The organism is Rhizobium sp. PvP014 (genome assembly GCF_017876855.1).
In the GTDB taxonomy this organism is placed as follows: Bacteria; Pseudomonadota; Alphaproteobacteria; order Rhizobiales; family Rhizobiaceae; genus Neorhizobium; species Neorhizobium soli.
This window is the reverse complement of record NZ_JAGIOT010000001.1, coordinates 485,172-542,842: the sequence shown is the minus strand read 5'-3', so window position 1 is coordinate 542,842 and position 57,671 is coordinate 485,172. Positions and strand designations below refer to the sequence as shown.

The window sequence follows — 57,671 nt, the reverse complement described above, 5'->3', positions numbered from 1 at the left end:
CCCAGCGCAAAGTTGATGCCGAACAGCGTGCCCCAGAAAAGCGTCATGCGCCGCCAGATTTCGCGCCCGGTCATCACATAGACGCTTTCCATGATGGCCATCAGAAACGACAGCCCCAAGGTCAGCGGAACAAAGAGGAAGTGGTACATTGCCGTCGCCGCGAACTGCAGTCGCGAAAGGTCGACAACCGTAAAGTCGATCATGTGTCTACCCGCCTGTTTTCAGGTTTTCCGGTTCGAAATCCCCGGTCTGAAAGCGGCATAATCCACCGCACGGGCCCCGTGCATTGATTGCAATCAATGAGCCCGCCTGCATGCCGGATTAGATAGTCCCACGACGATCAGGGCAGTGCGGAAACCGATGACCACAAGCACAGACGAGCAGGAAATGGTCGAAGATGGCGGCGACCGGAAAGCGCTTTCCGCCCTGCGCCGACACGGCGGCATCGCCCTCGGCATCGCGGTCGCACTCCCTATACTCTCCGGCCTGCTGCTGATCGGGCAGGTGCTCCTGTTGTCGCAGGTGCTTGGCCGGGCCATCGAGGATGGTGTTCCCCTCGAACAGCTCTTTCCGCAGATCTTCGGTTTCGCCTCCCTCCTTGTTCTCCGGATCGCGCTTGCCTTTGCTGCCGAGTGGGCGGGATCGCTCGCCGCCGAAAAGATCAAGCGAACGGTGCGCGACAGCCTGACCACGCGGCTGCTTGCCCCTCGTCCGGACTGGAGACAAGACCGGTCGTCCGGCGCGCTTGCCAGCACGGTCGTCGATCAGGTCGAGGCGTTGGACGGCTTCTTCTCACGGTTCCTGCCCGCAACCATTCAGGCCGCATTGCTGCCCATCGTCTTTGCTGCGGCAGTGATGCCGTTCGACTGGGTAGTCGGGTTGTTGTTCCTGTTCACGGCGCCGATGATCCCGCTGTTCATGGCGCTTGTCGGCTTCGGGGCGCAGGCCGCGAGCGATGCACAGGCCAATGCGCTGTCGCGATTGTCGGAATATTTCGCCGATCGTCTCGGTGGTCTCCTCACGCTGAAGCTGTTCGGTCGGATGGAGATCGAGGCTGGCGCCATGCACGAGGCGACAGACCAGCTTCGCCGGCGGACGCTGCGCGTGCTGCGCATCGCGTTCCTGTCATCGGCAGTGCTCGAATTTTTCGCAGCGCTTGGCGTTGCCGGCGTCGCACTTTACGTCGGCCTCAGCTATCTCGGCATGGTCGACCTGCCGGGTACGCAGTTGTCGCTCCAATCCGGGCTCTTCTGTCTGCTGCTGGCTCCGGAAGTTTATCTTCCTCTGCGATCACTCGCCGCCCATTACCACGACCGCGCCCATGCCAAGGGGGCGGTCGCCGAGATCGTGCGCCAGTTCGGCGAGCTTCCCATGCCCGCGGCTGCGACAATCCCACCGGCACCGGTGCGTCTCGTTTCCTCTGCGGTCCCGATCCTCGCCACCAATTTCAGCATCAAAACGCCGGACGGTTGCTCCATTCTGCTCACATCGAGCAGACTTTCCATCCCGGCTGGCCAGCATATCGCCCTCGTCGGCCGAAGTGGCATCGGCAAGTCGACGCTGCTGAATGTGCTGGCACGGCTTGCGCGCACTGAAGGAACAATCGAGTTCGGCAATCGCCGGCTTGACGAGATCGATGAGCGCGAGCTCCGCCGGATGCTGACCTTCGTCAGTCAGAAACCGCATCTCTTCCACGGCACGATCGCCGACAATATCCGCCTTGCTAATCCCGGCGCCAGCGACGACGAGATCCGCCGCGCGGCCGATCTGGCCCTGGTCACGGCGTTCAGCGATGGCCTTCCGGACGGCCTTGCCACCGGCATCGGAGAAGGTGGTCTCGGCCTGTCGGGCGGCGAGGCTCATCGCGTCGGCCTGGCCCGCCTCTATCTCACGGATCCGTCCATCATCCTGCTCGATGAGCCGACCGCGCATCTCGATCCCGAGACGCAAGCGACCGTGCTCGATCGCCTCCAGGGTTTCGCCCAAGGGCGGACGATGATCATTGCCACGCATTCGATGACGGTCGCTTCCCGCATGGACGCGACAGTGCGGTTCGAGAACGGACATCTCTTGCCAATGAAGCCGACCCTGTCTGTCGTTTCCTCTGGTCGGGAGTTTGCCGCATGAGAGCGCTCCTGTCTTTCCACCCGCTGTTTCGGCGGCATCTGGCAGGCTTCGCCATTGCCCTTGGCCTCTCGCTTGCGACGCTTCTCGCGGGCGTTGCTCTGCTGGGCCTGTCCGGCTGGTTCCTGACCGCGGCATTCCTGACCACGGCTGCCATGAGCTTTAACCTATTCGGCCCATCGGCTGCCGTCCGCGGCCTGTCGATGCTGCGTATTCTGTCGCGCTACGGCGAAAAGCTCGTCGGTCACGACACGACGCTTCGAGTGCTGGCCGACATCAGAGAATGGCTGTTCAGACGCCTCGGTCCCGGCGTGCACCAAGCCAGCCAGACGCTCCGCAAGGGCGATGCGGTTTCACGGCTAACGGCAGACGTGGATGCGCTCGACAGTGTGTTCATCGTTGCAGCCGGTCCGCTCGTGACGGGTGTACTCACAGCAACGGCAGTGACCGTTTTCCTGTCCGTCATGCTGCCGGCAGCTGCAGTCCTATATGCGGTCTTCATGGCGACAGCTCTGTTTGTCGTTCCGATTCTGCTTTCAAGCGGAACGCGCCGGCTGGGCGCCCGGGTCATAGACCTCTCGACCGAACTGCGTGTGGCGGCGTTCGACATGGTCGACGGCCACGCCGATCTGATTGCATTCGGTGCTGCCGATCGGATGCGGGCACGCTCCGATGCAATCGCTGCAGATCTTTCAAGGACGAGGCTGCGTCTCGCCCGTGCCTCGGCATCGGCGTCAGCAGCAATTGCCGTCCTGGGAGGACTTGCAGTCGTCTGCACATTGCTGACCGGGCTGACGGCTCTGGAACGTGGCCTGATCAGCGGCCCTATTCTCGTCGGCCTTCTTCTCGCCTCGCTCGGGAGCTTCGAGGCAACGGCGGCCGTCACCCGTCAGGTCGCAAAGTTCGGTAGCGCGATCGCCGCGGCGGAGCGACTGAGGAGACTGGCGGAGACACCACCTGTTGTCGTCGATACGCTCCACCCGGCAGCCCTTCCCGCCGGGGGAAGTATCTCAATCGAAGGCCTGACCTTCGGCTACGATCCGCGGCGGCCTGTCCTACGGAACCTCGATCTGACGGTGGACGCCGGAAGCAGCGTCGCCATCATGGGGGAAAGCGGCGCCGGAAAATCCACACTCGGCGCCCTTCTCCTGCGCCTCGCTGATCCCATCGCGGGAGCCGTGCGCGTTGCGGGTACGGATATCCGCGACATCGCGCAGTCGGATCTCCACGCCAGGATCGCCCTGCTCGAACAGAACGCGCCGGTCTTCATCGGCACGATCGGTGACAATCTGAGGATCGGCTGCAACGGAGCGAGCGATGACGAATGCTGGTTCGCTCTCGGCAAGGCGCGTCTCGCCGATTTTGTGCGCAGTCTGCCTGCCGGTCTGGAAACGCCGGTCGGAGAAGCCGGTCATACACTCTCCGTCGGACAGGCACGGCGGCTTTGCCTCGCCCGAACACTTCTGTCCAAGGCGGAGATCCTCGTTCTCGATGAGCCGACCAGCGGTCTCGACCGGGAAACCGAACTCTCGTTCTTCAGTGATCTCAGGAACGCGACGGTGGGACGAACCGTCCTCCTCATCAGCCATGCGCACTTGCCGTTCGGGATCGTTGACCGCATCCTCCATCTGACGGACGGACGTCTGCGCGAAGATCAGTGAACGTTGATGCCTGCAACGGCCTCCAACGCAGACATGTCGATCAGTTCGACGGTTTGCGGATCGGGCAGCCGGATCATGCCCGTATTGCGCAGCTTGGTGAAGGAGCGGCTGACGGTTTCGATCGTCAGCCCAAGATAGTCCGCTATGTCGGTCCGCGACATTGGCAGGGACAGAGGATTGGCGGAAAGTTTATGCTCCGCAGCCCTTGCCGACAGCGCCAGAAGAAAGCTCGCAAGCTTTTCGACCGGCGCCAGGCGCCCGAGAATCATCTGATTGTCACGGGCCTGGCGAAGCGCCGAGCGGGTAAAGGAATGCAGCCGGTCCTTCAGCTTGGGGTAGCGTTCCATCAGCGCATGCATTTCGCGCGTCGAGAACGAACAGAGCTGGACTGAACCAATCGCTTCCGCCGTGGAGGAATGGACGTCCTCATCCGCCAGGCCAAGATAGTCGCCCGGCAGCAGAAAGCCGGTGATCTGGCGGCGTCCATCGGGGAGCGCGATCGATAGTCGCAACATGCCTGCAGTAAGGCTGTAGGTCCGATGCAAAGGGTCGCCTTCGCTCACAAGCATCTCGTTGGGAGCAAGATGCCGAGAGGTCATGATCTTGTCGAGTTCGGAAAGTTCCTCGTCAGCCAACGCAGCACAAACAGCCATTGTGCGCACATCGCAGTTGGCGCAAGCGCTGCACGCTTTCCGCCGATGTACTGATTTCTGAGTGGTGAAAGGACTGTCGTGCGTATCTACCAATCGATCGTTCTCGTCTGCTGTCAATTCAACATAAAATATCCAGTGGGACACACAACCGATATTGCGGCTGCCGACGATCAGGAACGCCCCGACCATCCCGTCAAGTGTATGACTCATGTCGACGAATACAACAGATTATCACGTTTGCGATGAGCAATGATCGCGATCGACGTGTATGGCCGCCGCACCGCAGCTTCGGCCGACAACTCTTTCCGACGGAGCCTAATAGGGCATGCCGACATAGTTTTCGGCGAGTGCTGTTGCGGCAGCCTTCGAGCCTACGAGGTAATTGAGTTCCGCTTCCTGGATTTTCCGGTCGAACTCGCCGGCTTCGGGAAAGCGGTGCATCATCGTCGTCATCGACCAAGAGAAGCGCACGGCGCCCCATACGCGCTTGAGCGCTCGCATCGAATAGGCGTCGATTGCCGCGGCTGATTTCTCTGAGAAATACTCCTGCAGACCTTCGAACAGGTAGAACACGTCACTGGTTGCAAGGTTCAACCCCTTGGCGCCGGTCGGGGGCACGATATGGGCGGCATCGCCGACCAGGAACAGGCGGCCGAACCGCATCGGCTCGGCAACGAAGGACCGCAACGGCGCGATCGATTTTTCGAATGAGGGGCCGACGACCATGCTTTCCGCATGCTCCGCCGGCAACCGCCGACGCAGTTCGTCGTAGAAGCGCTCATCCGACCAATCCTCGATCTTCTCGTCCAGTCCGCACTGGATATAGTAGCGGCTGCGGCTGGCCGAGCGCATCGAACACAGTGCGAAACCGCGGCTGTGATTGGCGTAGATCAGTTCGTGGCTGACCGGCGGCACATCCGCCAGGATCCCGAGCCAGCCGAACGGATAGACCCGTTCGAACGTCGTGAGACTGTGCTCCGGCACCGATTTACGGCTGATGCCATGGTAACCGTCGCAGCCGGCGATGAAATCGCAGTCGATCCGGTGGCTGACGCCCTCTTTTTCGAATGTCACGTACGGGTTCGTTCCATCGAAGTCATGCGGCGCTACGTTTTCGGCACTATAGATCGTGGTTGCGCCGGAGGCTTCGCGCTGATCCATCAGGTCGCGGGTGACTTCGGTCTGGCCGTAAACCAGCACGCGTTTTCCTGTTAGCCCGAACAGGTCTATGCGGTGGTCGCGGCCGTCGAAGGCAAGCGAGAACCCGTCATGTGGGAGGCCGTCCCTGTGCATCCTGTCCGCCGCACCGGCACGCTCCATCATGCTGACCATGCCTTCCTCCAGCACGCCCGCCCGCACCCGGCCAAGGATGTAGTCCTTGCTCACCCTGTCGAGAATGACGTTTTCGATACCGGCATTGGTCAGCAGTTGGCCAAGCAAGAGACCCGAAGGGCCAGAACCGATGATGGCGACTTGGGTGCGCATGAAATCCTCCGTAGATCTTGGGGTCTCTTTAAGCGCACCCGCAGGCGTTTGAACAATGGACTATACGGCCAATCTATAGGACTGATGCCGGTCCGGCTGGACACAGGAAAACGACGCTCGCGGGACGCGGAGAGCGGCAGAATGATGTCCGGCGCTATCGTCACAGGCTCGGTGCCTTCACTTCAGCGGCGAGAATGGCAGCGGCAACGCGATCTGGCTGGTCATTTCAGGTGTCAGCCAGTCCGGCCCACCCTTCGGTGGCCATTTTCCGTCGGTGACCGATTTCCCGCGTGCCTCTGTGCGGGCGGCAAGGCTGGCATAGGGCCAGATCTGGGTGAGCCGCGGCCTGCCGTCGAGCCCGTACATGGCAACGGTGAGCTTCGAATAGGCCTCGCGCGCGGGCACCGCATCGGCCCATTTTTCCGCGGTCGGCGTGATGCCGTTGATCCGGGTGTGATAGGTGCGGAATTCATAGATCGGACCGAACGTGCCGGCCTTGATGGGGGCCAGGAATTCCAGCGCGCGGTAGCTTTCCATGCTGAGCGAAACCAGTTGCTCGACGCAGCCGAAGGGGTTGTCGCTACGCAACGCCCGCTCGCGCTCGCCGTAGAGACTATCGAGACTGTCGAAGGCGCGCAGCAGGAAGATACGGTTCAGCGAGCCGATATCGGTGCCCCAGGCTCCGCAGAGGCGCCCCTCGCCTGCGGCAACCCAGGCTTCGATCCCAGGCGTTGCCTTGCCAGCGCCAAAGATCACCGTGTCGAGCGTCGCAAGTTCATAAAGGCTCATTCCATTTCCTCCTGTGAAATTGTCTCGGAGACCGTGACGGGCTGGCCGGACAGAACCCGACCGGCGATGTATCCGAACGTCATGCCCGGACCGAGCGTGATGCCGCCGGACGGGTAATTGCCGCCCATGATCGACGTCATGTCGTTGCCGACAGCAAACAGACCGGGGATTGCCTCGCCGCCCGCATCCAGAACCCGGGCCTGCGGATCGGTGCGTAGGCCGGCGAAGCTTCCGAGCGATCCGGGCACGATTTTCACCGCGTAAAACGGCCCATGAGTAAGCGGGGCAAGCGATGGATTGGGCGCGTGGTCGGCATCGCCCTGGACCCGGTTGTAGGCGGACCGGCCACGCCCGAATTCGGGGTCTTCGCCACGCTCGGCATGTCGATTGAAAGTCGCGACCGTGTCTGTGAGAGCTGCTTCGGGAATGCCGCAGACCGCGGCAAGCTCGGCCAGCGTTCGACCTCTCTTGAGGTAACCCGAACGGATCGCCGGGCCGAGAGGAAAGGGAAACGGCTTTGCCCATCCAAGGCCCCAGCGGCGTTGTCCCCTGTGATCGGCAATCAGCCAGGCAACAGGCGGGCTTGCCTGCGGCGTCGCATCGAGCAGCGCCTTGGTAAAGTCGTGATAACTGTCCGCCTCGTTGACGAACCGTCTGCCCGACGCGTTGACGGCGATGATGCCGGGTTTGGCGCGTTCGATCAGGTGCGGGAAATGTGCCACGCTGCCATCCGGCCGTGTCACCAGCGACACCGGCGCCAACGCCATGGCCGATGCGAGATCTGCGGAAACGGTGGCGCCGACGGTTTCCCCCAGCCGCAATCCGTCGCCCGTATTGCTGCTGGGTGCTGCCGAAAAATGCCCCTCGCCGCCGCCGGCCGATCCGGCGAGCGCAGTCAGACGGTCGCGGTCATGCGGAAAACCACCGGTCGCCAGCACGACGCCGCGCGCCGCATGAACGATCGTATCGCCACCTTCATTGCCCAGCCGCGCGCCGACGACCCGATCGCCATTCCGCAACAGCTCTTTTGCCGGCGCCTGTTCCATCATCGACACGCCGAGATCGAGCGCCGAGCGCAGCAGACGGGCAACAAGAGCATTGCCGTTGACGAGATGCACGCCGCGGCGGTGCAATGCAAGATCGCGAAAATGCCGGACGAGCCGGCCCGCTGCATAGAGCCCCGAACGCGGCTTGCGGGTTGCCTTGAAGAAATGTCCGATGTCGGCACCGCTTGCGAGCCCCATGCCCCAGAGGCTGGCGACGTCGAGCGGCGGGCGGAGCTTGTCGATCCATGGCCCGAGCCGCCGCCCGTCATACGGAGCTGCCGTCACCGACCGGCCACCCTTCAGAGCACCGGGCGTGTCGTGGAAATCCGGCACGCGATTGCCGTCCACCCAGCGGACCTCGGTATGATCCTGAAAGAAGGAAACCATTTCCGGACCATTGGCCAGGAAGGCCGCGACGCGCGGATCACCGTAACGGTTGCCGAGTTCGCTGCGCAGGTATTCGCGAGGTCCGTCCGGTGGTTCGTCTATTCCGGCAGCCCGCGCCAGAGGATTGCGGGGTATCCAGAGCCAGCCGCCCGACCAAGCCGATGTACCGCCGAAAACAGAAGCCTTTTCAGCGACGATGACCTTGCAGCCGTAGTGCGCTGCCGTCACCGCCGCCGCGAGCCCGGCAGCGCCGGAACCGATGACGAGAACATCACAGGTCATGGTGTTCACAGATTGCCGTTCCATCCATCTCCGCCTTACGTGCATGCCCGGACAAGACAGTGGAACGGCGCGTTGCTACGCGGTCTTTCGTTCCATTCCGCTGGCCGGCTCAACCGCCTTCACGACTGCCTGAAAATATTGCGATCCCGAGGCTGCCTCGCCAAGTTCGATGGCCGCGGCCTGAAGACGAGGTGCGAGCACCGCCATCCGCTCCGCGGTCATCCGCACGGCCGGGCCGGCGATCGAGAGACATCCGAGCACCTGACCATGGCCGTGATACCGGACCGGAACGGCCATAGCCGCCATGCCGGCGATATAGCTATCCACCGCCGTCGCGTAACCGAGGGCGCGGGCCTCAGCCAGTTGTTCCAACAGCAGCGTAAGGCTGCGCGGGGCGTTCGGTCCCGTGCCTTCCGCCTGTCGCAAAAGCCCTTGGCCGGAGACAAGCGACAGCGCCTCTTCATCACTCATCGACGAAAGCCACGCCTTACCCCCGGCGGAACTCGCCAGATGCACGACAACGCCCTGTTCCTGGCCCGGATCGTAACGGAGGCCACGTGTTGCCCCCTGCGCCACCGCCACCCAGGTCAGACGGTCGCCATCGATGACGGAAAGCCGGATCAACTCGCCGGAATGCGCCGCCAGTTCGTCGAGCACCGGCTGCGCCACATCCGTAATGCCGGCACGGCCGAGAAACCCGACGCCCATGGCCGGCAGCTTGATGGTCAGGGCGTAATCGCCCTGCGCCTGGGCCTGGCGCACATAACCTAGCCGCGCGAGCTCCTGCAAAGTCCGGTGTACGCCGCTTGCCGGCTGATCGATTTCGCTGGCGATCGCCGACACGGTGAGGCCGGCCGGATGATTGACCAGCAGTTCGATGATGGCGAGGGATTTTCCGAGAACGCTGCTCATGGACCCATTCCGTTGTTGAACACGGTTCCACTAAGGCTTTCGAGCGGTGAAAGGTCAACTGTGACGGACTGTCCGGTATCGGCTGCCGCGCGGATCGCATCGAGCACGATCAGGTTGGCCGTCGCGTCTCGTACTGACACGATCGGTGTGCCTGACCCATCGATCAGATCGGCAAAATGGGAAAGCTGGCGCTCGTAGGGGTCGGCCTGGATGACATCGAGTACTGTCGGTCGCAACTTCTCAGTCCAGTCCGGCTCGCCCTTCGGTTCCCAGAGCGTCAGATCGGGCAGCGAGAGGCCATCTTTGCTGCCGGTATAATGGTGGGCGGTTACCGGATGAGCCGGAAAGCGCGCCGGATTTTCGGCCGCTGTCAGGTCCCAGGCCCAGGGGCCGACCGCGGTATCGGAAATGCACAGGGTCGCGATCCCGCCATCGACAAAGGAGAGATTGACCGCCGCCGTATCCTCGACGGCAAAACCGCGGCGCGCATGGCTGGCGATCGCCTGGACCTGCGCAATCTCGCCGAAGAAATGCCGCAGCAGATCGATTTCGTGGACCATGTTGATCAGCAGTGGCCCGCCGGCGCCCGGAGTTCTGCGCCACGCGGCCTCGAAGTATCCGGCCGGCTTGGCAAGCGAACAGGTCACGGTCGCCATCACCAGATCGCCAATCCGGCCGGCATGGATCGCCGCATGGGCTGCGCGGATGATCGGGTTATGGCGGCGGTGGTGACCGATCAGAAGCGGCAGACCGGTCTCGTCGGCAATCGCGATCAGCCTCAGCGCCGAAGCCAGGCTTTCGGCGACCGGCTTTTCCAGAAGCACAGGAATACCGGCCCGCAACAAAGCTTCGGATACGGGGAGATGCGTCTCGTTCGGAGTGGCGACGATCGCCGCGCGAGCGAGACTCGAATCGATCAACGCCTCTGCGGAAAGAAGACAGGGAATGCCGAGCGAGGCGGCGAGAACAGCTCCCGCCGGCATCGGGTCGACGATCGAGGTCAGGCGAAAACGGGGCATTCCGGCCAGCGTATCGATATGCGTACGGCCGATGGCACCGGCACCAATTACCGCAATGTCGATTACACGTCCCATCCAAATCCTCCCCGATCGAATGTGAGGTATCAGACGAATAACGAAAATGGAACTGGTTTTTATTCTTGAATGTCATTCCATTATTTGTGATGGTGGCCATAGAAGATTGGTCTGTCTCGTCTTTTGGGAGGATTGTCACATGCAACATGCATTGACGAAGGTCGGGCCGGATTACGATGTCGTCGTACTGGGAGCTGGCGCAGGAGGCATGTCTGCCGCCATCTTTGCCGCGATGGAAGGCGCACGTGTCCTTTTGGTCGAGCGCACCGAATATCTCGGCGGCACGACCTCCTATTCCGCCGCGACCACGTGGATCCCGCTTACCCGTCACGCGCAGGCCATGGGTGCCGACGACAGTCGCGATAAGGTTTCAGGCTTTCTCGATCGCGCTGTCGGAAACCACAGCTCCAAATCCGTGCGCGATGCGTTTGTTGCAGCCGGGACAGGTGTGGTCGATGCGCTGGAAGACAAAACGGACGTCAAATTCCGTGCGCGCCCTTTTCACCCCGACTATCTTTACGAGCTCGAGGGCGCCACGTCCTTCGGGCGGGCGCTCGAACCTTTGCCGTTCAATGCATCGGCGCTCGGGAAAGACCTGCATCTCATCCGTCCGCCCATCCCGGAATTTACCATTCTCGGCGGCCTCATGGTGGACCGTGACGACATCGCCCATCTGATGAAAATCGGCAAATCGGCGAAGTCGACCGCTTACTCGGCTCGACTGATCGGACATTACTACCTGGACAAGATCCGCCAAGGCCGCGGAACGCGGCTGGTGATGGGCAATGCTCTCATCGGCAGGATGCTGCTTGCCGCGCGCAAGCTTGGGGTCACCATCCTCACCGAAACCGAGGCATTGGCATTCACGACCGGGCCTCACGGCGTAACAGGCGTGACACTCCGTCAGAAGGATACCGAACGGCAGATTCACGTCACGGGCGGTTTGATCCTCGCCTCCGGCGGCTTTGCCCGTCACCCGACCATGCGGGCAGACAAGCTGCCGCAACCGCTGCCCGAATTCAGTCCGTCTGCCCCCGGCCATACGGGCACGCTGCATGATCTGGCCTTTACCGCCGGGGCCTATCACGGCGACATGGCGGCGCAGCCGTGTTTCTGGGCGCCGGTCTCGCATCGCAAGCGCGCCGATGGCTCGATGGCGGTTTTCCCGCATTTCGTCTTCGACCGTTCAAAGCCCGGCATCATCTCGGTCGGCCGCGACGGGCGTCGCTTCGTCAACGAAAGCACCAGCTACCACCTGTTCGTGTCGGCCATGTATGCGGCGAACAAGGACGGCAGCCATGTGCCCACCTATCTGATTGCCGACGCTACGGCGCTGAAGACATACGGCATGGGGATGATCCGACCCGGCGGGGCAAACATCGCACCCTTTCTCGCCGATGGTTACCTGACCGAGGCTGCGACGCTCGACGAACTCGCCAGCAAGCTCGGCATCGACGCTGCCGGCCTGAACGACAGCGTGGCCAGAATGAACGCCTATGCAAGGACCGGCACGGACGCCGACTTCGCCCGCGGCACCACCGTCTACGAAAAGGCCAATGGCGATCCGACGCATGGGCCCAATCCGACACTCGGGCCGCTCGAGACGGCTCCCTATTATGCCGTCAAACTCTGGCCTGGCGATATCGGCTCGGCCATAGGCCTGGTCGGCGACGAAAATGCCCAGCTTCTGCGGCGCGACGGATCGGCGATCTCAGGCCTTTACGCCTGCGGCAACGATTTGCAGTCGATCATGGGCGGGGTCTATCCCGGCCCAGGCATCACTGTTGGCCCGGCGATCGTGTTCGGGGCCATCGCCGCCCGTCATGCAGCCCGCCGCGCCGTCGCTGCTCGCAAGGGAGAGGCTGCATGAGCCTCGTCCTTGTGACCGGCGGAACCGGCTTCGTCGGCCTGCGAACCGTCAGGGCATTGCAGGCGGCCGGGCACCGGGTCCGGATCTTCGACCTGGCTCCCAAGCCGGAACGACTATCCGTCATGGATGGCGTCGACATCGTCTCGGGCGACATCACCGATGCCGCCGCGGTGGCGAAAGCTGCCGATGGATGCAACGGAATTGTCCATCTCGTCGGCCTGATGACGGTCGATTGTGCCCGCAGCCCGGCGCTCGGCACGCGCGTCAATCTTCTAGGCAGCATCAACGTGTTCGAGGCGGCAAAGGCAAAGCACCTACCGGTTGCCTATCTGAGTTCGGCCGGCGTGTTCGGACTCGACGATGCCGTCAATCCGAGGCCGATGACGGTCTATGGGGCGACAAAGCTTGCGGTCGAAGGCATGGCGCGGGCCTATCTGCTCGACCACGGCATCCCGAGCCTCGGCCTTCGCCCCTACATCGTCTACGGCCCCGGCGAAAGCGCTGGCATCGCGGCTGGTCCGTCGATCGCGCTTGGAGCAGCCGTGCGCCGCGAACCGGCCGAAATCCATTTTTCCGGCCGCGTCGGCTTCGTCTACGTGGACGACGTGGCACAGATGTTATCGACCGCGATGACAGTGCCGCTGGAAGGAGCGACCGTTCTGACCATGGCCGGAGATACGGTGGAGATGACCGATTTTGTCGCCGAACTCAGTCACCAGTCCGGCTGGAACGAGATCCGGATCAGCGGACCGCCCTTGCGTATTCCCGCCGATTTGGCGTCGGACCCGGTGCCGCACATCCTCGGCAATCAGCCTGTCACGACTGTCGGCAACGGCATCGCCCGGGCCTTGGCCGAACTGAAGGAGACCGCCGGTGTTGAATAGTCCAACGTTTCGCCCCCATCGTCCATTTGCCGACGAAGGGGCCTATGTTTTTGTCGAGCTTGAGAACGACCGGACAAGGGTCGGATCGCATGCCGAGGGGAGGAAGGCGTGAGTATAAATATAAAGGTCGACGGGGAGACCAAGCTCTTCCCGATCATCGGCCATCCGATCGGACAGGTGAAATCGCCCGCTTCGCTCAGCCAGATCATGGCCGATCGCGGCTTTAACGGCATCGTCGCACCGGTCCATATTCTCCCCGAAGACCTGGCCGGCTGGCTGTCGCAGGCAAAGAGCATGCGCAATGTCGCGGGCATCATTGTCACGGTACCGCACAAAGTCCCCTGCCTCGAATTCTGCGCCCGCATATCGGCCCGCGCAAAGGCATCCGGCGCCGTCAACATCATGATCCGCGATGGCGACGACTGGGTGGGCGACGCGACCGACGGACACGGCTGCCTTGACGGTATCGCGGCCCAAGGCTTCGAGATCGCCGGCAAGTCTGCGCTTCTGGTGGGTACCGGCGGCGCCGGAGCGGCCATCGCCTACGAAATCCTGGCGCGCGGCGCCTCGGAACTGGCCCTGCACGATCTCGACACGCACAAACGCGATGCGTTGATCGCGCAGTTGAACAAGGCATTTCCGGGTCGTGCGCGGATAGGCTCAACAGATCCACGCGGTTTTGCACTGGTCGCCAATGCCACGCCACTTGGCATGCGGGAGACCGATCCCCTGCCGGTGCAGACGGATCTTCTGACCGCAGACCAGTTCGTCTCGGACGTCGTGACGCGACCGGCCGTGCCGCCGCTGATTGCTGCTGCCCGCGACAAGGGCTGCGGCACCATGTCCGGGTCAGGCATGTTCGACGCCCAGGCCGTGCTGCTGGCCGATCTGTTGATGGGGACACGCACGATCGACGCCTAGGCGATCGAGACGGAGACACCGCAGGCCCGGGTCTACGCCCGGGCATGAGGATACGGCGACAAGGGAGGAGACCTGGCCGCCGGGACGGAAATATCGATCAGCCAAGGAGGAAGGTCATGATCAGACAACTTATCACCACGACTGCAATGGTACTGGCGCTCGGCGCAATGCCGGCGCTTGCTGAACTGAAGGTCGGCTCGATCGTCGAGTTGTCCGGACCCGGCGCCGCGGCCGGCACCAACTTCCGCGATGGCGTGAAGATGGGCTTTGAGGAAATCAATGCCCAGGGCGGCATTCTCAAGGAGCCGGTCAAGGTTCTGGAATATGACAGCCAGACCGACCCACAGGTTTCGCGCGCCATGGTGCAGAAGGGTATCGACGACGGTATCTACGCGATCATGGGAACGGTGTTCTCGTCATCAACCGTGGTCAACATGCTGGTCGCGCGTCAGGCCGGCATTCCGCAGTTCACCGGCTCCGAGGCTCCGTCCATCGTCGCCATGAAAAACCCCTACATCTTCCGCACCGCCTTCGGCTCGCAAAAGGGCGTGCCGAAACTTGCCAAATACATGTCCGAGACGATGGGCCTGAAAAAGGTCGGCGTCGCCTGGGCCAATACCGAATTCGGCAAGGGCGGCCACAAGGCTTTCGTCGATGCGATGAAGGCTGCCAATATCGAGATCGTCGTCGATGTGCCGTCCGAACAGGCGCAGGCTGACTTTTCCGCCGACGTGCTGAAGCTGAAGGGCTCCATGGCCGAAGCCTTCTTCATCTATTACACCGAAGAAGAAAGCGCCCGCTTCCTGCGCGAAGCCCGCAAGCAAGGCCTGAACAAACCCCTTCTCGGCGAAACTACTCTGATCGGCCACAAGGTCATCGAACTTGCCGGCGATGCAGCCAACGGCGCTATGGGCCATGTCGGCCTGACGCCCGATGCCGATATCCCCGCCGTCAAGGAAATGGTCGAGCGCTTCAAGACGAAGTTCAAGTACACGCCCGACCACAATGCCATCAAAGGCTACACCGCCGCCTGGACGCTGAAATACGTCACGGAAATGGTCGGCAAGCCGGACAGCAAGGCCATCGCGGAAAAGCTGCACGGTCTCAAGCTGACAGCCAAGGAGCACCCCGGCGTCCTGATGGATGTGAGTTGGGACGATACCGGCGAGATGTCGCGCGAAAGCTTTGTCGTGAAAGTCGAGAACGGCAAACAGGTGGTCCAGGCGGTGCTGCCGCCGAACTGATGCCGATCGCATGACGAGACAAGTGCCGGCGGTTCGCGCCGCCGGCACGTCGTCATCAATCCTGCACGTCACGCCGATTACCAGCCCGTGAGGACGACCCCATGGCCGAGTTTATCCAGATTATTGTCTCCGGTCTCGCCGCCGGCTCCATCTACGCGCTTGCGGCAGTCGGCTTCACCCTGTTGTGGCAGGCATCGCAAACCATCAACTTTGCCCAAGGCGAGTTCGTCATGCTGCCGGCGTTTTTCGTGCTGGTTGGTATGACAGTGTTTGGCCTGCCGCTATGGCCGTCCGTGGCGCTGGCGCTCGCGCTGTCGCTTCTTATCCTCGGCGTGGCCTTCAAGCGGCTGATCGTCGAACCGATGCTGCCGCACGGAACGCTGCCGCTGGTCATCGCCACCATTTCGCTCGGCCTCCTGATGAAGGAAAGCGTCAAGGAATTTTACGGCGCGACCGCCCAGCCCTTCCCTGCGATCTTTCCGCAGACGGTCTACGAGATCGCCGGCGCCAGCGTTTCTATGCAAGATATCGGCAATCTCGTTGTCTCGATGCTCGCAATCGGCAGCCTGCAGCTGTTTCTCAACCGAACACGGACCGGCCGATGCATGCAGGCCAGCGCCCAGAATCCGGCGGTCGCCGAAATCCTCGGCGTCAACGTCAAGCGCATGGTGCTCTATACATTTCTGATCAATGCCGGCCTTGCCACCGTGGCCTCGGTGCTGATCTCGCCGATCTATCTCGCCAAGTTTTCCAATGGTGAAACGCTCGGCCTCGTCGCCTTCATCGCCGCCATCGTGGGCGGGTTCAACCAGATCCGCGGCGCCCTGGTCGGCGGTCTGCTGATCGGCGTGATCGACAATCTGTCAGCCGTCTACATCTCCGCCCAGTACCGCTCGGCCATGCCGCTTCTGCTTCTGATCGCCATCATCCTCTTGCGTCCGCAGGGCCTGCTCGGCACCTCGGAAGGGAGAACCGTATGATCCGCCTGAAACCGTTTCTGCTTCTGCTGGGTCTTGCTGCCCTCGTCGCCGCTCCGATCGGCCAGGGCAACTACATTGTCTACACGCTGGCCTCGTGGCTGATTTTCTCGATCACCGCCATGGGTCTCAACCTGACGCTCGGTTATGCCGGCCAAGTCAGCCTGGCGCAGGCCGCCTTCATGGGCATCGGCGCCTACATCACCGCGCTGATGACACTCAACGGCATTCACTGGGGACTGGCCGTGATCGTGTCGATCGCAGCAAGCTTCGCGGTCGGCTTGCTGCTCGGCTACCCCGCGCTGCGGGTTCAGCACCACTTCCTCGCCTTCGTCACGCTTGCCTTCAACACGCTGTTGTTCCTCGTGCTGCGCAACGAGGAAGAGATAACCGGCGGGTCGTTCGGCCTTGTGGGCATGCCTCGGCCGTCGTTTTTCGGTATCACCACCGACAGCAACATCGCCTTTTACTATTTCACGCTGGTGTGTTTCATCGTTTCCGCCGGCGCCATGTGGTGGATCCTGCGCTCTCCCTGGGGGCGAGCCTTCAGGGCGCTGCGGGAAAATCCAATCCGCGCCGAAAGCCTCGGCCTTAAGGTTCGACGCCAGACACTGCTCGCCTTTGCCATCGGCTCTGCGTTCGGCGGTCTTGCCGGCGCGCTGCAGGCACCGCTGGTGCAGTTCATCGAGCCCAGCAGCTTTGCACTGATCCATTCCCTGAAAATCCTGCTGATGGTGGTGGTCGGCGGTTCGGGCTTCTTCTTCGGCCCGATGCTGGGTGCCGCCGTGGTGATTCTCCTGCCGGAACTGCTGCGCTTCACGGAAGGCTATTACCTGATCATCTACTCGACGCTGGTGATCGTCCTGATGGTGTTTTCGCCAACCGGCCTGATCGGGGCCGGCAAGAAACTCGCGGAAAGGTTCCGGCCCAAGCATGAAGCCCGCCGGGACCTCAAACAGGGAGTCCAGCTATGAATGCGGCGGCCCAGGAGGTCATTCTTTCGGTTCACAACATCTCGAAACGGTTCGGCGGCATCCGTGCCGTCCATCAGGTCAGCTTCGATGTGCATAAAGGCGAAATCCTCGGATTGATCGGCCCGAACGGGTCGGGCAAATCGACGCTGTTCAACTGCATTCTTGGCCAGTCGAAGCCGACCGAGGGGCACTGCCAGATCAACGGCAAGTCCACCGATGGCGTAAGGCCTGCCGACCTGTCTCTGATGGGGGTCGGCCGCACCTTCCAGCAGCTCTCGGTCTTCCCCAACATGACGGTGCTCGACAATGTCATTGTGGCCGGCCAGGAACATGAAGGCTCGATGCTGTCGCGCCTGTTCGGCAAATCGGATGCGGGACTGACGACGAAGGCCGAACAGCTGATCGAGTTCTTCCGGTTGACGCCTTACCGCGATACGCCGGCGGGCTCGCTCTCCTATGGCCAGCAAAAGCTGGTCGATGCGGCCATGGCCTTCATGGCAGGGCCCGGGATCGTGCTGCTCGACGAGCCGGCGGGCGGCGTCAACCTGACCATGCTTGGGCACCTCAAGGACCGGCTGATCACCTACAACCGCGAACACGGCACAACCTTCGTGGTCATCGAGCACAATATGGAGTTCGTCATGTCGCTCTGCACCCGCGTCATCGTGCTGGCGCAGGGCGAGATCATCGCCGAGGGGACACCGGATGAGATCCGGGCGAACCAATTGGTCATCGACGCGTATCTCGGAGGCTGACATGCTGGAAGTGAAAAACCTCAATGGCGGTTACGGCCGCATCACAATTCTCAACGGGACGTCTTTCAGCATACCGAAGGCGTCCATCACCACGGTGATCGGTCCGAACGGCGCTGGCAAATCCACGGTGTTCAAGGCGATCTTCGGGTTGCTCAACATCAATTCCGGCTCCATCCACCTGGAAGGCGAGGACGTGACGCGCAAGCGCCCGGCCGATATGATTGCCCGTGGCGTTACCTACGTGCCGCAGGGCCGCAATGTCGTGCCGCAACTGTCCGTGCTGCACAATCTCGAACTCGGCGGCATCACCGCCAAGGATCAGGCGCGGGTGAAAATGCGGATGGAACAGGTCATGGACCAGTTCCCGATGCTGCGCCAGCGCAAGGACCAGAAGGCGATCGAGCTCTCCGGCGGCCAGCAGAAACAGCTTGAGATCGCCCGCGCGCTGCTGCTCGATCCGAAGCTGATCCTGATCGACGAACCGTCAATCGGCCTGTCCCCCAATCTCGTGCAGGAGGTGTTCCAGACGCTGACCCGCCTGCGCGACCAGGGCGTAACGATCCTGATGGTCGAACAGAATGCCAAGGCGGCGCTCGCCATGTCGGATTACGGGCTGGTGCTGGAACTCGGCCAGACGCGTATGTTCGACAGGTCGGACAAGCTGCTCAATGACCCGCGTGTCGGCCAGCTGTTTCTCGGCGGTCACATCGAGGATGCCGCCTGATCGATCCTCGCGATCGCATAACCTTTTCGGCGACGCGTTCTCAAGGGGACGCGTCGCCGAAATCACCGAACGCGGTCCAGCCGCCGTCGACCGGCAGCACCACACCGGTGATCGCCGATGCCGCTGGTGAGGCTAGGAAATTGACGGCGGCCGCCACCTCCTCGGCCATGATCAGTCGCCCGATCGGCGTGCGGCGGCGAAGCGTGGGCAGATCGATCCGGCCTGCGGCGGCCAGCTTTTCCACCAGCGCCGTCTGCACGAAAGCCGGCGCAACGGCGTTGACCCGCACACCGCGCCCTGCCCACTCGCAGGCCATTGCCCGTGTCATGGCACCGATCCCGGCCTTGGCGGCGCCATAGGCGTTGCGCTTGGGAAGACCGGTCAGTCCCGCGATCGAGGACAGGTTGACGATTGCGCCATCGCCCCGCGCGACCATGCCACGCGCCACTTCGCGCGACATCAGAAACGTGCCGGCCAGATGCACATCGAGGACGCGCCGGAAAGCCTCGATCCCCTGCTCCAGCGTTGGCAGGTGGCTGTCGCCGATCCCGGCATTGTTGACCAGCACATCGAACAGCGCTGAACCAGCGACCGCGGCCACCTGCGCCTCATCGGTCACATCGCAGGCAATGCCGCGATGGACATCGCCCAATTCGGCCGCCCGCTCAGCAGCCTTATCGCCGTCGATATCGGCGATGGTGATGCGGTGGCCGCTTTGAGCAAGCGCTCGGGCAATTGCCAGGCCGATCCCGTCGGCGCTGCCGGTGACGAGGGCTTCACGCATAGCCGGGCCTCGGTACCAGTCCCATCAGCGATTGCGACAGCCCCCCATCGACGAGGATGTCCTGTCCCGTGATGTAGGATGCACGCGGCGAGGAGAGGAACAAGGCCGTATCGGCCAGATCTTCGGGGCTTGCGATACGGCCGACGGGGACCATGGCTTCGCGTCGCGCTTTGACCTGCGGATCGGCGTAGAAGGTTTCGGAAAGCGTCGTGCGCACCAGGCCAGGGCTCAACGTATTCGAGCGGATGCCCTTGGGTCCCCATTCGTAGGCAAGCTGGCGCGACAGCATCAGGATTGCCGCCTTCGACGCTGAATAGGCGCCGCTTGCAGGCTGAGGGTGGCTGCCCGAGATGCTAGCCACATGCACCAAGGCGCCCCGTCCGCGGGACATCATGCCGCGACCGAACGCCTGAGCGGTCACGAGATAACCCGTAAGGTTGACGGAAAGCATCGCCGACCAGTCGGCCTCGGACACGATTTCGAGCGGGCCGGGCCGCAGAATTCCGGCGTTGTTGATGAGGATATCAGCGCCTCCCTGCGCCTCGACCGCCTCCGCCGCTGCTGCAACTTCGTCTGTCCGAGACACATCACAGCTAAGCGAAAGACTCCCCATACCCAGTTCGACAGCGAGCGACGCCGTCTGCGCCTCGTCACGGTCGAGCAGCACGACCCGCACCCCTTGAGCAGCGAAGGCTCGCGCCAGCCCCTGACCGATGCCACCTCCAGCCCCGGTGATGACGGCCGTCTTTCCCTCCAGTCCAAGCCAGTTCATGCCGCGTCTCCCTCCGCCGCCGATATGCCTGCGAGGTAACGCCCGGTGATCCAGCCGAATGTCATCGCCGGGCCGAGCGTGATGCCGGCCCCGGGATAATTGCCGCCCATGATAGAGGCCCGGTCGTTGCCAACCGCAAACAGCCCGTCGATCACCCGGCCATCCCGATCGACGACCGCGCCCTCCACTGTGGTTTTCAGTCCGTCGAACGTTCCGAGGTCGCCGATTTCCAGCCGGACGGCGTAGAACGGCCCTTGCTCCACAGGCGCAACCGAAGGGTTGGGCTTGTGGTCGGGATCGGCAAGGTATCGGTTGAAGGTGGTCTCGCCGCGATGGAACTGTTCGTCCCGTCCGTGCCTGGCGCCCCGGTTGAATTCGGCCACGGTCGCCACCAGACCGGTCGCATCGATCCCGCAGACCTTGGCGAGATCGGCAAGTGTCTTGCCTTTCTTGAGGTACCCGTTGCGAAGCCACGGCAGAAGTGGCACCGGCGCCGGTTTTGCGTGGCCAAGACCATATTTGCGGATCGCCCGATGATCGCAGATCAGCCAAGCGCCCGCCTCGCCCGCGGCAACCATGGCAGCGCCGACATCGTGGTAGCTTTCGCTCTCATTGGTAAATCGCCGGCCATTGGACAGAACGGCGATCATGCCCGGCTTGTAGCGATCGAGCAGATGCGGAAGATAGCCTTTGCCCGGCACGCGGCTGATCGGCATCCAGGCGGCCGGCTGGGCGAATTCGGCATCGAATGCGCCGCCTGCCTCCTCGCCGAGACGGATGCCGTCACCGGTATTGCCCTCCGGTACCGGCGAAAAATGCTCACCGCCTGCCTTGAGATGGGCGTAGATCCCGGCTCGCCTCGCGAGATCCTGCGCATATCCTCCGCAAGCAAGGACTACGCCCCGCCGGGCGACGATACGGCCGGGTGACGCGCCACCGACCTCGACACCGGTGATACGACCACCGTCCTTGGTCATCCGTAGCGCCGGCGTATCGGTCAGGATCGGAATATCGAGATCGAGACAGGCTGCGGCCAGCCGCGCTGCCAGCGCGTTGCCGCTCGTGACCTGGACGCCGCGGCCGTGACGCACAACCTCGCCGGCATGCGCGACAAGGCGTTTCATCACGTAGGAAAACGAGGTCAGCGATTTGGTGGCGTTGAAGAAATGCCTGATATCGGCATTGGACGAGTTGAACATCATGCCCATGAACGTGATCGAGCCGAGCGGCGGCCGCAGCCGCGCAAGATCGCTGCCGAGCACGCTGCTGTCGAAAGGCGCCGCCAGCACCGAGCGCCCGACATCGACGCCGCCAGCCACCGTCGGGTGATAGTCCGGGTAAAGCGTCGGGACGAATTTCACCACCGTCTCGCGTTCGAACCAGTCGAGCATTTTCGGACCGGCCTCGAGAAACGCGTCGATCGTTTGCGCGTCGAACCAGTTCCCGGTCTCGGCCTTGAGGTAACGGCGCGCCGCGTCGCGCGTATCGCTCGGGTTGTTCGATTTCCCGTGCCGGTTTCCGGGTATCCACAGCACGCCACCCGAAAACGCCGTCGTGCCTCCGAACACAGGCTCCTTCTCGGTCACGATCACGGACAGGCCGTGTTTCCTCGCCGTGATCGCGGTGGCAAGCCCTCCGGCGCCCGATCCGACGACCAGCACGTCACAGACGTGCCCCTCCTCCCTCTTCGGCTCCATCCGCTTCTCCCGGTCGCGTTTGATGGAGATCTTGCTAACCTGCATACCGGGGATGACCAATGGACGCCGTCGCGCAATTGTTGCACTATTTGGCAGGGAGATAATGAGGAGCACACATGGGAAGCTTGGCCGCAGGCGGCATTCCGCTTTACTATCTCTATGGCGATCAGGGTGCCGACGTCGATCTGGACTTCCTGCATATCGAACCCTTGCGTGACCGCAGCGGGCCAAACGATTGGAGAATTCGTCCGCATGCCCATCCGGACCACATGCAGGTTCTGCTGGTCAGAGAGGGGGGTGGAACCATCCGCATGGAGGATCAAATCTCATTCATACCCGCGCCTGCGATCATGGTCGTTCCAGCCGGAATTGTTCACCAGATCGATTTTGATCCGGGGACTGACGGCTACGTGGTGACGGCCGCACTCGGTTGCCTGAAGGCAGCGTCAAGCTCGGACCCGCGGCTCGAAACGGCTGCATCGAGACCGGCAGTCTATCCGATCGAAGGAACCGGCGTCAGCATTCCGGCCGTCGTCGATACGTTTCACTGGCTGCATCGGGAATTCATCTGGTCGGCACCTGGCCGGCGCATATCGATGATGGCACACTACATGCGGCTGCTCGTGATCGTGCTGAGGCTTAACATCACCCATGACGAGACCGGTATATCCACGCCAGACCGGGGTTATGATCTGCTTTTGCGCTACAGGGCCCTTCTGGAACGCCACTTCCGGACGGAGCGATCCTTGACCTTCTACGCGAAAGAGCTGGCGGCGACGCAGGCGCGGCTCAATGCGGCCTGCAAGGCTCGCGCCGGCAAGACCGCGTCGGACCTGCTCTACGAGCGGCTGTTGATGGAAGCCAAGCGCTACCTCGTCTATACCGAGAGCAGCGTCGCGCAGGTGGCCCATATGACCGGTTTCGACGACCCCGCCTATTTCAACCGCTTCTTTACCCAGCGTGTCGGAGTCTCTCCGGGGACCTATCGCAAACAGGCGGCACGACACGACAACTGATAGGCTCAATTGTCCAATCTCTTGTAGACCTTATCCATGTTCGCGGCCGGTCCGGCGTGCCAGACTGACGCGATGGGAGACGGTGATGATCCACGAATGGCGAACCTATCAGCTAAAGCCGGGCGCAACCGGCGAGTACCTCGCGCTGCTTGCAGACCTCGGGCTTCCACTTGTGACACGGCACCTGCCACTTCTCGGCTACTGGCAGGCGGAAACCGGCCCTCTGAACGTGATCCACCATCTCTGGACCTATGCGGACTGGGCTGAACGCGAAGCATGCCGCGCCGCACTCTCGAATGAAGAGGCTTGGGTAAACGGCTTCATCCCCCAGGCTTTCCCGATGGTGTTGCAGCAGCACAACTATCTGGCGACGCTTGGGCGCGGATCACCCGTTTTCGACACGGCCGTCGCCGACCGTCACAGGCAGCATGGCCCACGGCCCGCAGGCACGCCCTTATTTGCCCCTGACTGTGCAGGATTGGTGACCGGGCATGTGCCGCCTGATGCGGTCGCGCTGCTCGAGCCGTTTTCCGGTTCAGTTAGAGGTCCACTTGCCCTGCTTCCACGTCACGCTGATCCGTTGAGGTTCGTCGGTGGGTATGACGGACAGCACACCGTGCTTCGCCCCTTGTCATTTTCGCCGCTATGAGCGCTGTGCAAATTGCCGCTACACCTGCGCAAATGTCTCTTTCAGTTTCAAGCCGAGCGTTACCGCACGCGCTATCATCAGGATCATCATCGCTGTCCACAACCCTTCATTTCCCCAGATCTGCTGCAGACCATAAGCAGTGGCGATGAAGATGCAGGTGGAGATGATCATGCTGTTGCGCATATCGCGGGCGCGCATGGCTCCGATCATGATGCCATCAAGCATGAAGCTGGTCACGGAAACGAGCGGCAACGCGATCAGGAAGGGAAGCAGGGCAATGGCGGCGGTACGGACATCTTCCTGATCGGTGAGGAGCGAGACGATCGATGAGCCAGCGAAGGCGTAAACGACCGAAAACAGAAACGCCACCAGCCCCGACCACACAAACGCGGCCTTGATCACCTGGGCAAGCGCCTTTTTTTGCCGCGCGCCGATGACTGAACCGACCAGGGTTTCAGTGGCGTTCGCAAACCCGTCCAACCCATAGGATGTAAAGCCGTGGAGGTTGAGAAGGATGGCATTGGCGGCGAGGATCGTGTCGCCTTCCTTGGCACCGCTGCGGGCAAACCAGCCGAAACAGAGCAGAAGGAAGAAGCTTCGCAGAAAGATGTCCCGGTTGACCGCGACCAGCCGTCGAAGCGCCAACCCGTCCAGCAGCTCTTTCATCCGCACTGCGGGATGCGCACCGAATGGCTTGATGATGAAGAGGCCTGCGATCAAGGCCACCCATTCGGCAACGGCGGTCCCCGCCCCTATGCCGGCGACACCCCAGTCGAAAACAAGAACCAGCGTGAGAGTTGCGAGCAAGTTGACGATATTAAGGGCGACTTGTAGCGCCAGTGAGATCATCACGCGCTGGCAACCGAGAAGGTAGCCGAGAAGGACAAAATTTCCGAGCGTCGCAGGCGCTGACCAGATTCTGGCGAATGCATAATCCGACGCGCTCCGGTAGACCGCTTCACTGCCGCCGAGGAATCCGAGTCCGATCTCGATGATCGGCTTTTGCAGCAGGATGATCACGGCACCGCCGGCAGCGGCGATAAGCAGCGCCCGAAACAGATGCATGCGCATGAGCGTGCTATCTTTGGCACCCCACGCCTGGGAGACCAGACCGGTCGTTGCCATGCGCAGAAAACTGAAACTCCAGAAAAGGAAATTGAACAGCACGCCGCTCAGCGCGACCCCGCCGAGAAAGAAAGACCCCGGGAGATGTCCAGCCACCATCGTATCGACAAGTGACAGGATCGGCTGAGCCAGATTTGCGAGAATGATGGGAAGCGCCAGAAAGACCATCCGACGGTTCCAGTTTTCATTTGCTCCCTGTTCCGGCAAGATGGTCATAAGCCGAAAGGGCCTAAGCAGAAGAGCTTCGCCTGCCCTCTAGTCTTGATCGACATCGTATTGCCCCCATCGGTCGGCTTTTTGTTGGACCTCATGTTGGCTTCACCAGTCCATGACGACCTTTCCGGAATTGCCGGAGCGCATGGCCTCGAACCCGTCTCTGAAGGAGTCGATGCCAATGCGATGGGTAATAAGAGGCGAAAGGTCGAGGCCGCCCTGCACGAAGGCGATCATCTTGTACCAGGTCTCGAACATTTCCCGCCCGTAGATGCCTTTGAGATTGAGCATCTTGAAGATCACTTTGTTCCAGTCGATCTCGAACCCGGTCGGCGCGATGCCGAGAATCGCAATCTTGCCGCCATTGTTCATCTTGTCGATCATGTCGCGGAATGCGGGGGCCGCGCCCGACATTTCCAAACCGACATCGAAGCCCTCGGTCATACCGATGCGCTTCATCACGTCCGACAGGTTTTCCTTGGACGCATCGACGACGTGGTCGATGCCGAGCTTTTCGGCAAGTGCCAGACGTACCGGGTTGATGTCGGTGATCACGACCTTGCGGGCGCCCGAGCGCTTGGCAACCATCGCACCCATGATGCCGATCGGACCGGCTCCGGTCACCAGGACGTCCTCGCCGACCAGATCGAAGGAGAGAGCGGTGTGCACGGCGTTGCCGAACGGATCGAAGATCGCGGCAATCTCGTCCGGCACATCATCCGGGATCGGCACGACATTGTCTTCGGGAATGCAGACGAATTCGGCAAAAGATCCGGGCCGGTGGACACCCACGCCCAACGTGTTGCGGCAAAGGTGTCCGCGCCCCGCGCGGCAATTGCGGCATTTGCCGCAAACGATATGCCCCTCGCCGGAGACGCGCGCGCCGACCTGGACCTTGGTGACCGCAGAGCCCACCTGCGCGATCTCCCCGCAGAACTCGTGGCCGACGACCATCGGCACCGGAATGGTTTTTTGGGCCCAACTGTCCCAGTTCCAGATATGAACGTCGGTGCCGCATATCGCGGACTTCTTCACCCGGATCAGCACGTCGTTGGGGCCGGGGTCCGGAACAGGGATATGCTCCATCCAGAGACCGGTTTCGGCTTTCGACTTGACGAGGGCGCGCATCATGTTGGTCATCGAAAAATTCCTGTCAATGAGTTGGATCGGTTCGGGCCGGGCGTCTACTCGATCACGCGCAGTTCCCTGCCGACCTCTTCGAACGCCGCAATGGCCCGGCGCACATCGTCCTCACTATGCGCCGCAGACATCTGGGTGCGGATACGGGCCTGGCCTTTGGGTACGACCGGGAAGGCGAAGCCGACGACGTAGACACCCTTTTCCAGCATCCTCGCCGCCATGTCCTGCGCCAGCGACGCATCGCCGAGCATGACGGGAATGATCGGATGCCCCTCGCCCGCCAACGTGAACCCAAGCTTGCTCATTTCATCGCGGAAGAGGCGGGAATTGGCTTCTAGCCGGGCGCGCAATGCGTCACCATTGTCGATCAGGTCAAACACCTTCAGCGAGGCGCTCGCAATCACGGGAGCGAGGGTGTTGGAAAACAGATAGGGACGCGAGCGCTGGCGCAACCAGTCGACCACTTCCTTCTTGCCGGACGTATAGCCGCCGGATGCACCGCCAAGCGCCTTGCCGAGCGTGCCGGTGATGATATCCACCCTGCCCTCGACGCCGCAATGTTCCGCCGAGCCGCGACCGTGCTTGCCGACGAAGCCAACCGCGTGGCTGTCATCGACCATGACCATGGCGCCATATTTCTCGGCGAGGTCGCAGACGCCCGCAAGATTGGCGATGATGCCGTCCATCGAAAACACGCCGTCTGTGGCGATCATCTTGAACCGGCTGCCTTCGGCCTTTTTCAGTTCCTCCTCCAGCGCCGCCATGTCGTTATTGGCGTAGCGGAAGCGTTTCGCCTTGGAGAGGCGCACTCCGTCGATGATCGAAGCGTGGTTGAGTGCGTCCGATATGATCGCGTCCTCCTCGCCGAGAAGCGTCTCGAACAATCCACCATTGGCATCAAAGCAGGACGAATAGAGGATCGTATCCTCCAATCCCAGAAACTTCGAAATCCGGTCTTCGAGCTGCTTGTGCTCTTCCTGCGTCCCGCAGATGAAACGCACAGATGCCATGCCGTAGCCGTAACGATCCAGCGCGTTCTTGCCGGCCTCCACCAGTTCGGCGTTGTCGGCAAGGCCAAGGTAATTGTTGGCGCAAAAATTCAAAACCTTGCGACCAGATGCGACTTCGATCTCGCCGGCCTGTTTGGAAACGATCACCCGCTCGGTCTTGTAGAGACCCGAAGACCTCAGACCCGCAAGTTCGGTGGAGAGATGTGCGAGGAACGCGTTGCTCATTGTGAATGCAACCTTGTTTGCCTCCGACGCATCCGCGTCGCGGCTTGGAGAAATTCGGGTATGGGACAGGAGAAGCGCGTTGACGCTCCTACCTCCCCTGCCTCGACCTTAAGCTGCTCGGTCCATTTGCCGGACGGTGAAGCATAGATCGAAGGCTTACGATGGTCACGCGGCCGAGGGTGCAAACCCGTTTTGGCAAAGGGTCTTTAATTCATCCAATGACATTACGTCTAGATCAAGCGCGTTGAGAAGATCGTTCTCAGCTGCGAAATCACGTCCGTACATGGCCGAGAAGATCCTGACACCGGCTTCGTGAAGCCGGTACCGGTCTCGTGACATGAATCCTGCGCGTTGCAGCAAGGCGCGCGACGTACGTGCGCCAGACCACACCGGACATCTGAACACAACCGTGTGTTCAGATGTCCGGTAGGGTGCATTTCTGTCTTTTGGCCGTCGGCCGGCAGCGCAACGACCAACATGTTTGCGTCTTTTCCCTGGGTGGCCGCTTCGGTCACAGCCGTGGTGTTGAAAGCGCCGCCGATCGCCCATCGGCTACAAAAGATTGTCCCCACACCCGAAGCAGACCAAAGGATACTGCCATCTCCGTGCTACTCACCGAAAGCTGCCACTGCCACTGCAATCCAACGCACTAGCCGGAAAGGCCAATGCAGTTGTCTGATACCCACTGCGTTTTTTGGAACGATAACCGCGTCGGTCTGTTGTAGGGCCACATGCAGGGAGTGGGACATGCGCAAAGTACTCGTGGTGGACGACGAGGTGTTGATCCGGATGACGGTCACAGACGCCCTGGAGGATGCGGGGTTCGAGGTCATAGAAGCCGGCACGGTGGACGAGGCCCTGGACAAGATCGATGACGGGACCATTCACTTCTTGTTCACGGATATCCAGATGCCCGGCCTTCTCACGGGTGTGGACCTTGCCCACGAAGTCGCGGCTCGCTTCCCCCACGCAGGGATCGTGGTTGCCTCCGGTCGCATCACGCCCGGTGAGATCGATCTGCCATCTTCGGCACAATTTTTCTCCAAGCCGTATGACCTTGATCTGATCGTTGCGCGCTTCGAGTCGATGTCGAAAAGCGCTGATCAGCGCGCTTCATCTACCCATGTTTCGGTTACAAGCGGACGCTAACTTATTGACCGGCAAAAGAGCGACCGCGCAGACGTTCAACGACAAAACAGCTGCGCGTCAGCCCGTCGGATTTTCCGGCGCGGGCTTGCGGCCGAGGCCTTTTCCAAGCGGTCAAGAGGCAAGCCGGCTCGTATCGATGATAAGCGTGACCAGCGCTCCGTCCGGTGTCCAGTTATAGGAGATCGTTCCTCCAAGGTGAGCGGACATGGTACGGTCCAGCATTCTGCTACCGTAGCCGGCCGGGCCCTGTGGGAAGACAACCTCGGGCCCGCCCTGCTCGATCCAAGTCACCATCAGATTGTTCTCCTCGACCGATCCGGACACACCCAGTGTTCCGGTGCCGACTGACAGGGCGCCGTATTTCAGTGAATTCGTGGCGAGTTCGTGGATCACCAGCGAGAGGCCTGTGGCTGCCGCCTCTCCCACGCCCATCCTTGGAACTGCTACCCGAATACGGCCAGCAAACGCCGCCGTCTCGTCATAGGGGGAGAGCAAGATCGTAATCAGGTCACCGAGAAGAGCGGCCTTGCCCTGCCCGCCAGGTAAAGGCCGGACAAGGTCGTGAGCACGGCCGAGAGCGGTTAGCCTTAGAGTGAGCTGTGAGGTCATATCGGCGATCGAACTCGAGGACCGGGATGTCATCTGCGTCAGCCCTGACGCGATGGCGAGCAGGTTCTTGACCCGGTGGCTCATTTCTCCGGCGAGAAGCTCATGCCCTTCTTCAGCCTGCTTGCGGCCTGTGACATCGAGAAAGATGCCGGTCATCTGCCGAGCCAGAATATCCTCATCGCTCCCCTGACCGCGTGCTGAGATCCAGCGAACTTCAACATCGCTCATGATCCTGAAGTCGATCTCGTAAGGTCCAACGACGGCACGTGTTGCCGAGAACGCTGCCCTCACACGATCGCGGTCGGCCGGATGGACCTTGGCCGACAGGTCCTCAAAGGACAGGACGCCATCGACCTCCAAATCCCATAGTGCATATCCACGCTGGTCCATCGTGAACGCGTCCGTATCGACGTTCCAGGTCCACAGCGCCACGCCTGCCGCCTTGATCGCGCGTCGCAGCTGACCGGATGTCCACTCGGTGTTCTGGTCCATCAAGATGGCATCCTTAAAGGTCGGACTTGCGGGCGCGCATTGCGATCAGGCCTGCGGATGCCTTGGCGATGTCGTCGGCATCCTTCGCGAGGCGTGCCTGCCGCAGCCTTTGTGTTTTCGTCTCGCGCGCCGCAACGAGGGAGTCCATTTCCGCGACGGCGTGATTTCGGGCAAAGAACTGCGTCTGCGTGTTGCCGAAGGCAATCTCGGCCTGCTGTCTGGATTTCGAATGGGTCTGTGTCATGGATTTTCCTGTGGTTGAGCCTGCTTTGAGCGAGCCAACAAAAAAGGCCAGGCTATAAGCCCGGCCTCTCAGATAACTTGGTGTCGTCGGTGCCAGTACATCCGTGGTCAAGGACGAAACCAGGTACGATTAGGCAGCCTGAAGGTTGCAGGCCGACATCTTGCCCGACTTCGCGTCGCGCTCGAGTTCGTAGCCAAGCTTCTGGCCTTCTACGATTTCGCGCATTCCCGCGCGCTCGACGGCAGAGATGTGGACGAACGCGTCAGCGCCGCCGTTGTCAGGCTCGATGAAGCCGAAACCCTTGGTGGAATTAAACCATTTTACTGTGCCTGTGGTCATGATGAACCCTTTCAAAGCAATGTTGAGTGACCGTAGGACCGAAGCCGAACGGATGAGTGTAACGATTGATTTTGAGAGGGAAGTTCGTTCAGAGCGCGGTGCCAATCGCGCGGTAACCAAAGTTCAGCAAGCAAAAGATCGATAAACCAAAGATAGAGACGAAGGGCCGCCAAGTCAACCTTTAGTTTTGACCTGCTCTGCAGACCCGTCCCGCACGACGAGGTTCGTTAGGGCTTGTCCGCCAACTGCCCCGCGCATACAGTCTGAAGAGGATGGTTGTGTATGCCAGCGTCCAAAAGAACTTGCCTCCGTCCGCGACGCACCGACGCTCATAGACTCTTTTCGGCCAAACTTCTCGCGCAGCCAAGGGAAACCGAAGCCAACAGGCCCCGTCCAACCCTAACAGCTCCAAAGATTGCGACCTTCCTTTGATCGACCCCCTTCACATGACAGCGCTTAAACGACTTGGTTGGTCGGACTTCTTTTCGGATCAGCTCACATCCGATGAAGACGAACTCGCGCCGCGGCGCATTGCCTCCGTCCACCGGTCGCGCGTGGAGGCTATTGATGCCGGTGGTCCGGCCGCCCTCGAGCTCCCAGCCAACGCCAACACAGCCGATTTCGCGGTCGGCGATTGGATCCTCGCCGACCCGATCAGCGGCATGCTGGTTCGCCGTCTCGAACGGAAAACTCTCTTTCAACGACGTGCGGGGAACGACACGATCCCGCAACTGGTTGCTGCCAACGTCGATACCCTGTTCATCGTGACGTCCTGCAACGCCGAATTCAACCTTTCAAGGTTGGAACGGTATCTGATCCTGGCCGAACAAGCCGGGAGCAACCCGGTGATCGTCCTGACAAAGGCGGACACGACCGAAGACGCTGACGTCTTCCGGGTCCAGGCGCAGGGACTGCAGCCTGGCCTGCCCGTTATCCTCCTGAACGGACGCTCGGTAGAGGCACGCGAACTCCTGGCGCCGTGGTGCGGCGAGGGACAGACCTGCGCGCTCGTGGGATCGTCGGGCGTTGGGAAATCAACCCTGGTCAACTCGCTCGTCGGGTCTCAGTCGGACACACAGAAGACCGGCACGATCCGGGAATACGACTCGCAGGGCAGACACACCACGACGGCACGATCGCTGCACGCGCTACCGGGTGGCGGATGGGTGATCGATACACCCGGGATCCGGACGCTGTATGTAAGTGATGTTGCCGACGGTATCGATGTCTTCTTTTCCGATATCGCCGAACTGGCATCGCAGTGCCGGTTTCGCGATTGCAGCCATGTCCACGAACCCGGATGTGCCGTTCAGGCTGCAGTCGCAAGCGGCGAACTTGCAGGCGATCGTCTCGACCGGTGGCGAACCCTGGTCACCGAAAATCGGGACAGGACGCCGGTCGTCAGCGGTCCACACGGCAACAAGATCTCCAGAAGAAAGCGCCACTAGCCGCGACCTGCCGCATGCTTGGCCGAAGCGCTTTGTTGAAGGAATGAGCCGCGGAGCGTGCAGATTCGTGACGCTTTGCCTTATCGGCTCGTTGCCTGTGATAGCCGACGCTACATCGTCCCCGATGTTTGGGTGCCGCTGATAGGGTGCCGGATCTTCATATTGCGAGCGGCGCGTATTGCAGTCCGCTGATGCCCAGCCATGCCCTCCCTGATTGTATCCAGATGGATCGGCGGGAACCGCTTTCATTTGTGCTCCTGCAATAAAATTACTCCAGGCACCTTGATCGCGACACCATGGTATTCGCTGCTCGGTTTACCTGAACGTAAAATGTCGCTGCTCTCTCGATTCACGGTCTGGCGCGGATGCAAGGTCAGGATACCCGGGCTATTGCCCCTGCAGGACCCTGCAATTATGAGGTTAGTCGAGGCGCGCGGATATACACTCCGCATTTGAGTCGAGAGCAAAAAAGCCTTGCGGTTCCGATATTTCTGGCATTCACTCGCCCAATCGGACGGAAAACCAGGAGGATAACGGTATGTCATCTCGTCTCATGCGTGCGGCAGCGGTCGCTTTGCTCGGATCAACTCTGCTGGCTGGGGCACCGGCATTTGCTGAAACGGTGCTTCATCGTGGCAATTCCGGCGAACCGCAAACGCTCGATCAGGCCCAGACCTCGATCAATATCGAAGCCTTCATTCTGAAGGATCTTTATGAAGGTCTGACGATCTACGACGCGGCGGGCAAGATTGTACCGGGTGCAGCGGAGTCGTGGAAAGTCTCCGACGACGGACTGACATACACGTTTAAGCTGCGTGAGAATGCCAAGTGGTCCGATGGCTCGCCCGTCACGGCGCAGGATTTCGAATTCTCGTTCAAGCGCGTGGAAGATCCGAAGACCGCCGCGAAATATGCGAACATCCTCTACCCGATCAAGAACGCGGAAATGGTCAACACCGGCAAGGCCGATCCGAAGGAACTCGGCATCAAGGCCGTCGATGACAAGACGTTCGAGATCACCCTCGAGCGCCCGACCCCCTTCTTCCTTGAACTTCTTGCTCACCAGACTGCCCTGCCTGTCTCCAAGGCAAGCCTTGAGAAGAACGGCGCCGATTTCGTCAAGCCAGGCACGATGGTGTCGAACGGGGCCTTCCAGCTCGTCAGCCATGTGCCGAACGACAGCCTCGTTGTCCAAAAGAACCCCAATTTCTGGGATGCCGCCAACGTCAAGCTCGACAAGGTGATCTTCTACCCGATCGACGACCAGGCCGCGTCCGTCCGCCGCTTCGAGGCGAAGGAAATGGATCTCGTCTATAACTTCTCCGCCGACCAGATCGAGCGGCTGCGCTCGGCCTACAAGGACCAGGTGCACGTGTCTCCGACGCTTGCAACCTATTATTACGTCTTCGATGGCCGCGAGGCTCCCTTCAACGACGTTCGTGTCCGCCAGGCCCTGTCCATGGCCGTCGACCGCGATTTCCTGGCCAAGAAGATCTATAGCGGGTCGCAGCTTCCCGCCTATTCGCTGGTGCCGCCGGGCATGGCGAACTATGGCGAACCCGCCAAGGCCGATTTCGCAGAACTTTCCCAGCTCGACCGCGAAGACAAGGCGATCGAACTGATGAAGGAAGCCGGTTACGGTGAAGGCGGCAAGCCGCTCAATATCGAGGTCCGCTACAACACCAACCCGAACCACGAACGTGTCGCCACCGCCGTTGCCGACATGTGGAAAAACACGTTCGGTGCCAAGGTGACGATGAGCAATCTCGATGTCTCCTCGCACTACGCCTATCTCCAGGAAGGCGGCAAGTTCAACGTGGCACGTGCCGGCTGGGTTGCCGATTATGCCGATCCGGAAAACTTCCTCGCCTTGAACCTCTCGACCAACAAGACCTTCAATTACGGGCATTACGAGAGCAAGGAATTCGACGGTCTGATGAAGAAGTCGTATGCGGAAACGGATCCGGCTGCGCGATCGAAGATCATGCATGAGGCGGAAACAATCCTGATGCGCGACCAGCCGATTGCTCCCTTCCTGACCCAGGCCGATCTGTGGCTTGTTTCGGACCGCATCAAGGGCTGGCAGGACAATGCTGCCAATGAACACCTGAGCCGCTTCCTGAGCGTTTCCGAATAATCGACACGGGATGGCGTCCGACAGCGTTTCGGACGCCATCCCGCAGGAGACTACTGCATGCTGTCTTTTATCCTGCGCCGCCTTGCGAGCGCCGTCCCGACGCTTTTCATCGTCGTGACGATCTCCTTCTTCCTGATGCGTTTTGCTCCGGGCGGTCCCTTTAACCTGGAACGTCCGCTGCCACCCGCAACGATGGAAAACATCATGCGGACCTACCAGCTAGACCAGCCGTTATGGCGTCAATATCTCACCTATATCGGCAATGCCGTGCAGGGTGATTTCGGTCCAAGCTATATCTACAAGGACAACACCGTCGCGGAACTGATCGGAAAAGGCCTTCCCTACTCCATTGAACTCGGTTTCTACGCTCTGCTTCTTGCCCTGATTGGCGGCGTGACGCTCGGCACGATCGCGGCCCTGCGCCAGAACAGCGTGCTCGATTTTTCCATCATGACGCTCGCGACGATGGGTACGACGATCCCGAATTTCGTCGTCGGCCCGGTTTTGACGCTGATTTTCGCAATTCTTCTTGCGCTGTTGCCGGCCGGTGGCTGGGGAGATGGTTCGTTCTCGTTCCTGCTCCTGCCGATGATCGCACTGGCGCTGCCGCAGCTTGCCGTTTTCGCCAGGCTGACGCGCGGATCGATGATCGAGGCGCTGCATGCCGACCATATCCGCACCGCGCGCGCTTATGGCCTTCCGGCAAGGATCGTCGTCATCACGCATGCCATGCGCGGCGCCATGCTGCCGGTCGTCTCCTATCTCGCACCCTGTGCCGCCGCATTGATGACCGGCTCGGCCGTCGTCGAGACCATCTTCACCATTCCGGGCGTCGGCCGTTATTTCGTGCTCGGCGCGCTCAATCGTGACTATACGCTGGTCATGGGTACCGTCGTCCTGATCGCCATCTTTGTTATCGTCTTCAATCTCCTGGTCGACCTTCTCTACGGCCTGCTCGATCCGAGGGTCCGTCATGACTGATATCGCCAACGATCCGCCTTCCACCCCGCCCCAGAGCACAAGCCGCAGTCTTTTCCAGCTTGCCGCCATCCGCTTCCGTCGCAACAAGGCGGCGATGGGCGGCTGCGTGATGCTCGTTCTGATCGCGCTCTTTTCCTATCTCGGCCCACTTTTTGTGCCTCATAGCTATGACCAGGTCTTTTCTTCCTATGTGACGGTGTCGCCAAGTCTCGAGCCGCGGCCAGACGAGGCATCGCTGGAGGGCGCCATGCAAGGCGTCGCGACTCGCGCCCGCGTCAACCTCGACGCGTTCGAGGTGACGGGCCAGATCTTTTCCGCGACCATCAGCGCCGAGGATCCGATCGACCCACGCACGACGCGTTATTTCGACCGTGCCAACGAGTTCGACGACACCAAGGTAGTGGCGACCGAAAAAGACGGGCGCGTTCTCAAGGTCGAAGGGAATGTCAGCCGGGAATACTTCCTGTTCGGCACGGATCCGAACGGCCGCGACCTGCTTGCCCGTGTCATGCTCGGCGGCCAGATCTCGATTGCCGTCGGCGTGCTGGCCAGCCTCGTCTCGCTTGGCATTGGCGTGCTCTACGGCGCGACCGCGGGTTATCTTGGCGGCCGTGTCGACAATGTCATGATGCGCTTCGTCGAAATCCTCTACTCTCTCCCCTTCGTCTTTCTCGTCGTCGTCCTGGTCGTCTTCTTTGGTCGTTCCTTCATCCTGATCTTCCTGGTGATCGGTGCTGTGGAATGGCTCGACATGGCGCGCATCGTGCGAGGCCAGACGCTGGCGCTGAAGCGCCGGGAATTCGTGGGCGCTGCCCAAGCGCTCGGCCTGAGCGACTGGCAAATTATCCGCCGGCATATCATCCCGAACACGATCGGACCGGTGATCGTCTTCGTCACCGTCGTGGTTCCGAAGGTAATCCTCCTGGAAAGCTTTCTGTCTTTCCTCGGGCTCGGGGTTCAGGCGCCACTGACCAGCTGGGGGGCTCTGATTTCGGAAGGCGCCAACAATATCCAGTCGGCACCCTGGCTCCTGATCTTTCCCTCCATCTTCTTCGTGGCAACGCTGTTTTCGTTGAACTTTATCGGCGACGGCCTGCGCGACGCGCTCGACCCGAAGGATCGTTGACATGACCGATCAAAAAGACACCATTCTGTCGATCCGCGACCTGAAAGTGAATTTCACGACGCCGGATGGCACGGTCAATGCGGTCAAGGGCATCGGCTTCGATGTCCGTGCCGGCGAGACGCTCGCCGTCGTCGGCGAAAGCGGCTCCGGCAAGAGCCAGACGATGATGGGCATTATGGGCCTGCTCGCTGGAAACGGCACCGTCACTGGCTCCGCCGCCTATCGGGGCAAGGAACTGGTCGGACTGCGAAATAACGAGCTCAACAAGATCCGCGGTGCCAAGATCACGATGATCTTTCAGGAGCCTATGACCTCGCTCGATCCGCTTTACACGATCGGCCGCCAGATCGCCGAACCGATCGTCTACCACCGCGGCGGCAGCCGGAAAGCGGCCCGCAGCCGCGTGCTGGAACTCTTGGAACTGGTCGGCATTCCCGATCCCGCCCGCCGCATTGACAGTTACCCGCATGAACTGTCCGGCGGCCAGCGGCAGCGCGTCATGATCGCCATGGCGCTTGCCAACGAACCCGACGTCCTGATCGCCGACGAGCCGACGACGGCGCTTGATGTGACGGTCCAGGCGCAGATATTGAAACTGCTGCGCTCGCTCCAGGAGCGTTTCGGCATGGCGATTGTGCTGATCACCCACGATCTCGGCATTGTCCGGCATTTTGCCGAACGTGTCGTCGTCATGCGGCGCGGCGAAGTGGTGGAACAGGGAGCCACATCACAGATCTTCGAGGCTCCGACTTCCGCCTATACCCGCATGCTGATCGATGCCGAACCGCAGGGTCGCAAGCAACCGCCGGCGGAAAACGCGCCGATCATCCTGGAGGGACGCGATGTCACGGTCGATTTTCCGATCGGCCGCGGACTTTTTTCGAAGGGTCCAAAGAGTTTCCGGGCCGTTGACGGCGTCACCGTCAAGCTCAGGCAGGGCCAGACGATCGGCATCGTTGGTGAGTCCGGCTCGGGGAAATCGACGCTTGGGCGCGCGCTGCTCCGGCTTCTCCACAGCGATGGTCATTACCGCTTCGACAAGACCGACATCTCCGGCTTCGACCGTCGGCAGATGCGGTCCCTGCGCAAGGAGATGCAGCTCGTCTTCCAGGATCCCTTTGGGTCTCTCTCGCCGCGTCAGACAGTCGGCGAGATCATCACCGAAGGTCTGCTCGTCCACGAGCCTTCGCTGAACAAGGCGGATCGAGACCGGCGCGCGATCGCCGCCCTGACCGAAGTCGGGCTCGATCCCCAGGCGCGCAATCGCTACCCGCACGAATTTTCCGGCGGTCAGCGCCAGCGCATCGCGATTGCCCGCGCGATGATCCTCAAGCCGCGTGTGGTTATCCTCGACGAACCGACCTCGGCACTCGACCGGTCCGTGCAGGGACAGGTGATCGACCTCTTGCGCAAGCTGCAGTCCGACCACAACCTTTCCTACGTCTTCATCAGCCACGACCTTGCCGTGGTCAGGGCCATCGCGGATCATGTGATCGTCATGAACAACGGAAAGATCGTTGAGGAAGGCGATACGGACGCGATCTTTGACGCCCCGAAGGCCGATTACACTAGGGCGCTGATCGGAGCCGCTTTCAGCATCTGAGTCGCCACTATCAGCAATATGCCCACCGTCGTTGTCTTCGAACCGCGGCGCAGTGTGGAGAACGACACGTATCCGCTGATCGCCGTCGGGGCGCCATGGACGGCTGCCCGGATCATGGGTTGGTTCCGTCGTGTGAGTTGCCGGCATGAAAGGGCACGGCTGCAGCCGCCCATCACGTCCCCACAAGAAGGCGTGAATTATTCAATCAAGAGGTCATTGCTTCCGGTTATCTTCTTGCGTCACCGGCCCAATATTTCTAGGAAAATTGTCGGACGCACGGAGAAGCTCACTATGGCCACGCGCGGACCGGACGCGCCCTCCCTCTTCCACCAGTCATGGCATTGCCGACGGTTTGAGCGGGTTCGGCGCACGATTAGCACGCGGGTCGGGAGGTCCGCATCCCAGGAGACTGACATGACATTGAAGACAATCACTGCGGCACTCGCTGCCACACTCGCATTCGCCCCGCTTGCCTACGCCGACATCACGGTCGGCCTCATCGCGCCGCTGACCGGCCCGGTTGCTGCGATCGGCGCGCAGATCAAGAACGGCGCGGAAACCGCGGTCGAGGAAATCAACAAGAAGGGCGGCGTCAACGGCGAGAAGATCGTGCTGAAAATTGTCGACGATGCCGGCGAACCGAAGCAGGGCGTCTCTGCCGCCAATCAGCTGATCGCCGACGATATCCGTTTCGTGGTCGGCCCTGTCACATCGGGCGTCTCTATCCCCGCCTCGGTCGCGTTTGCCGAAAACGGTGCGCTGATGGTTACCCCGACAGCCACTTCGCCGGAACTGACCGCGCGTGGCCTTTCCACCGTGTTTCGCACCTGCGGCCGGGACGACCAGCAGGCGGACGTTGCAGCAAAATTCGTGGTCGAGAAATTCAAGGACAAGAAGATCGCCATCCTCAACGACAAGGGGCAGTATGGCAAGGGTCTCGCCGATGCCTTCAAGGCGTCGCTGAATGCGTCCGGCATCACGGAAGTCTTCAACGATGCGCTGACGGCGGGCGACAAGGATTTTAGCGCGCTGGTGACACGCCTGAAGTCGGAAGGCACCGAAGTCCTCTATTTCGGCGGCTATCACCCGGAAGCAGGCCTTCTGGTGCGCCAGATGAAGGATGCCGGCATGAATGTGCAGCTGATCGCGGGTGACGGCCTTTCCAACAGCGAGTTCATCACCACCGGCGGCGACGCAGCCAACGGCACGATCTTCACCAACGCTGCCGACGCGCTGAAGAATACCGACAGCAAGGCCGCGGCCGATGCGCTCATTGCAAAAAAGATCCCCGCCGAAGCCTTTACCCTCAACGCCTATGCAGCCGTCGAGGTCATCGCCGCCGGCATCGCCAAGGCTGGCAGCACCGACGACGCTGAGGCAGTTGCTGCCGCGCTCAAGGATGGCACCGGTATCAAGACTGCCATTGGCGAACTGACCTACGGTGAAACCGGCGATCTCAGCTCGCAGAGCTTTTCCGTCTACAAGTGGGAAGGCGGAAAGACGGTTGTGGCCGAATAAGGCCGCTCCGGATCTGTATTGCGACGGGCGCCCTAGGCGCCCGTTTGCTTGCCGTCGGTGCGCTAGCCTTCAATTATCGCCTGAAGCGACGGCGGCTGAAACCAGACCTATTTTCTCAAAGACACTGATTTGACGACAGAAATCTCTCGTCATGCGCGTCACGCGTTCATGCTGGATGCGAAAAGAACAAGCGTCGAAATCGAGAATCAGCGGGGACGTTTGCGCTCCCTACGTCATGGTCTGTTCCAGCCCATAGCAACGTGTATCGAAGCCTTTTCCCAGACCGCGAGATTGGCCTCTTGTCATAATGCTCTTGTCGCGTGTGATTTGCGGCGATAGTAGTGCATAGGACAGCTGCCTTCGGGCAGCTTGCCTGGGAGGGTTTGAAATGTCTGGTCTACTCGCCGTGTCGCGCGCTATCGACGCGATGAACACGCTTTTCGGTAAAGCCGTTTCATGGCTTTTGTTGGCGGCAGTGCTGATCAGCGCCATCAACGCAGTGACCCGAAAAGTCTTCAATCTGAGCTCAAATGCCTGGCTCGAGGCGCAATGGTACCTTTTCTCCGCAGCCTTCCTGTTGGCGGCGGCCTGGACATTGCTGAGCAGCGAGCACGTCAAGGTCGATCTGGTCTATGGCCAGCTCCCCAGACGGGCGCAGCTTTGGATCGAGGTGTTCGGGACAATCTTCTTCCTGATGCCGTTCTGCCTCGTCACCATCTACCTGTCCTGGCCGATCGTCATCGCCAAATATGTGAGCGGAGAGGTCTCCAACAATACCGGTGGGCTGGTGCTGTGGCCAGTCTGGGCCATGATCCCGATTGGTTTCGGCCTGCTGGCACTCCAGGGACTGTCGGAACTCATCAAACGGCTAGCGATCCTCAGCGGTGCGATGCCCGACGCCGTCGCTCTCGCCGACGCCGAAGCGCAAGCGCTCTAATTCGTAGCAGGATACGCTCATATGTTTGCATTCTTTGCGGAAAATCTCGCGCCGATCATGTTTCTATCACTGATCGTCGTGTTGCTGCTTGGTTATCCGGTTGCCTTCGCACTCGCCTTTGTCGGCTTTGTCTTCGGTTTCATCGGCATCGAAATGGGCCTTTTGCCCATCAACCTGTTCGGAGCGATCCCTGACCGCATCTTCGGGCAGATGTCGAACGAGACACTGCTCGCCATTCCGTTCTTCACCTTCATGGGGCTGATTCTCGAGCGAAGCGGAATGGCCGAGGATCTGCTCGATACGATCGGCCAGCTGTTCGGCCCGATCCGCGGCGGGCTCGCCTTCGCGGTCATCTTCGTGGGCGCCATCCTTGCAGCCACCACAGGCGTCGTTGCGGCCTCCGTCATCTCGATGGGCCTGATCTCCCTGCCGATCATGCTGCGATATGGTTACGACCGACGGGTCGCGGCCGGCACGATCGCAGCGTCGGGAACGCTTGCCCAGATTATTCCGCCCAGCCTCGTGCTGATCATTCTGGCCGACCAGCTCGGCCGGTCGGTCGGCGACATGTACAAGGGCGCACTCGTGCCCGGTCTCATGCTGGTTGCTGCCTATACCGGCTACATCATCCTGATGTCCTTTCTGCGTCCGGCAAGCGTGCCGGCTCTTCCCATCGAGGCGCGATCGCTTCGTGGCTGGAAGCTTGTGGCCAAGGTCATCACCTCGCTCGTGCCGCCGCTCGTGCTGATCTTCCTCGTTCTCGGCACAATCTTTATCGGCCTTGCGAACCGACCGAAGGCGGCGCGATGGGCGCAGTCGGTGCTCTGCTTCTTGCAGCCTTCAATCGCAAGCTTACGCTGGCGATGGTCAAGTCGGCCCTTTACGCGACGGCGAAACTGTCCTCCTTCGTGATCTTCATCTTGCTCGGCGCGCGCGTGTTTTCGCTGACCTTCTACGGTGTCGACGGTCACGTCTGGGTAGAGCACCTGATGACGTCGATCCCGGGCGGCGAGATCGGCTTCCTGATCGTTGCCAATCTGCTCGTATTCTTCCTGGCCTTCTTTCTCGATTATTTCGAGCTGGCCTTCATCATCATCCCGCTGCTGGCACCGGTTGCCGATGCGCTCGGCATCGACCTGATCTGGTTCGGCGTGATGCTGGCGATCAACATGCAGACGTCGTTCATGCATCCGCCGTTCGGGTTCTCGCTGTTTTACCTGCGCTCCGTCGCTCCGACACGGGCCTACAAGGATCGCATCACCGGTGCGACAATCCAGCCGGTCACATCCGGCCAGATCTACATGGGCTCCCTGCCCTACCTGGCGATCCAGCTCGTCATGGTCGTCGTCGTCATCGTCTTTCCGGGTCTCGTGACCCACTACAAATCAGGATCTGCCGTCGTCGATCCATCGACGATTGAGCTCAACGTACCGATGCCGGGTGCCGATGGCGCTAACCCGTTTGGAACACCGACCCAGCCTTTCGGCGCACCGGAGCAGTCTTCCGGCGATCCCGCCGCCCCGGCCGTTGATATCCCTGCACCAGATTTCGGTTCCCCGACGCCAAGCTTCGGCGCACCGAAAAACTAGACACACGCTTTGATCGCACAGCGTGCGTTCGATACTGCCGAACCTGAGGAGGAGGAAACGCAATGACGGAAACCATCAACAGACGCAATTTCCTGACGAAAGGCGCAGTCGGAGGGGCGGCAACAGTCGCCGCGACCGCACTCGCCGCACCGGCGGTTGCCCAAGAACTGCCGAGCATCAAATGGCGCCTGACTTCGGGCTTCCCGAACAACCTCGACACGATTTACGGCGGCGCAACCGTCATGGCGGAGACACTGTCGAAGATCACCGACGGGAAATTCCAGATCCAGGTGTTTCAGGCCGGCGAACTCGTACCCGGACCGCAGGCGATCGATGCGGTGAAGGCGAACACCGTCGAGATCGCTCATACCTGCGGATACTATTTCACCGGCAAGGATCCGACATTTGCGATCGGCTCGACCATCCCCTTCGGTCTCAATGGTCGTCAGCAGAACGCTTGGCTTTACCACGGCGGCGGCAACGAGGCCTATAACGAGTTTCTTTCTGCCTATGGCGTGGTTGGCATCCCAGGCGGGGCCACCGGTGCCCAGATGGGTGGATGGTTCCGCAAGGAAATCAAGGGCGTCGCCGACCTCAAGGGCGTCAAGATGCGCATCGCCGGTGTTGCCGGCGAAGTGATGTCTCGGCTCGGCGTGGTGCCGCAGCAGCTACCGGGGGGCGATATCTATCCGGCTCTCGAGCGCGGAACAATCGACGCGGCCGAGTGGATCGGTCCCTATGACGACGAACGCCTCGGCTTCTACCAGATTGCGCCGAACTACTACTACCCGGCCTATTGGGAAGGTGGTCTCACAATCCACTTCTTCATCAACAAGGCACAGTATGAGGGTCTGCCTCCCGCCTACAAGGCCGCACTCGATGCCGCCTGCAAGGCGGCGAACATCAACATGCAGGCACTCTACGATGTGAAGAACACCGCGGCGATCCGTTCGCTCGTCGGCAAGGGCGTCAAACTGCGACCGCTGCCACGCGATGTCATGGATGCCGCCTACAAGACAACGTTCGAGCTCTACGCGGAATATAGCGCCAAGCATCCGGCATGGGCAAAGATCTATCCAGGCTGGAAGAAGTTCAGGGACGAGTCCTTCGAGTGGTTCCGCGTCGCCGAATACAGCTATGACAGCTACATGTACTCTGCCCAGGCCTCGGGCAAGTAACAAAACCGGAGGTCGGCTTTAATGCCGGCCTCCGCACTCAAGATCAGTTGGCATCGAAGAGACAGGTCTATCGTTGGGCTGTCCCGGTGGTCCTACCGTCACATCGCAAAAGCCGCAGCCGGGACGGCATGATCTCGCGTGACGATCCCATGCTTTCCCGGCCACCGGTCTAAAGAACTGATCGGATTTTCCTAAACCGCGGCGTCACCCAGAAGGATCTGCAGCTTGACGTCTGACGGGTTGCCGGCTGCTGCCCTCTCAAAGGCCTCAATGCTCTTGTCGAAAGCGAAAGTCTCGGTGATCAGCGGATTAAGGTCCACCTTACCGGATGCAATCAGCTGCAGCGCCCGGTCGAAGATATTGGCGTAGCGGAAGACCGTCTCTATTCGGATTTCCTTCGAGATCGCGCCTGCCACGTCGAACGAAACCTTGTCCACCGGCAGGCCGACCATCACGATAGCTCCACCCGGGCGAACGAGGTCGAATATCCCGTCATAGGCCTTCGGGCTGCCGCTGGCTTCGAAAACAACATCGGCGCCCCAGCCGTCGGTTTCCCGTGCGATGACCTCGGCGAAGCTTTCCTCCCCGATATTGACAGGGGTGATACCGGAATACTGGGCAGCGATGGCGAGTTTCGGTGCGCTGAAATCGGAAATGAACACGCGGCTGCACCCACCAGCGAGCGCCGCCAGAGCGACCATGATCCCGATCGGGCCGCTTCCGATCACCGCCGCAACATCGCCGGGGGCGATGCGGGCACGCGCTGCAGCCTGCATGCCAATGGCAAATGGCTCCACCATCGCGCCTTCGGCGAAGGACACGTTGTCGGGAAGCTTGTAGGTGAACGCCGCGGGATGGACAACTTCGGATGTCAAAACGCCATGGATCGGCGGCGTTGCCCAGAACCGGACGCTGGGATCGACGTTATAGATGCCGAGCTTGGATGCGCGCGACGAGAGGTCCGGTATTCCCGGTTCCATGCACACCCGGTCTCCAACCTTGAAACCGGAAACGGCCGAGCCGACCTCGATCACCGTGCCTGCCGCCTCATGTCCCAGAACCATTGGCTCACGCAGCACGTACGGTCCGATTGCGCCGTGCGTGTAGTAGTGTACGTCGCTGCCGCAGACGCCAACCGTGTGAATCTTGATCTTCAGTTCCGAAGCTCCGACCGCCAGCGGCAGGTCAATGTCTCGAAGGGCGAGAACGCCCTTTTCTTCCAGTACCAAGGCTTTCATCATCGGATCCTTTTGCTCGATGGGCGCCAAATTCGGCGCATCGGTTGACCTAGGAATAGCGACCGGTTTGAAAAAGAAAAGTGCTGTTTGGTGAGATTTTCAGCAGCTATCGCTTCTTTCTTGCGCGTATCGCCCCTTCGCCCCCAAGGTCTCGCTCTCCCCACCAAGCAGTCCTTCCGTTTGTTTTAAAACGATAAAAACAGGATTTTTGCTCACCATAGGGACACCTTCAGCCTACAATGAAGGCATGTTGACATTTGTCGAAAACTATCTGACAAATGTCACGTGCTGGCCGCTGGAGGGCGGTTAACCCAGACAGTGATTGGTCCGACGCTCATCGAGCGGAAGGATCATCGGAGGAAATTAGCGTGGAATATCTGCTTGAGGTGGAAGGACTGAAGAAGTCCTTCGGCGGCGTTGCCGCATTGCGTGAGGGTCGCTTTCAGCTGAAGCCGGGCTCGGTGCACGCGCTGTGTGGCGGCAACGGCGCCGGAAAGTCGACCTTCCTCAAAATCCTCATGGGCATTTACAAGCGCGATGCCGGCTCCATTCGCCGTCGCGGTCAGGACGTCGATTTTTCAGGCCCAGCCGAAGCGCTCGCCTCCGGCATCGCGATCATCGAACAGGAACTGAGCCCTGTCCCTCATATGACCGTGGCGGAAAACATCTATCTTGGTCGCGAACCCTCCGGGCGCTTCGGCGGCGTCGACTTCAAGACGATGAACCGTAACGCCCAGCGGTTGCTGGATCAGCTCGAATTCCAGATCCGTCCCACTCAGTTCATGATGAACCTTTCGGTTGCGCAGATGCAACTGGTCGAGATCGCCAAGGCGCTCAGCCACGATGCGGAAGTCATCTTCATGGACGAGCCGACATCGGCAATCGGCGAAAAGGAAGCGCAGCAGCTCTTCAAAACGATCGAACGGCTGAAGGCCGCCGGCAAGGGTATCGTCTACGTCTCGCACCGCCTGTCAGAAGTCTTCCAGATCGCGGATGCCTACACGGTGTTCCGCGACGGCTCCTATATCGGCTCGGGTGACTTGGCTGATATCGACAGGCCGAGCCTGATCAAGATGATCGTCGGTCGGGAACTGGGCGAGGAATATATCAAGACCAACACGCCGACGGAAACGGATGGCCTACAGGTTACGGGGCTGACAGCCGCCGGCAAGATCGACGACATTTCGTTTTCGGTTTGCAAGGGTGAGATCTTCGGGATCTACGGACTTATGGGATCCGGCCGGTCGGAAATTTTCAACTGCATCTTTGGTCTCGATCGTCTCGATAGCGGCGAAATCAGGATCGATGGCGCGCCGGTCAAGGTCAGCAAGCCGGCTGACGCGATGGAGCACGGGCTCGCTTTCGTTACCGAGGACCGCAAGCTGACCGGGCTCAATCTGACCGATAGCGTCAGAGGCAACATTGCGCTTGCCAGCCTGCCGGAACTCAGCCCCAATTTCGTCATGCGTCGCCGCGGCGAGCAGGCTGCCAGCCGGAACATGATCGAAAGATTTGCGATCAAGGCGGCCCGCGACACGATGCCGGTCTCGGGCCTGTCAGGCGGCAATCAGCAAAAGGTCGTCCTGGGCAAGTGGTTCCTGCGCAATCCCAAGGTGCTTCTGCTCGATGAACCGACGCGTGGCGTCGATGTCGGCGCCAAGCGCGAGATCTATCGCATCATCTGCGAATTCGCCGAGGCCGGTGGAACCGTAGTGATGATTTCATCGGAAATCGACGAAGTGCTGGGCATGTCCGACCGCATCCTCGTCATGCGCAACGGTCGCTCGACTGGCATCTATCCGCGCGCGGAGACAGACGCGCAGGCGTTGGTGCACCTTTCTACGTGACGGGCCCGGGTCACTGGGCCAGACGCGCATTTTCAAGATTCGATCGGCATGGGAAGAGGTAAGAACAGTGTCCGCCACAGAAAACAAGCCGGCAGCCGCATGGTTCGGTTCGGATAACCGCAAGTTGCTCATCCAGGAATACGGCATCTTTCTCGCCTTCCTGCTCCTGGCATTCATCCTGTCGGTCTCCAACGAGTACTTCCTCACCGCCGGCAATATCTCGAACGTGCTTCTACAGACATCTATCAATGGGGTGCTGGCGATCGGCATGACATTCGTCATCCTGACCCGGGGCATCGACCTCTCCGTCGGCTCGGTCGTAGCGCTCGCTGGTATGGTGGCCGCGAGCCTTGCGACGACTTCAGCGACCGCCGGCGTTGCGGGCGGCCCCTATCCGGCATTCGTCGCGTTCGCGGCGGGCATTCTCGTCGGTCTCGCATGCGGCATGGTCGTCGGTGTAATCGTCTCGCGCTTCTCCGTCCCCGCCTTCGTTGCCACCCTCGGCATGCTGTCGGCGGCACGCGGCATGACGCTGATCTATGGCGGCGGCAGACCTGTCCCGGCGCTTATCCCGGATTTTCGCTGGCTTGGAACCGGCAACATTATCGGCATCCCGATGCCGGTCGTCGTTCTCGCCGTCGTCTTCATTGCCTCTTGGTGGGTTCTCAACCGCACGCGCTTTGGCCGCTATATCTACGCCGTCGGCGGCAACCCGCATGCCGCCGTGACTTCAGGCATCAACGTCACCCGCATCAAGTTCGCCGTGTACTGCATCTCGGGAGCACTTGCGGGTCTTGCCGGTATGATCCTTGCCGCTCGCACGGGCTCCGGCCTGCCGCAGGCCGGTGTTGCCTACGAGCTCGACGCCATCGCGGCCGTGGTCATCGGCGGTACCAGCCTCTCGGGTGGTGTCGGTCGCGTCACGGGAACCCTGATCGGCGCGCTCATTATCGGCGTCATGAACAACGGTCTCGATCTGCTCGGCATCGAATCTTACTACCAGCAGGTCCTCAAAGGGGCGCTGATCGTCGGTGCGGTCATGCTGGATCAAAAACGCAATCAAGGGGCCTGACCCCAGAACAATTCGGATCGCGAAACGGTCCGACATGTACCGCGCGTCAAAACGGCGACCGGACATTCCGTGGAGGAGATGAAAATGAAGAAACTTTTGCTTGCTCTCGTCGCCAGTGCGGCGATGCTTTCGGCACCCGCAATGGCGCAGGACAAGAAGCTCAAGATTGGCGCGACCACCTATGGTCTCAATGCTGAATTCATGCAGATCTGGTCGGCGGCTCTGAAGGAACATCCGGCCGTCAAGAGCGGCAAGGTCGATGTCACGGTGTTCGATGGCCGATATGACGCGCTGGTCCAGCAGGAACAGTTCAACACGATGATCACACAGAAATTCGACGCGATCATCTTCGTGCCGATGGATATCGAGGCCGGCGCGACCGCTGTGCAGATGGCCCATGATGCCGGCATCCCCGTTGTCGGCTCCAATGCCCGCGTCAATTCCGATCTCCTCACATCCTATGTCGGCTCGAACGACGTGGAAGCCGGCGAGCTCGAAGCCAAGGCAGTCTTGGACAAGATGGGCTGCAAGGGCAATCTCGTCATCATCGAAGGCCCGATCGGCCAGTCCGGCCAGATCCAGCGCCTGGAAGGCAATGAAAAGGCACTCGCTGCCTGCCCGGACGTAAAGGTTCTCGAAAAGCAGACCGGCAACTGGTCGCGCGCCGAAGCTCAGACCCTGATGGAAAACTGGCTGACATCCCATCCGGGCCAGATCAATGGCATCATCGGCCAGAACGACGAAATGGCACTCGGTGCGATCGAGGCAATCAAGGCTGCAGGTCTGAAGGTTGAAGACTTCGCGATTGCCGGCGTCGATGGCGTGACGGATGCGATCAACTCGGTGAAGCGCGGCGAGATGGCTTCCATCCTGCAGGACGCCAACGCCCAGGCTCAGGGCGCTCTCGACGTCGCCATCAAGGCCGCCAACAAGGACTACAAGCCCGAATCGAAGATCTGGACCCAGTATCCGGACATGAAGTGGGCGGATGGCGCCGAGAAGGACTACCTCGTGCCTTGGACGCCTGTCACGAAAGAAAACGCCGACAAGCTGCTCGAGTCCCGTAACTGATACTTTTCGTTTTCGATCCAAGGGAGGGGCGGTGACCGCCGCCCCTCCCGTCTCCGTCGCAAAGGCTTGAAGACATGAGTGATACCGCTCCCCAGATCGACCTGAATTTCCCCCTGAACGGCAAGATTGCCGTCGTCACCGGCGCCGCATCCGGCATCGGCGCTGCCGTCTGCGACGCGCTGACCGAAAAGGGCGCGACCGTCGCCGTGCTTGACCTCAATGCCGAACTGGCCGCAGCAAAAGCGGCCGAACTCGGTGGCGCATCGAAATCCTTCGTCTGCGATGTCTCGCAGGCATCTTCCGTCGAGAAGGCGATCGCGGGCGTCCTCGACACCTTCGGCCACATCGATATAGCCGTCAGCAGCGCGGGGGTCGTCTTCCTCGCTCCGGCCGAGGATCTGTCGCTCGATTACTGGGATAAGACGATCGACATCAACCTGAAGGGCACTTTTCTCTTCACGCAGGCAGTCGGAAGGGCGATGATCGCCGCTGGCAAGGGCGGCAAGATCGTCAATCTCGCCTCGCAGGCGGGCACCGTCGCAATCGAGGAACACGTCGCCTACTGCGCCTCCAAATTCGGCGTCATCGGCATGTCGAAGACCTTCGCGGCCGAGTGGGGAAAATACGGTATCTGCGTGAATACCATTTCGCCAACAGTCGTGCTGACGGAACTCGGAAAGAAGGCTTGGGCCGGCGAAAAGGGTGAAAATGCGAAGAAGCGTATCCCGATCGGCCGTTTCGCCTACCCGCAGGAAATCGCCGCAGCGGCAGTCTTTCTTGTCTCCAATGGTGCGGACATGATCAACGGCGCCGATCTCCTGATCGACGGCGGTTACACAATTCTCTGAGGACAAACCATGCAGCGTTTCGTCAATAATCCTGATCTTGTCGTCGAAGATACGGTCAAGGGCTTCGTCAAGGCCCATTCCGATATCGTCCGGCTTGCGGAAAACCCACGTGTCGTCGTGGCGAAGAATGCCCCCGTCAAAGGCAAGGTCGGCATCGTCACCGGCGGCGGTTCGGGTCATGAACCCGCTTTCATGGGCTACACCGGCAAGAACATGCTGGATGCGGTCGCCGTTGGCGAACTTTTCTCCTCGCCGACAGCCAAGAGCTTCTCTGACGCATTCCGCGAGGCAAATGGAGGCGCAGGAGTGGTGTGCCTTTACGGCAATTATGCCGGCGACAACATGAACGTGAAGATGGCAACCAAGCTTGCCACCAAGGAAGGAATCGAGGTTTTGACGGTCGTCGCCAACGACGACGTCTGCTCGGCTCCCCTGTCCGAGCGGGAGAAGCGCCGCGGGGTCGCCGGCGAGATCTTCATGTGGAAGATCGGCAGCGCCAAGGCCAGCCAGGGCGGTTCGCTCGAGGAGGTTCGCGCCGTCGCGCAGAAGGCGATCGACAACTGCCGGTCGATCGGCGTTGGCCTTGGACCCTGCACGCTTCCTGCCGTCGGCCATCCCAATTTCCAGATCGAGCCCGGCACGATGGAAGTCGGCATCGGCCACCATGGCGAGCCTGGGGTGCGGGTCGAACCGCTCAAAAAAGCCGAAGACGTTGCAAGGGACATGGTGAAGATCGTGCTCGACGATCATGACCTGCCGGCCGGCGTCGAAGTCGCCGTGCTCGTGTCAGGCCTCGGCGCGACGCCGCTCAACGAACTCTACATCCTCAACGATACGATCGAAACCGAGATTTCCGCGCGTGGCCTGAAGGTCTACAAGACCTTCATCGGCAACTATTTCACGTCGCTGGAAATGGTGGGAGCGACCCTGACGGTCATGGCGCTCGACGACGAAACCAAGCCGCTTCTCGATCTCGAGACGCGCTGCACCATGCTGCTTTAAGGACCTGGCGATGCAGACTTTCCTCAATGCCCACGCGGGCGATATCGTGATTGCGATCGCCGACCGCATCATCGAAAACCGCGCCTATCTCAGTGAGATCGACGGCAAGATCGGTGATGGTGACCACGGCGTCAACATGGCCAAGGGCTTCGGCATGACGTCCGAGCGCCTCAAGACCCAAGACGTGTCGCTGGCCGAAGCCTTCGATACGCTCGGCACTGTGTTGATGACGGAGATTGGCGGCTCTATGGGTCCGCTTTACGGCGTGATGTTCACCGAGTTCGCAGAAACGCTCGAAGGCAAGGATGTCGTTGACGCTCGCCTCTTCTCGACAATGCTTCATATGGGCCTTGCCGGCATTCAGTCGATCGGTTCTGCCAAGGTTGGCGACAAGACGCTGATCGACGCGTTCGTGCCGGCCATCGAAGCGTTCGACAGCACGGTCGCAGGCGGACAGTCCTTTGCTGACGCGCTGGCGGCGATGACCGAAGCCGCCGACAAGGGACGTGATTCCACCATCGACCTCGTCGCGAAGATCGGGCGCGCCAGCCGTCTCGGCGAACGCTCGCTTGGCGTTCTCGATGCCGGTGCCACGTCATGCGCCTTAATCCTCAAGGAAATCGCGAAGGGCGTGTCAGGCAAGTTGCAGGCGCCCTGAACTCAGCAAACCTCCCCCAGGACCGGGCGACCTGCCTTTTCGGGCAGGTCGCCGTCGAATTCCAGAAATAAGAAGCCAACATCGATAAATTGTCCTAAAAAATTCCGGCGGCCCGGATAGCTCGGCCCCGTATCGACTGTCGGAGCACGTTTCGGATTGACACCAGTGAAGACACAGCAGTCCGGCAAGGCGATGATCGGCACCAACGATGTCGAACACGCCCGCGAGGGCATGTCTCTGAGATATGGCGACGACCCCCTCGTCTGGGCCTGCTGGCTCTATTACGAGGATGGTCTTACCCAAGGCGATATTGCTGCCACGATGGGTGTGTCGCGCGCCACGGTGAACAACTATCTCGCAGAGGCGCGTGAGCGCGGCATCGTCAACATCGCCATCGAACCCGCCCGGCTTGCGTCACTGACCATTGCGCGCGAACTCAAGCGGCATTTCGGGCTCGTCGACTGTCTTGTCGTCCCCAGCGAAGAAACCGGCAAATCGCTGATCGAACGGATCGGTGCTGCCGGCGGCCAGGCATTGCAGCGTCTGATCAAGTCGGGCGATACAGTCGCCGTTTCCTGGGGGCGCACAATGCTTGCGATCGGCGAAGCTGCCCATGTTCCCGGATTGCAGGATGTCACGGTCATTCAGGCGGCGGGCGGAACACGGGCAAGCTTTTCCTATACGCCGGAGCTTTGCGCAGCGGCTGTCGCCGGGGCCGTTGGCGGCAGGCTCGTCAACATATCCGCCCCCGCCATCCTCTCGTCTCGAACGATGCGTGACGCTCTGTTGGAAGAGCCGCTGGTGGCCGATCAGTTCGGCATGCTGTCGCGTGCCAACAAGGCACTTTTTGGCATCTCGTCACTGAGGCCGAATTCGACCATTCACACAAGCGGCTTTTTCGAAGACGTGGCGCTGCAGGATTATCTCGCGAAGGGCGCCGTCGGCGCCGTCTCTGGCCGCTTCATCGACGGCCAGGGGCGTCCGGTGGCAGGGCCGCTGGACGAGCGCCTGATCGGCATGTCACTCGACATGCTCAAATCGGTCGGCCTACGCGTTGCTGCGGCCGGAGGATTCGACAAGGTGCCAGCGATCCTCGCTGCCCTGCGCGGCGGCTATGTCAACGTGCTGATCACCGATGCGGCGACCGGACGGGGTATTCTGAATGCCGACGGCGTGACCGTGATCGACCAGATGCTTGCGCAGCGCCCTCGCTCGGAAAGCCCGTCCAGCCAAGGGACAGGGAAAGGGACGCGGACGCGCAATCGCGTGAAGAAGTTCCTCAATGATCCGGATCATGTGGTTGAGGAAATGCTGGAAGGCGTCGTTCGGGCGCATCAGAAACATCTGATGCCCGCCGGAAAATCCAACCGGGCGTTGATAGCCAGGGAAGGTCCGCGGCCCGGCAAGGTCGGTCTTGTCATCGGCGGCGGCTCCGGTCATGAACCCTGCTTTCTCGGCTATGTGGGAAAGGGGCTGGCGGATGCGGTCGCCGTCGGCAATGTCTTTTCCTCCCCGCCGCCGATGCCAATCCTGCATTGCGCCCGGGCCGCTTCGGGTGATGCCGGTGTGCTTTTCGTCTACGGCAACTATGCCGGGGACGTCATGAACTTTGAGATGGCGGCAGAAATGGCCGAGGCCGAGGGCATCGCGGTGCGCACGGTCCTGACCACCGATGATGTCGCCTCGTCCTCCATGGAGGACCGGGACGGCCGACGTGGTGTCGCCGGCAATTTCTTTACCTTCAAGATCGCCGGTGCAGCCTGCGACCGCGGTCACTCCCTCGACGCGTGCGAAGCACTGACACGCAAGGCCAACTCCCGCACATTCACGCTGGGTGTCGCACTCGAAGCCGGCTCTATGCCGCAGACGCGCCGTCCGAGTTTCGAGATCGGGGAAGACGAGATGGAGTTCGGGATCGGCATCCATGGCGAACGGGGTGTCAGTCGCGAGAAGATCGAGAATGCCGACGCGATTGCGGACAAGATTATCGATCGCATATTTCACGAGATGGGGGCGATCGCAGGCAGCCGTGTCGCCGTACTGGTCAACTCCTTCGGTGCAACGCCATTGATGGAGCTCTATATTCTGTTCAGGCGTGTCGAGCAGAGGCTGAAGGCCAAGGGCATCGAGATCGAAGCAAACTGGATTGGCCACTACTGCACATCATTGGATATGGTCGGCGCCTCGATCTCAATCCTTCATCTCGATGACGATCTGTCTACTCTGCTCCATCATCCCTGCGACACTGCGGCGTTGAAAATAGGGTAAGGCAGGCTTTCAATGGCACAGTGCAACAGTTGGAGGGACATGGTGCACGGAAACGATGCGCGCTTACTCAGCCGAATGTTCAACAAGATCTCCGATGCGATGGCCAAGGAGAAGGATTACCTGACCGAGCTTGATGAGGCGATCGGAGACGCCGATCACGGCATCACGATGTCGCTTGGCTTCAGCGCTGTTGCGAGTGAATTGTCGCGGAGCGATCTCGACAGCATGACTGCCGCCGAAGTCATGACGGCTGCTGCGACCACGTTTCTCGATGCGGTAGGCGCATCCACGGGCCCGCTCTATGCGACCGGCTTTCTCCATGCATCCGATCGTATGAACGCACATCGACCTCTCTATGCCGCTGGCCAGGTCGCGATGCTGAGAGCCATCACAACCGGCATTCAGCAGCGGGGCAAAGGAATGCGCGGAGACAAGACCATGCTCGATGCCTGGATGCCGGCAGCCGATGCGGCGGAGGCGAGATCCGGCGAACCCGGACACATTTGGTCCTCGGCCTGCGAAGCGGGAGAATTGGGCGCCAAAGCAACGCAATCCATGATCGCGCTTCGTGGTCGCGCCGCAAGACTGGGCGAACGCTCGCTTGGCCATATCGACCCGGGCGCTGCCTCCGCGGTCGTGATCCTCAAGGCGATGCGAGAAACCTTCGACGGGACGGCATCTCGCTGAAGATTGGGGACGTTGGCCGAAATCTTGCGCGAGCATGAGAAGATGTTTGAGGAACGCGTCTCTCACTGTCACTTCGTCCATCGCGGCCACGATGACACGAGCACGTGGCTGGTGACCTGAGACCCAATCTCCCTCCAGTTTTCGGGAGAGTCTTGGATTTTTAATCTGGCCTCATGCGGCCTGTTTTTCCATGGCCATTTTCATTGCGAATTCGCTGGGGGTGATATTGCCCAGCGACGAGTGCGGTCTGTTTCTGTTGTAATCCTCCTTCCATGCAGTGATTGCGGCGCGGGCCTGAGCGAGCGACGAGAACAGCGTCTCGTTCAGGCACTCGTCGCGGAAGCTGCCGTTGAAGCTTTCGACGAAGCCGTTTTGCATCGGCTTGCCGGGGGCGATGTAATGCCATTCGACCTTGCTCTCCTGGCACCATTTGAGGATGGCCATGCTGGTCATCTCCGTCCCGTTGTCCGAGACAATCGTCCTCGGTTTTCCGCGTCTGGCGATGAGACTATCCAGTTCACGGGCAAGCCTTGCGCCTGACAGGGATGTATCGGCGACCAGGCATAGGCATTCGCGGGTGAAGTCGTCAACGACGGCCAGGACCCGAAAGCGGCGACCGTCGGTGAAGGCATCGCTGACGAAGTCCAGGCTCCAGCGCTCATTGGGACGCGAGGGCAGAGCCAGAGGACGCCTTGTCCCCAAGGCTCGCTTCCGGCCGCCGCGCTTGCGCACCGTCAGCTTCTCCTCCCGATAAAGACGCCGAAGCTTCTTCAGGTTCATGACGATCCCCTGCCGGTCGAGCATGACGTGGATACGGCGATAACCGAAGCGGCGTCGTTCAGATGCCACCTTCTTCATCGCCTCACGAATGGCCGCATCGTCAGGCCGCACGCTGCGATATCGCATGCTCGACCGATCCACCGACAGAACCTCGCACGCCCGACGCTGGCTCACCCCATGCTGCGCACAGACATGAGCCACCGCATCCCGCTTCACATCGGGCGTCACCATTTTTTTGCAGCGACATCCTTCAGGATCGCATTGTCCAGCATGGCTTCGGCGAGCAGTTTCTTCAGCTTGGCATTCTCGTCCTCAAGCGCCTTCAGCTTGCGCGCATCGGACACGTCCATGCCGCCATACTTCGCCTTGTATTTGTAGAAGGTTGCGTCCGAGATGCCGTGCTTGCGGCAGACGTCCGCCGTCTTCGCGCCCGCCTCCTGCTCCTTCAATATCCCGATGATCTGTTCTTCCGTGAACCGTGAACGCTTCATTCGTCCGTCTCCTTGATGTGACGGACTCTACCAAAATCTGGAGGAAGGTCAGGGGCTCAGGTCACTGGGGGTGTCTTGGCGGCTGCAGATCAAGCGAAAGATGTCGTGACAGCTGGAAGCTTCTTTTCACCAACCAGCACGGATCAGCCTCATACAAAAGCCCCCGAAAGGATTTCTTCGGCGGCTTTTACGGTTCACTCTCTGCGTGTGCTTTGGGAGGTTAGCCGGGATGCCGTGAAGCTTATGCCACGCGTCTGGAGAAGGACGAGGTCACTCGGGTCATCAACCGGTTCGAAGGAGCTGGAGCGTCGCCGGATTGATGCGAGTGGTGAATGCCACCTGCCACTGATCCTGTCTCGAACATACCAACGAGCTGGAAGAGCGTTTCGGCTTCTCTCGCGAGAGAATGGCTCGCTGCGGTGGATTCTTCCACCATAGCGGCATTCTGCTGCGTCCCCTGATCCATCAACGAGACGGCATGGTTGATTTCCTTGATACCCGTAGACTGTTCGCGCGAGGCTTCCACGATCGAGAGGACGTTCACGCTGATTGCCTTGACCTGATCGACGATCTGCCCAAGCGCCTCGCCCGTTTCGCCGACAAGGGAAACGCCGCTTCTGACATGTTCACCGGATTTGGCGATCAGGCTCTTGATGTCCTTGGCGGCGCTTGCGGACCGTTGCGCAAGTTCGCGAACTTCCTGTGCGACGACTGCAAAGCCCTTGCCGGCGTCACCTGCCCGGGCCGCTTCCACGCCCGCATTCAGTGCCAGAAGATTGGTCTGGAACGCGATTTCGTCGATGACGCCGATGATGGTGGAGATCTCGTTGGATGACGCTTCGATCGCATTCATTGCGTTGATTGCGTTCGTCACCACGAGGCCCGAGTGCTCGGCGTTCTTGCGCGTTTCACTGACCAGGCGACCTGCTTCTTCTGCGCGACGCGTCGTGTCGGCAACCGTGGTGGTGATCTGCTCAAGGGCTGCTGCGGTCTCCTCGACAGATGCTGCCTGCTGTTCGGTGCGCCTTGCAAGGTCGTCAGCCGCGGAGCGGATCTGGTTCGAACCGGCCGAGATCGCCTGCGCGTTGCCGCTGACGTCCACGATCGCATCTTCGAGACGCTCGATCGCACCGTTAAAGTCGACGCGGATCTTGTCGAGGCGTTCTGCAAACGCCTGGTCGATCCGATGGTTCAGCTTGCCATTCGCCATGGCACCGAGGCCAACGGCGAGCGTATCGACTGCGAACTGCACTTCGGCTGCTTCTTCCGCCTGACGCTCGTGCTGCTCGAGGCGCTGACGTTCGGACATCGAACGGTTAGCCTGCGCTTCCGCTTCCATGCGCAAGGTGTCCTGCGCGTTCTGCTTGAAGACGGCAACAGACTTGACCATGTCGCCGATTTCGCTTCGATCTGCAATGGCATCGATTTCAGCCTGTGCGTTGCCGGCCGCGAGCTCACGCATCGTCTGCACGATCCGCGTGACGGGACGGGTGATGGAGCGGGTGACGATGGTCGCGAGAACAGCAACGACCGCCAGAACGCCCAGCGAGGTGAAGACCGAAATCAGGAAATTACTGTGCTGAACCGCAGCCGAAGCGGACGCATAATCCTTTAGCTCCAGACCGGTCTGGTCTTCCACTGTCTTCAGCGCGTTGATGCGGTTGGTCGAAGCCTTATACCAGTCTTCACCGGAAATTCCACCCATCTGTCCGCCGAACGGAGCCTTCAGCGCGACGCTGCGCTGCTTCTCGACAAGCTGACCGGCATCACTCGCAAGGGCCGTCTGAAGCGCGGCACGCTGCGGTGCGCCTGCATAGCTGTTGAAATCCGCAAAGTAGACGTTCTGCATGACGCCAAACTTCACGAACTGCTGATATCCTTCCGGCGAGAAACTACCGGCCGCGAATGCTGCAGTGCCGATCATGCGTTCCTGACCAGCGCGTTCCTTACCCTGCAGAAGAGCCGAGTAGGCAACAATCCGGTTTGAGATCGTGCTGTCGCTGGTGAGCGAACTCATGGATCCGATCAGTTTGATGAGGCTACCTATCGTATCCTCGAAATAGGACGCAATATCAGGCACGCCTGCCTTTAACGCCGTAACCTCGTCACGCATTGTCTTGAGCTGGTCGAGCTTGGCTTGGGCCGAGAGCGCAAGCTGCTGCAATTCAGAGCCACCCGGAGCTTCGCTCGTCGTCAGGTTCAAGGCCTTGAAACTGGCGAGTGCTGCATCCGCTGCGAGACGCTGCTTCTCCAGGAGCGACCCGAACTCACCGAGGCCCTTGGCACCGACGAAACCAGCGGAAGCACCGCGCTCCTTCTGGATTTCATGGATGGCTGAGCCAATAACGGGCGCCATCGAAGAAATTTCGGCGACAGATTGCGCTTCCGAAGCCTGCTCAAGGCGCTTCATATTGTCCTGTACGACAGCAGCGATCAACGCAATGGTCGGGATCGACGCTACGAGAACGACCCGCGTCCTTATTTTCAAATTTCCAAAAAACCTCACGTAGGCCTCGATATCTTGCTGAATGAGCTGCAGGAAAACTGCCAAGGCTCAATGGTAGGACGATACCGATCCTTATAGAGAAAACGTATTGAGGCTTGGTTACCGTGCCTAGAATCTCATCGATGACAATTGATATCAAAGGCAAGTGCCCAAAATAGCGATTAGTCGATTGTCAGCTGGTATTCTCCGCCACCGGCATCAGTACGTCACCATCGCTGATTTGCGGGACGTTGAACGGAACCAGCCATCGCTCGAGGTACCCGACAAGCGAGCCCGGTTATCGATCTGCAGTGTCATTCGGCGGGTGTTATCGGGATACCCATACTCAGCTTGATATCTATCGCCGGCAAAAACGAGGTCCAGTTTGGTCAAGGCATTTCACGCCTCCGGCTCTGGCCTGATCGTTAGCTCTGCGCCATACGCCTGTCGCAGATCGTTCT

General features: G+C 60.7%; 49 protein-coding genes and 1 pseudogene (2 of these 50 cut by a window edge). 30 read left to right on the top strand and 20 right to left on the bottom strand.

Annotated elements, in window-relative coordinates; translation table 11 throughout:
• Positions 1–200, bottom strand: the 5' portion of a protein-coding gene (locus tag J3A65_RS02490) for a cytochrome ubiquinol oxidase subunit I (RefSeq protein WP_209899923.1). The gene continues 1,381 nt to the left of window position 1, outside the view; the window shows 200 of its 1,581 coding nt (coding positions 1–200); it begins with the start codon at positions 198–200; its stop codon lies off the left edge, out of view.
• Between the two features lie 160 nt (positions 201–360).
• On the opposite strand from J3A65_RS02490, the gene cydD reads away from it, so the two are divergent.
• Both cydD and cydC read left to right on the top strand, forming a co-directional pair.
• A complete protein-coding gene (cydD, locus tag J3A65_RS02485) occupies positions 361–2,127 on the top strand; it encodes a thiol reductant ABC exporter subunit CydD (protein ID WP_245341415.1) in 1,767 nt (588 codons plus the stop codon).
• Positions 2,124–3,785, top strand: coding sequence for a thiol reductant ABC exporter subunit CydC (cydC, locus tag J3A65_RS02480; RefSeq protein ID WP_209899107.1), 1,662 nt, complete (start codon positions 2,124–2,126; stop codon positions 3,783–3,785). The genes cydD and cydC overlap by 4 nt, the downstream gene beginning before the upstream one ends.
• Here cydC and J3A65_RS02475 read toward each other — a convergent pair.
• From J3A65_RS02475 to J3A65_RS02450, 6 genes are all read right to left on the bottom strand, one after another.
• On the bottom strand, positions 3,779–4,438 hold the full coding sequence (locus J3A65_RS02475; protein WP_082471789.1) for a helix-turn-helix domain-containing protein: 660 nt from the start codon (positions 4,436–4,438) through the stop codon (positions 3,779–3,781). The genes cydC and J3A65_RS02475 overlap by 7 nt on opposite strands.
• Positions 4,439–4,753: 315 nt before the next feature.
• The gene (gene pobA, locus J3A65_RS02470) at positions 4,754–5,923 is read right to left on the bottom strand and encodes a 4-hydroxybenzoate 3-monooxygenase (protein WP_209899104.1); all 1,170 of its coding nucleotides are present in this window, start codon (positions 5,921–5,923) and stop codon (positions 4,754–4,756) included.
• A 177-nt stretch (positions 5,924–6,100) separates the two neighbouring features.
• Complete coding sequence (locus J3A65_RS02465; RefSeq protein ID WP_209899102.1) at positions 6,101–6,712, bottom strand: NIPSNAP family protein; 612 nt, start codon at positions 6,710–6,712, stop codon at positions 6,101–6,103.
• Positions 6,709–8,451 (bottom strand): FAD-dependent oxidoreductase, encoded by a 1,743-nt coding sequence (locus tag J3A65_RS02460; protein ID WP_209899099.1) that lies wholly within the window; start codon positions 8,449–8,451, stop codon positions 6,709–6,711. Before J3A65_RS02460 ends, J3A65_RS02465 begins: the two co-directional genes overlap by 4 nt.
• 51 nt (positions 8,452–8,502) lie before the next feature.
• Positions 8,503–9,339, bottom strand: coding sequence for an IclR family transcriptional regulator (locus tag J3A65_RS02455; RefSeq protein WP_192078535.1), 837 nt, complete (start codon positions 9,337–9,339; stop codon positions 8,503–8,505).
• The gene (locus tag J3A65_RS02450) at positions 9,336–10,433 is read right to left on the bottom strand and encodes a Gfo/Idh/MocA family oxidoreductase (RefSeq protein ID WP_209899096.1); all 1,098 of its coding nucleotides are present in this window, start codon (positions 10,431–10,433) and stop codon (positions 9,336–9,338) included. The genes J3A65_RS02455 and J3A65_RS02450 overlap by 4 nt, the downstream gene beginning before the upstream one ends.
• A gap of 139 nt (positions 10,434–10,572) precedes the next feature.
• Here J3A65_RS02450 and J3A65_RS02445 point away from each other — a divergent pair, with 139 nt between their 5' ends.
• The 8 genes from J3A65_RS02445 (at position 10,573) to J3A65_RS02410 (ending at position 18,782) form a co-directional block, all read left to right on the top strand.
• Positions 10,573–12,303 (top strand): FAD-dependent oxidoreductase, encoded by a 1,731-nt coding sequence (locus tag J3A65_RS02445; protein WP_209899093.1) that lies wholly within the window; start codon positions 10,573–10,575, stop codon positions 12,301–12,303.
• Positions 12,300–13,187, top strand: a complete 888-nt coding sequence (locus J3A65_RS02440; protein WP_209899090.1) for an NAD(P)-dependent oxidoreductase — start codon at positions 12,300–12,302, stop codon at positions 13,185–13,187. Before J3A65_RS02445 ends, J3A65_RS02440 begins: the two co-directional genes overlap by 4 nt.
• Before the next feature lie 108 nt (positions 13,188–13,295).
• On the top strand, positions 13,296–14,108 hold the full coding sequence (locus tag J3A65_RS02435; protein WP_348635234.1) for a shikimate dehydrogenase: 813 nt from the start codon (positions 13,296–13,298) through the stop codon (positions 14,106–14,108).
• Between the two features lie 116 nt (positions 14,109–14,224).
• The gene (locus J3A65_RS02430) at positions 14,225–15,352 is read left to right on the top strand and encodes an ABC transporter substrate-binding protein (RefSeq protein ID WP_209899088.1); all 1,128 of its coding nucleotides are present in this window, start codon (positions 14,225–14,227) and stop codon (positions 15,350–15,352) included.
• A gap of 101 nt (positions 15,353–15,453) precedes the next feature.
• Complete coding sequence (locus tag J3A65_RS02425; protein ID WP_062459345.1) at positions 15,454–16,332, top strand: branched-chain amino acid ABC transporter permease; 879 nt, start codon at positions 15,454–15,456, stop codon at positions 16,330–16,332.
• Positions 16,329–17,303: a branched-chain amino acid ABC transporter permease gene (locus tag J3A65_RS02420; RefSeq protein WP_209899086.1), complete on the top strand. Its 975-nt coding sequence runs from the start codon at positions 16,329–16,331 to the stop codon at positions 17,301–17,303. The genes J3A65_RS02425 and J3A65_RS02420 overlap by 4 nt, the downstream gene beginning before the upstream one ends.
• Positions 17,300–18,058, top strand: a complete 759-nt coding sequence (locus J3A65_RS02415; protein ID WP_062459341.1) for an ABC transporter ATP-binding protein — start codon at positions 17,300–17,302, stop codon at positions 18,056–18,058. The genes J3A65_RS02420 and J3A65_RS02415 overlap by 4 nt, the downstream gene beginning before the upstream one ends.
• 1 nt (position 18,059) lies before the next feature.
• On the top strand, positions 18,060–18,782 hold the full coding sequence (locus J3A65_RS02410) for an ABC transporter ATP-binding protein (protein ID WP_113166127.1): 723 nt from the start codon (positions 18,060–18,062) through the stop codon (positions 18,780–18,782).
• 40 nt (positions 18,783–18,822) lie between these two features.
• Here J3A65_RS02410 and J3A65_RS02405 read toward each other — a convergent pair whose 3' ends face one another.
• From J3A65_RS02405 to J3A65_RS02395, 3 genes are read right to left on the bottom strand one after another with little or no spacing between them, the layout of a single operon-like run.
• Positions 18,823–19,566, bottom strand: a complete 744-nt coding sequence (locus tag J3A65_RS02405) for an SDR family oxidoreductase (RefSeq protein WP_209899083.1) — start codon at positions 19,564–19,566, stop codon at positions 18,823–18,825.
• Positions 19,559–20,338 carry a glucose 1-dehydrogenase gene (locus tag J3A65_RS02400; RefSeq protein ID WP_209899081.1) on the bottom strand — a complete coding sequence of 260 codons (780 nt, stop codon included), beginning with the start codon at positions 20,336–20,338 and terminating at the stop codon, positions 19,559–19,561. Before J3A65_RS02400 ends, J3A65_RS02405 begins: the two co-directional genes overlap by 8 nt.
• A complete protein-coding gene (locus tag J3A65_RS02395; protein ID WP_209899078.1) occupies positions 20,335–22,035 on the bottom strand; it encodes an FAD-dependent oxidoreductase in 1,701 nt (566 codons plus the stop codon). The genes J3A65_RS02400 and J3A65_RS02395 overlap by 4 nt, the downstream gene beginning before the upstream one ends.
• 116 nt (positions 22,036–22,151) lie before the next feature.
• Between J3A65_RS02395 and J3A65_RS02390 the strand changes: the two genes are divergently transcribed.
• Positions 22,152–23,051, top strand: a complete 900-nt coding sequence (locus J3A65_RS02390) for a helix-turn-helix domain-containing protein (protein WP_209899075.1) — start codon at positions 22,152–22,154, stop codon at positions 23,049–23,051.
• Positions 23,052–23,136: 85 nt separating this feature from the next.
• Positions 23,137–23,700 (top strand): NIPSNAP family protein, encoded by a 564-nt coding sequence (locus tag J3A65_RS02385; RefSeq protein ID WP_209899072.1) that lies wholly within the window; start codon positions 23,137–23,139, stop codon positions 23,698–23,700.
• Between the two features lie 18 nt (positions 23,701–23,718).
• Here J3A65_RS02385 and J3A65_RS02380 read toward each other — a convergent pair whose 3' ends face one another.
• The 3 genes from J3A65_RS02380 to J3A65_RS02370 form a co-directional block, all read right to left on the bottom strand.
• Complete coding sequence (locus tag J3A65_RS02380; RefSeq protein WP_202048838.1) at positions 23,719–24,993, bottom strand: MATE family efflux transporter; 1,275 nt, start codon at positions 24,991–24,993, stop codon at positions 23,719–23,721.
• Between the two features lie 150 nt (positions 24,994–25,143).
• The gene (gene tdh, locus J3A65_RS02375; protein ID WP_113111568.1) at positions 25,144–26,178 is read right to left on the bottom strand and encodes an L-threonine 3-dehydrogenase; all 1,035 of its coding nucleotides are present in this window, start codon (positions 26,176–26,178) and stop codon (positions 25,144–25,146) included.
• A 44-nt stretch (positions 26,179–26,222) separates the two neighbouring features.
• Positions 26,223–27,413: a glycine C-acetyltransferase gene (locus J3A65_RS02370; protein WP_062459309.1), complete on the bottom strand. Its 1,191-nt coding sequence runs from the start codon at positions 27,411–27,413 to the stop codon at positions 26,223–26,225.
• 747 nt (positions 27,414–28,160) lie between these two features.
• Between J3A65_RS02370 and J3A65_RS02365 the strand changes: the two genes are divergently transcribed.
• Positions 28,161–28,562 carry a response regulator gene (locus J3A65_RS02365; RefSeq protein WP_062578258.1) on the top strand — a complete coding sequence of 134 codons (402 nt, stop codon included), beginning with the start codon at positions 28,161–28,163 and terminating at the stop codon, positions 28,560–28,562.
• A gap of 111 nt (positions 28,563–28,673) precedes the next feature.
• Here J3A65_RS02365 and J3A65_RS02360 read toward each other — a convergent pair whose 3' ends face one another.
• The 3 genes from J3A65_RS02360 to J3A65_RS02350 form a co-directional block, all read right to left on the bottom strand.
• A complete protein-coding gene (locus J3A65_RS02360) occupies positions 28,674–29,663 on the bottom strand; it encodes a sensor histidine kinase (RefSeq protein ID WP_209899069.1) in 990 nt (329 codons plus the stop codon).
• A 13-nt stretch (positions 29,664–29,676) separates the two neighbouring features.
• Positions 29,677–29,907 (bottom strand): hypothetical protein, encoded by a 231-nt coding sequence (locus tag J3A65_RS02355; protein WP_062459299.1) that lies wholly within the window; start codon positions 29,905–29,907, stop codon positions 29,677–29,679.
• A gap of 129 nt (positions 29,908–30,036) precedes the next feature.
• A complete protein-coding gene (locus J3A65_RS02350) occupies positions 30,037–30,246 on the bottom strand; it encodes a cold-shock protein (protein WP_062459297.1) in 210 nt (69 codons plus the stop codon).
• Between the two features lie 446 nt (positions 30,247–30,692).
• Between J3A65_RS02350 and rsgA the strand changes: the two genes are divergently transcribed.
• The 9 genes and pseudogenes from rsgA to J3A65_RS02305 all read left to right on the top strand — a co-directional run bounded on the left by rsgA (position 30,693) and on the right by J3A65_RS02305 (position 42,763).
• Complete coding sequence (gene rsgA / locus J3A65_RS02345; protein WP_092663297.1) at positions 30,693–31,694, top strand: ribosome small subunit-dependent GTPase A; 1,002 nt, start codon at positions 30,693–30,695, stop codon at positions 31,692–31,694.
• Positions 31,695–32,247: 553 nt separating this feature from the next.
• Positions 32,248–33,831: a peptide ABC transporter substrate-binding protein gene (locus tag J3A65_RS02340; RefSeq protein WP_245341458.1), complete on the top strand. Its 1,584-nt coding sequence runs from the start codon at positions 32,248–32,250 to the stop codon at positions 33,829–33,831.
• A 57-nt stretch (positions 33,832–33,888) separates the two neighbouring features.
• Positions 33,889–34,812, top strand: a complete 924-nt coding sequence (oppB, locus tag J3A65_RS02335) for an oligopeptide ABC transporter permease OppB (RefSeq protein WP_062459288.1) — start codon at positions 33,889–33,891, stop codon at positions 34,810–34,812.
• Positions 34,805–35,938, top strand: coding sequence for an ABC transporter permease subunit (locus J3A65_RS02330; protein WP_209899062.1), 1,134 nt, complete (start codon positions 34,805–34,807; stop codon positions 35,936–35,938). The genes oppB and J3A65_RS02330 overlap by 8 nt, the downstream gene beginning before the upstream one ends.
• Position 35,939: 1 nt before the next feature.
• On the top strand, positions 35,940–37,541 hold the full coding sequence (locus tag J3A65_RS02325; RefSeq protein WP_062459282.1) for an ABC transporter ATP-binding protein: 1,602 nt from the start codon (positions 35,940–35,942) through the stop codon (positions 37,539–37,541).
• Between the two features lie 414 nt (positions 37,542–37,955).
• A complete protein-coding gene (locus J3A65_RS02320) occupies positions 37,956–39,059 on the top strand; it encodes a branched-chain amino acid ABC transporter substrate-binding protein (RefSeq protein ID WP_192078549.1) in 1,104 nt (367 codons plus the stop codon).
• Between the two features lie 388 nt (positions 39,060–39,447).
• Positions 39,448–39,996, top strand: coding sequence for a TRAP transporter small permease subunit (locus J3A65_RS02315; RefSeq protein WP_062459277.1), 549 nt, complete (start codon positions 39,448–39,450; stop codon positions 39,994–39,996).
• A gap of 21 nt (positions 39,997–40,017) precedes the next feature.
• Positions 40,018–41,585, top strand: a pseudogene (locus J3A65_RS02310) (TRAP transporter large permease subunit).
• Positions 41,586–41,647: 62 nt separating this feature from the next.
• The gene (locus tag J3A65_RS02305) at positions 41,648–42,763 is read left to right on the top strand and encodes a TRAP transporter substrate-binding protein (RefSeq protein WP_062578270.1); all 1,116 of its coding nucleotides are present in this window, start codon (positions 41,648–41,650) and stop codon (positions 42,761–42,763) included.
• Positions 42,764–42,954: 191 nt separating this feature from the next.
• Here J3A65_RS02305 and J3A65_RS02300 read toward each other — a convergent pair whose 3' ends face one another.
• Positions 42,955–44,001, bottom strand: coding sequence for an NAD(P)-dependent alcohol dehydrogenase (locus J3A65_RS02300; RefSeq protein ID WP_209899916.1), 1,047 nt, complete (start codon positions 43,999–44,001; stop codon positions 42,955–42,957).
• Between the two features lie 368 nt (positions 44,002–44,369).
• On the opposite strand from J3A65_RS02300, the gene J3A65_RS02295 reads away from it, so the two are divergent.
• The 8 genes from J3A65_RS02295 to dhaL (J3A65_RS02260) all read left to right on the top strand — a co-directional run bounded on the left by J3A65_RS02295 (position 44,370) and on the right by dhaL (J3A65_RS02260) (position 53,454).
• On the top strand, positions 44,370–45,848 hold the full coding sequence (locus J3A65_RS02295; protein ID WP_209899059.1) for a sugar ABC transporter ATP-binding protein: 1,479 nt from the start codon (positions 44,370–44,372) through the stop codon (positions 45,846–45,848).
• A gap of 67 nt (positions 45,849–45,915) precedes the next feature.
• Positions 45,916–46,920, top strand: a complete 1,005-nt coding sequence (locus J3A65_RS02290; RefSeq protein WP_062578276.1) for a sugar ABC transporter permease — start codon at positions 45,916–45,918, stop codon at positions 46,918–46,920.
• 84 nt (positions 46,921–47,004) lie between these two features.
• Positions 47,005–47,991 carry a substrate-binding domain-containing protein gene (locus tag J3A65_RS02285; protein WP_062578278.1) on the top strand — a complete coding sequence of 329 codons (987 nt, stop codon included), beginning with the start codon at positions 47,005–47,007 and terminating at the stop codon, positions 47,989–47,991.
• 74 nt (positions 47,992–48,065) lie between these two features.
• Positions 48,066–48,839 (top strand): SDR family oxidoreductase, encoded by a 774-nt coding sequence (locus J3A65_RS02280; protein WP_062578280.1) that lies wholly within the window; start codon positions 48,066–48,068, stop codon positions 48,837–48,839.
• A 9-nt stretch (positions 48,840–48,848) separates the two neighbouring features.
• Positions 48,849–49,841, top strand: coding sequence for a dihydroxyacetone kinase subunit DhaK (locus J3A65_RS02275; RefSeq protein ID WP_062578282.1), 993 nt, complete (start codon positions 48,849–48,851; stop codon positions 49,839–49,841).
• Between the two features lie 10 nt (positions 49,842–49,851).
• Complete coding sequence (gene dhaL / locus J3A65_RS02270) at positions 49,852–50,499, top strand: dihydroxyacetone kinase subunit DhaL (RefSeq protein WP_062578284.1); 648 nt, start codon at positions 49,852–49,854, stop codon at positions 50,497–50,499.
• A gap of 192 nt (positions 50,500–50,691) precedes the next feature.
• A complete protein-coding gene (locus tag J3A65_RS02265; protein WP_245341456.1) occupies positions 50,692–52,767 on the top strand; it encodes a bifunctional sugar-binding transcriptional regulator/dihydroxyacetone kinase subunit DhaK in 2,076 nt (691 codons plus the stop codon).
• A gap of 42 nt (positions 52,768–52,809) precedes the next feature.
• Complete coding sequence (gene dhaL, locus J3A65_RS02260; RefSeq protein ID WP_209899911.1) at positions 52,810–53,454, top strand: dihydroxyacetone kinase subunit DhaL; 645 nt, start codon at positions 52,810–52,812, stop codon at positions 53,452–53,454.
• A gap of 171 nt (positions 53,455–53,625) precedes the next feature.
• On the opposite strand, the gene J3A65_RS02255 is transcribed toward dhaL (J3A65_RS02260), so the two are convergent.
• The 3 genes from J3A65_RS02255 to J3A65_RS02245 all read right to left on the bottom strand — a co-directional run.
• Positions 53,626–54,725 (bottom strand): IS3 family transposase gene (locus tag J3A65_RS02255; protein ID WP_209899056.1). Its coding sequence is split into 2 segments (ribosomal slippage): positions 53,626–54,473 and positions 54,473–54,725, totalling 1,101 coding nucleotides; the frame shifts between segments, so codons are not numbered across the junction.
• Between the two features lie 241 nt (positions 54,726–54,966).
• Positions 54,967–57,081, bottom strand: coding sequence for a methyl-accepting chemotaxis protein (locus J3A65_RS02250; protein WP_209899053.1), 2,115 nt, complete (start codon positions 57,079–57,081; stop codon positions 54,967–54,969).
• A 528-nt stretch (positions 57,082–57,609) separates the two neighbouring features.
• Positions 57,610–57,671 carry the final stretch of a phosphoglycerate mutase family protein gene (locus J3A65_RS02245; RefSeq protein WP_092663313.1) on the bottom strand. 685 nt of this gene lie beyond the right edge of the window, so 62 of the gene's 747 nt are visible here — the last part of the coding sequence; its start codon lies beyond the right edge, outside the window; it ends in the stop codon at positions 57,610–57,612.

Excerpts from the sequence above, each read along its gene's own strand:
- cydD (WP_245341415.1), top strand. The coding sequence starts at position 361 with ATGACCACAAGCACAGACGAGCAGGAAATGGTCGAAGATGGCGGCGAC.
- cydC (WP_209899107.1), top strand. The coding sequence starts at position 2,124 with ATGAGAGCGCTCCTGTCTTTCCACCCGCTGTTTCGGCGGCATCTGGCA.
- J3A65_RS02475 (WP_082471789.1), bottom strand. The coding sequence starts at position 4,438 with ATGGCTGTTTGTGCTGCGTTGGCTGACGAGGAACTTTCCGAACTCGAC.
- pobA (WP_209899104.1), bottom strand. The coding sequence starts at position 5,923 with ATGCGCACCCAAGTCGCCATCATCGGTTCTGGCCCTTCGGGTCTCTTG.
- J3A65_RS02465 (WP_209899102.1), bottom strand. The coding sequence starts at position 6,712 with ATGAGCCTTTATGAACTTGCGACGCTCGACACGGTGATCTTTGGCGCT.
- J3A65_RS02460 (WP_209899099.1), bottom strand. The coding sequence starts at position 8,451 with ATGGAACGGCAATCTGTGAACACCATGACCTGTGATGTTCTCGTCATC.
- J3A65_RS02455 (WP_192078535.1), bottom strand. The coding sequence starts at position 9,339 with ATGAGCAGCGTTCTCGGAAAATCCCTCGCCATCATCGAACTGCTGGTC.
- J3A65_RS02450 (WP_209899096.1), bottom strand. The coding sequence starts at position 10,433 with ATGGGACGTGTAATCGACATTGCGGTAATTGGTGCCGGTGCCATCGGC.
- J3A65_RS02445 (WP_209899093.1), top strand. The coding sequence starts at position 10,573 with ATGCAACATGCATTGACGAAGGTCGGGCCGGATTACGATGTCGTCGTA.
- J3A65_RS02440 (WP_209899090.1), top strand. The coding sequence starts at position 12,300 with ATGAGCCTCGTCCTTGTGACCGGCGGAACCGGCTTCGTCGGCCTGCGA.
- J3A65_RS02430 (WP_209899088.1), top strand. The coding sequence starts at position 14,225 with ATGATCAGACAACTTATCACCACGACTGCAATGGTACTGGCGCTCGGC.
- J3A65_RS02425 (WP_062459345.1), top strand. The coding sequence starts at position 15,454 with ATGGCCGAGTTTATCCAGATTATTGTCTCCGGTCTCGCCGCCGGCTCC.
- J3A65_RS02420 (WP_209899086.1), top strand. The coding sequence starts at position 16,329 with ATGATCCGCCTGAAACCGTTTCTGCTTCTGCTGGGTCTTGCTGCCCTC.
- J3A65_RS02415 (WP_062459341.1), top strand. The coding sequence starts at position 17,300 with ATGAATGCGGCGGCCCAGGAGGTCATTCTTTCGGTTCACAACATCTCG.
- J3A65_RS02410 (WP_113166127.1), top strand. The coding sequence starts at position 18,060 with ATGCTGGAAGTGAAAAACCTCAATGGCGGTTACGGCCGCATCACAATT.
- J3A65_RS02405 (WP_209899083.1), bottom strand. The coding sequence starts at position 19,566 with ATGCGTGAAGCCCTCGTCACCGGCAGCGCCGACGGGATCGGCCTGGCA.
- J3A65_RS02400 (WP_209899081.1), bottom strand. The coding sequence starts at position 20,338 with ATGAACTGGCTTGGACTGGAGGGAAAGACGGCCGTCATCACCGGGGCT.
- J3A65_RS02395 (WP_209899078.1), bottom strand. The coding sequence starts at position 22,035 with ATGGAGCCGAAGAGGGAGGAGGGGCACGTCTGTGACGTGCTGGTCGTC.
- J3A65_RS02390 (WP_209899075.1), top strand. The coding sequence starts at position 22,152 with ATGGGAAGCTTGGCCGCAGGCGGCATTCCGCTTTACTATCTCTATGGC.
- J3A65_RS02385 (WP_209899072.1), top strand. The coding sequence starts at position 23,137 with ATGATCCACGAATGGCGAACCTATCAGCTAAAGCCGGGCGCAACCGGC.
- J3A65_RS02380 (WP_202048838.1), bottom strand. The coding sequence starts at position 24,993 with ATGGTCTTTCTGGCGCTTCCCATCATTCTCGCAAATCTGGCTCAGCCG.
- tdh (WP_113111568.1), bottom strand. The coding sequence starts at position 26,178 with ATGACCAACATGATGCGCGCCCTCGTCAAGTCGAAAGCCGAAACCGGT.
- J3A65_RS02370 (WP_062459309.1), bottom strand. The coding sequence starts at position 27,413 with ATGAGCAACGCGTTCCTCGCACATCTCTCCACCGAACTTGCGGGTCTG.
- J3A65_RS02365 (WP_062578258.1), top strand. The coding sequence starts at position 28,161 with ATGCGCAAAGTACTCGTGGTGGACGACGAGGTGTTGATCCGGATGACG.
- J3A65_RS02360 (WP_209899069.1), bottom strand. The coding sequence starts at position 29,663 with ATGGACCAGAACACCGAGTGGACATCCGGTCAGCTGCGACGCGCGATC.
- J3A65_RS02355 (WP_062459299.1), bottom strand. The coding sequence starts at position 29,907 with ATGACACAGACCCATTCGAAATCCAGACAGCAGGCCGAGATTGCCTTC.
- J3A65_RS02350 (WP_062459297.1), bottom strand. The coding sequence starts at position 30,246 with ATGACCACAGGCACAGTAAAATGGTTTAATTCCACCAAGGGTTTCGGC.
- rsgA (WP_092663297.1), top strand. The coding sequence starts at position 30,693 with ATGACAGCGCTTAAACGACTTGGTTGGTCGGACTTCTTTTCGGATCAG.
- J3A65_RS02340 (WP_245341458.1), top strand. The coding sequence starts at position 32,248 with ATGCGTGCGGCAGCGGTCGCTTTGCTCGGATCAACTCTGCTGGCTGGG.
- oppB (WP_062459288.1), top strand. The coding sequence starts at position 33,889 with ATGCTGTCTTTTATCCTGCGCCGCCTTGCGAGCGCCGTCCCGACGCTT.
- J3A65_RS02330 (WP_209899062.1), top strand. The coding sequence starts at position 34,805 with ATGACTGATATCGCCAACGATCCGCCTTCCACCCCGCCCCAGAGCACA.
- J3A65_RS02325 (WP_062459282.1), top strand. The coding sequence starts at position 35,940 with ATGACCGATCAAAAAGACACCATTCTGTCGATCCGCGACCTGAAAGTG.
- J3A65_RS02320 (WP_192078549.1), top strand. The coding sequence starts at position 37,956 with ATGACATTGAAGACAATCACTGCGGCACTCGCTGCCACACTCGCATTC.
- J3A65_RS02315 (WP_062459277.1), top strand. The coding sequence starts at position 39,448 with ATGTCTGGTCTACTCGCCGTGTCGCGCGCTATCGACGCGATGAACACG.
- J3A65_RS02305 (WP_062578270.1), top strand. The coding sequence starts at position 41,648 with ATGACGGAAACCATCAACAGACGCAATTTCCTGACGAAAGGCGCAGTC.
- J3A65_RS02300 (WP_209899916.1), bottom strand. The coding sequence starts at position 44,001 with ATGAAAGCCTTGGTACTGGAAGAAAAGGGCGTTCTCGCCCTTCGAGAC.
- J3A65_RS02285 (WP_062578278.1), top strand. The coding sequence starts at position 47,005 with ATGAAGAAACTTTTGCTTGCTCTCGTCGCCAGTGCGGCGATGCTTTCG.
- J3A65_RS02280 (WP_062578280.1), top strand. The coding sequence starts at position 48,066 with ATGAGTGATACCGCTCCCCAGATCGACCTGAATTTCCCCCTGAACGGC.
- J3A65_RS02275 (WP_062578282.1), top strand. The coding sequence starts at position 48,849 with ATGCAGCGTTTCGTCAATAATCCTGATCTTGTCGTCGAAGATACGGTC.
- dhaL (WP_062578284.1), top strand. The coding sequence starts at position 49,852 with ATGCAGACTTTCCTCAATGCCCACGCGGGCGATATCGTGATTGCGATC.
- J3A65_RS02265 (WP_245341456.1), top strand. The coding sequence starts at position 50,692 with ATGATCGGCACCAACGATGTCGAACACGCCCGCGAGGGCATGTCTCTG.
- J3A65_RS02250 (WP_209899053.1), bottom strand. The coding sequence starts at position 57,081 with ATGGCGCCCGTTATTGGCTCAGCCATCCATGAAATCCAGAAGGAGCGC.